Here is a 57671-nt window from a genome sequence, read left to right as displayed (position 1 = left end):
AAATATGATTACAGGCAAGTTGAGTATATAGAGAAAGAAGAAGTTCGAGAGCTTGTAAGTAGCAAACGATATCTCGGCGCACAGCTGGATTTTGGTTCGCTACATCTTCATCCTCTCAATTTTGCATTAGGTCTTGCCCGCGCAGCAGTTTCTGCCGGTGCCAGGTTTTTTGAGTGCAGTGGTGTGCAAGGGTATTCGAGCTCTTCTCCCTTTACGGTGAAAACTGCACGAGGAAAGGTAAAGGCCGAAAAGTTGATTTTAGCTTGCAATGGTTACTTGAAAGATCTTGAGCCCCGCTTAGCGGGGCGCATAATGCCAATAAATAATTTTGTGCTGGCAACAGAGCCCTTACCGGAGGGGCTCGCTAGGGAAATCATAGCCAATGACTTCGCACTGCAAGATACTCTATTTGTTATAAATTATTGGAAATTATCTGGCGATAACCGCTTAATTTTTGGGGGAGGGGAAAATTACACCAGGCGTTTCCCTAAAGATATTCGCAGTTTCGTCCGCAAGTATATGTTGAGGGTTTACCCGCAGCTGGAAAATACTGCTGTTGATTTCGGCTGGGGGGGTACGCTGGCCATTACTATGAATCGGATGCCCTGTATAGGGCAGTTGCAGTCGGGCCTATATTACAGTCAGGGGTATTCTGGACATGGAGTGCCTACGGCAACTTTTGCCGGCAAGCTTCTGGCTGATGCAATTTATGGGGAGAGTGAGGGTTACAACGTGTTTTCTTCTCTTCCTAAAGTAGAGTTTCCAGGTGGCACTTTATTGAGGTGGCCGGGGTTGGTGTTGGGGATGCTTTACCACAGTTTGTTAGATAGGTTTGGAAGCTAGTCTTTGAATGATGTGATAGAGAATGCCGACACACTAATGTGTCGGCACCGGCCTAAAATATTACTGGCTCTGGGCGGAAAGAGTTACGCCTCTGTACGAAATATAGCCTTGTACACTGATGTGCCAGGTACCTGCAGCTGGATTGCTAAAGCTACAGAATTCATTATTGCCGTTTACGTAAGGACGACAATCCCAGTTGTCGGTGGTTGGGGTGGAACCATAACGGACGTACAAATCGGCATCGCCATTGCCGCCGAGCATTTCGACAGTCAAAGATGATGAGCCTGATGGTACATCCAGAGTGAAGTGCTGCCAGCTATTTCGGCGGCCTGATAAGTTGGTTTCTTCCCAGCCTTCTGAGTTTGAACCGCCATCATCGCCACAGTTACTGGTAGATACCCCTACGGTGTCGAACGCTGCGATTACTGTTGCAGTATCGTATCCGAGATCTTCAGTAGCTGACAGGGCTCCGCAAGCACCTTCAATGTAATCGGTGCTTTGATTCCAATAAGTTTGGTTAGCAAGCACAAAGATATCGAAAGCAGTTTGGGTGTTCCAGCCGCTTGAGTTGGCAATCAGGTAGAAAGCCCGGTTGAATACGCCGGAGCTGTAGTGCACGTCCATGCCGCTATAGTAGTCGGAGGCATGGCCAATGGATCTGCCATCTTTGGTGGGGTCATCCATATAGCGAAGAGCGCCATCAGCTTTGTATATATCGGCTCCCACCATCCAGTCGTTAGTGCCCTTCATGTAGAACTCGGCAGCTTCACCGGCCATGTCAGAGAAGGCTTCGTTGATGCCGCCGGATTGGTTGGCGTAGGTCAGGTTGGAGTTTTGCTCAGTAAAGCCATGGCTCACCTCATGAGAGGATACATCCAAGCTGACAAGTGGGTGGAAGGTTGTGAAGCCATCACCAAATGTCATTTGGCTGCCATCCCAGAAGGCGTTCTCGTAGTTGTTGCTGTAGTGAACTCGCATTCTTAATTTTTGTGTGAGCGGCGATGTTCCATACCAGTCACTGTACATATTGAAAACGACATTGCCAAAGAAGTGGGCATCATTCAATGGAGAATAAGCACCATTGATTTCTTTGTAATCATTTTCCGGACAGGTGAAGGAGAAAACGCTACCTCCGCTTGTACCGTGATTCAAATCCACGGTTTCTACGTTAGCAGTGTTCATGGAGCAGTTATTGTCAACTTCGAGGGCAGGGAAGTCTGTTCCATATTCATAACGTCCGGTTTTTTCATTGCCACCGGGGCCTGTGGCATCCTGGAAGGCAAGGCCGTCCCATTGTTTGATAACTTCACCAGTAAGTGCGTCTACAAAATAGAACGGTCTGCTCGGCTCATCTCCGTATTCGACCCAGTTAACCAAATAAGCTAACCGCGCCTGGTCGTTTTCATCGACATAGACATAGAGCTCTTTTTTCTGGTTTTGCGCGTTGAAGCGCATGGAGGACATTGAGAGGGCTTTTTTACTGTCACCATCCTGAGTGCGCAGATTCAGCTGATGGTTCATGGCTCGATCAATAGCATTATCGGCATCAATCGTTGCGCGGGCGGTAGGTACCTCCAACTCTAGGCCTGAGAGTACGTGGCCTCTCACTTTTTCAGTTAAGCCTTGCCTGGAACTGGTTATGGTTCTCCCCCAAACGGGTATGCCTTTGTGAGTTTGCCGATATCGGGCAACCGTTCTCCCGTTGGCAAGCGTGCGTTCACGAACCTTTTCCAGCTTCATATCTGAGCCAGCGATTGAGGCTAGGGACTGATTGGAAAGTAACTCTGGTGTGACATTAATACGCTCTGCCGCTTGGGCGCTAATAGCGAGTGCGAGTGTGCTAGCGGCTCCTAACAAATATTTCATTAAGTAATTCTCTTTATGATTATAATTTAATGGCCATAGTTAACCGGGAGCATAAAATAAACGCTCAGTGGTTAATGCTGTCTGGTTAAGCGGCCAATTGAATCACACCCCAAGAATACCTCGCGCTATGAGCTGAGAGCTGTATGGAGTTTATGTGCAAAATTTTCTTGGGGGTTGTTTGCCGTTGTCAGGCGAAATAACGATATCCCTTGTTGTTATTCCTGACAATAATTTTTTTGTAGTGGATGTAAACTTGAAAGGTCAAATTGTTTTTTTGATGTGTATGTCACGAATTCAGATATTTGCAACTTTGGTTATTTGAGGGATTTTAATTGGTTAGTTTATAGCTTTTTTCTGAGTGGCAAACTTTTTTTGAGTTGTATTTAAACGGTTAAGCTTTCTGTAGATTTGTTATTTTTGTTTGTTTCTGGTGCGAAATTCTTCAATTTAATTCAATTTGCATGAGTGGGGTGCTATATGTTTGTTAAGTTTGAAGGGGTGTATTAATCTGGGTTCTTTAAGGGGTTGTCAAACTAATGGATTAAAGTATTAATCCTTTCTGAATTTGATGGGGGTGGATATTAACTCTACCAAAACTTTACTGTAGAAAAATGCACGCGGTAGTTTGGGGCGGTTTCAATTTCGAGTTTTGAAATGTTTTGCTCCATCGTCTTAATCCCGCAGTCAAAGCAACTTTGACTCCCTGGACACTTGTGCAGCGCTCTGGAGGTAACATCGGGAAGGGCTGGCATTCTTATCTGTACATATCGCTCAATTTGTGGAATATAAGTTTGAGATTTGTCGTAGACTCTCACTGCCCTCAGTGAAGCTGCGGTGTCGGTGGATTAACGATGTAGAGGCTTTCTAATGGCTGTGCGTCCAGATAAGTTAGTAATTGCTATTTCCTCTCGCGCTCTGTTTAACCTTAGCGATAGCCACAAGGTTTTTGAGGAGCAGGGATTGCACGCCTTTTCTCATTATCAAGTTGAGCGTGAGAACGATGTTCTGGAAAAAGGGGACGCATTCCCTCTGGTTGAGAAGTTTCTAAAGATCAATGAGCTTCTTGGCGGTGAGCCACGGGTGGAGGTGATCCTGCTATCAAGGAATAGTGCCGATACCGGATTAAGGGTATTTAACTCGATAGAGCACTATGGACTCAATATTACTCGTGCGGCCTTTTGCAATGGTGGAAGCCCTTACCGTTATATTGGCCCATTTGGATGCAACCTGTTTTTGTCTGCTGATGGTGTAGATGTCCGCCAAGCGTTGGAGCAGGGGGTTGCTGCGGCAACCTTGGTTGCCGGAGGAAATCGCGAGTATCGTGATGATGTGTTGCGATTTGCCTTTGACGGCGATGCGGTAATCTTTTCTGATGAGGCTGAGCGAGTCTACAAAACGGAAGGCCTGGCTGCTTTTACTGAGGCAGAGCGTGCCTCAGCACAGAAGCCACTGGGGGGAGGGCCCTTTAAGGGGTTCCTTGAAGCTTTGCAGAGATTGCAGGCTGAATTTGAGATGGATACCTGCCCGATACGAACGGCTTTGGTAACGGCACGTTCCGCTCCGGCCCATGAGCGGGTCATCAGGACATTGCGCGCCTGGGATATTAGAGTGGATGAGTCAGTTTTTCTCGGCGGGCTTCCTAAAGGTGAGTTCCTGCGGGCTTTTGGCGCCGATGTCTTCTTTGATGATCAGCCTAGTCACTGTGTTTCTGCAGGTGAGCATGTGGCTACGGGCCATGTTCCTCATGGAATCGCAAATGCAGAGGTATAAAAAGTTCAAAAGTGATAAAGGTGTACGTTATCACTCAGTGCTCTCTATGCCGATAATGTTTGAACTTTTCCCGGTCCTCATCCGAGAGGCTTAGCTCTAATTATTAGAAAATAAAGCCGACAGAAAGTCCGGGATCCCCCAAAGTTGATTGACACTTTCGTCTCTACCACGGATATTCAACCGTCCATTGGCCCTGGCTTTGATTCACTGCTATTCTTTTCTCGTATAACTCAAGATAGTTTTTATAACTATCGAACAAAAAATGGTATTACTCGCTCTCGGCCATGAGCGAACTTAATGAAAGGGAGGATCTATGAAGCTGCAGCAGTTGAGATATATCTGGGAAGTGGCACATCACGACCTCAATGTTTCTGCTACAGCGCAGAGCCTCTATACCTCCCAGCCGGGAATCAGTAAGCAAATCCGACTTTTGGAGGATGAGCTTGGCGTAGAAATCTTCGCGCGCAGCGGCAAGCATCTCACAAGGGTAACCCCGGCAGGGGAGGCAATCTTAAAGACTGCCGGCGAAATTATGCGCAAAGTGGAGAATATCAAACAGGTTGCGCAAGAGTTCAGCAATGATAAAAAAGGTAGTCTCGCTGTAGCTACCACTCACACGCAGGCGCGCTATGCCTTGCCCCCGATTATTAAGTTGTTTATAGGCCGTTATCCGGAGGTTTCCCTGCATATGCACCAGGGAACCCCTATGCAAATTTCTGAGATGGCGGCAGATGGTACTGCAGACTTTGCTATCGCTACCGAAGCTCTGGAGCTTTTCAGCGACTTGGTGATGATGCCTGTCTACCGCTGGAACCGCTGCATCCTGGTACCGAAAGATCACCCGCTTTGCCAAGTGAGCAAGCTATCCCTTGAGGACGTGGCGAAGTACCCGATAGTTACTTATGTATTTGGGTTTACCGGCCGCTCCAAGTTAGATGAAGCTTTCTTGGAGAAAGGGTTGTCACCTAAGGTAGTCTTTACCGCCGCCGATGCTGATGTAATCAAAACTTACGTGCGTCTGGGATTGGGAATTGGCATTGTGGCTGATATGGCCGTTGATGGCGAAGATGAGGATCTTGTGGCTCTCGATGCCAGTGATCTATTTGAATCGAGTGTTACAAAAATTGGCTTCCGTAAGGGGATTTTCCTGCGGGGCTTTATGTATGAGTTTATCCAGCAATTTGCCCCCCATCTCAGCCGTGAGCTGATTGACCAGGCGGCACAGGCGACATCCCGTTCTGAGGTCGATGCGCTGTTCGCCGATATGGAGTTGCCGGTTTACTAGAGGTGCTGCTGAATGGAAGTGCCGAATAAAGCTAAGGGATGGAGGCTATGAAGCCTCCATCTCGATCAGGGGGCGCAGCACTTCTTTGGCGAACTTGAAGTAAACAGTGAAAATCTCTGCTTCCTTACCTTCGCGCTCTACGACAAAGAAGGGCGCTCGCTCTACCTTGTACTGCTGAGCCAGCTGTAAGCCCGGGCTTTGCGGGTCACGCACGTCGGCGATAAGTGTCTGGTCGATAAATTGCATTTGGCCATTTTCTTCCAGCTTTTCTTCAACGTCGCGACACTTGGCGCAGGGCGAGCCGTCGGCGAGAATTTTCTTGACCAGTGTGATCTTCACGATAATTTCCTTGATCCAGTGCAATGCCATTAAAGGCAAGATGGACTGAATCTATCAGAACCCCTAATAACTTTGAAATATCAATCGCCGATACCTTTATAACTGAAATTTGTAGTGATGCTACAAAAGGCGCCAAAATAGGCTAATTTTTAGTCGTTTTTCGGCGATTTGATGCCTACTGCAAAAATTGTTCAGTAGTTTCCAGTAGTAAGCGCACCTTGGCCAAGCACTCCTGGTGTTCTGAAGTGGGATCGGAATCTGCAACGATCCCACCACCTGCCGCGCAGGTTAGATGTCCATCGTTGGCACTGAAGGTCCGGATGGCGATATTGGTGTCAGCGCGGCCACAGCTGCTGATGTAGCCAATACTGCCGCAATAAATCCCCCGGGGGCTGGATTCCAGCTCCCGGATCACTTCCATTGAGCGTCGCTTTGGAGCACCTGTGATAGAACCGCCGGGGAAACAAGCTTCGAGTAATTCGCTGTAGACCGACTCCTCGGGTAGCTCGCCAGTTACTACGCTGACCAAGTGGTGGACATTGGCAAAGCTTGCCAATTGGAATAGCTCGGGAACACGTACGGTGCCGCTGCGACACAGCTTGCTCAAATCATTGCGCAGTAAATCGACGATCATCAGATTTTCCGCCCGGTCCTTGGGGCTTCTCTGCAACGAGAAGGCGGCGCGCTGATCTGCCATCTTGTCAGCGTGTCTTGCTGCAGTGCCTTTAATCGGTTCCGTGCGTAAACTGGCGCCATCTGCTCGGATAAATCGCTCCGGCGACATACTGAGCAGGCTGCCATGGGGCAGGGCCATATAAGCAGAAAAGGGACCGGCAGCTTGAGAGCGCAATGCCAGGTAAGCTGTTAGCAGATCGCCGCTGTAGGGGGCCCTGAAACGCTGGGTAAAGTTTGCCTGATAGATATCGCCGGCGGCGATATATTCCAATATCTGCTCAATTTGTGTCCGATAATCATCTGCACTCAGTTCGTGCTCAAATGGTGAAAGCAGCCGGAAGTCTCCGGGTGTAAGCGGGGTCTCCCAATTGATAGCTTTAAATCGCTGTATCAATTCGCGAGCTTGCTGTGGGGGGCAGGCGGGGTGGAAAACCAGGTGGTTGCTGCCCAGTTGGTGGTCGGCAATAAAGGCCCATGTGTAGAGCCCAAAAAAGCCTGCGGGCAAGTCCGTAGGGCGCATATCTGCCGGTAGATAATTGCCCTCTACACCGAGTTCATAACCAGCGTAACCAATAACCCCGCCGCAAAAAGGCAGTTGTGAGTCCCTGTCCTGAGGGCAGAGTTCGCACACCAGGTCATCCAGCCGGGCAAATGGCTCGGGCGTGTCGGCACTTAACTCGAGGGTATTTATCGGGTCGGCACTAATGATGTCATAGCGTCCACCCTCCGCGAGAGGTCGACCGCTGTCGAGCCAAACGGGGATAGGTAAATCCGCTATCGCCGCAAATGCGGCGGGCGTGTTTAATGAGTAGGGCAGAGAGACAATTTGCATATCAAGCTACAGCAGTCCGGAAGACGGCGCACACTACACATTTTGCGGCGGCAATTAAAGGGTGTGTGGCTCTTTAGTCAATCCTGCGCTCAATACCGGCCTGAGACATCAGGCGGGTGGCGAGTTCCTCCACCGAAAGTTGGGTTGCATTGAGGAAAGGCACCTGGGCCCGCCTCAGCATTTGCTCAACTTGGCGCACCTCGAATTCACATTGTTCCTTAGAAGCGTAGCGGCTGTTGGCGCGCCTTTCCTGTCTAATTTGCATCAGGCGCTCGGGCTCGATTGTCAGGCCAAACAGCTTGTTGCGAAACGGGCGCAGGATCTTGGGCAGGGTGGTGGAGTCCATATCCTCTTCGGTGATGGGGTAGTTTGCCGCGCGCAGGCCAAACTGGAGTGCCAGGTACAAGCAGGTAGGCGTTTTGCCAGAGCGTGAAACGCCCAACAGGATCACATCGGCTTGCTGGAATTCGCTGACTCTGCGGCCATCGTCATTGTCCATAGCGAAGTGCACTGCTTCAATCCGGTCGGTGTAGCGGCGGTTGTCGTCAATGCCGTGAGAGACGTTGACCATCTGCGCTGGATCCCGGTTAAACAGATTGGCCAGTGGCGTGAGATAGTTCTCGAAGATATCGAGCATCAGCGCAGAGCTTTGGTGCAGCTGTTCCCGGATCTCGTCAGAAACAATGCTGGTAATAATGATCGGCTGTAAACCGGATTCATCGGCTGCTTTTTCTATGCGTTGCAGGGCCTGTTTAACTTTTTCGGTGGAGTCGATATAGGGAAGCGTGACCTGCTCAACTTGTTGATCGCGGAACTGTGCGAGTAGGCTGTGGCCAATCGCTTCGACGGTGAGACCGGTTCCGTCGGAGATAAAAAAAGCCGTGCGCTTGTCTTTTGCCATGTTTGTTCTCAGTTTGTCGGCGTGAGGGGGCTATTGTAGGGGAGGAATGGGGCAAAGGTCTTTTATTCTGGCGTTTTGCAAATTTTGTAGAAAATTTACAACATTTTGGCCAATTTTTACGGGCTATTTTTTACAAAACTCATCCTTATAATCTGCCGCCACTCAACCTGAATTTTAGAGGGCCTTCACTTGACGAACTTCACGATCGACTTCGCAAAACTGGGCATGGCCGATGTCGACAAAGTCGGCGGCAAGAACGCATCACTGGGCGAGATGATCTCCTCTCTCGCCGGTGCCGGCGTGAGCGTACCCGGTGGCTTCGCTACCACCGCAGAAGCCTTTAGGGCTTTCCTGGCTCACGAACAGCTGGAGCAGCGTATAGCCGAGCGTTTGCAAGGATTGGATGTTGGTAATGTCACCGAGCTGGCCCAGGCGGGAGATGAAATCCGCAACTGGATTTTACAGACTCCGTTCCCCGAGCAGCTGGAAAAAGAGATTCGCGAGGGCTATGAGGCCCTGGGTGGTGCGGAAACTGCTGTTGCAGTTCGCTCCTCTGCAACCGCCGAAGACTTGCCGGATGCGTCCTTCGCCGGTCAGCAGGAGACCTTCCTGAATATCCGCGGCATCGACGCTGTATTGAAGGCAGTAAAAGAAGTTTTTGCTTCCCTCTACAACGACCGTGCTATCGCCTACCGCGTGCATACCGGTTATGCGGATGTGGGCGTTGCCCTGTCTGCTGGTATCCAGCACATGGTGCGCAGTGAGACTGGCGCAGCGGGTGTGATGTTTACCCTGGACACAGAGAGTGGCTTCCGCGATGTGATCTTTATCACCGCCGCCTTTGGTTTGGGCGAAACCGTTGTTCAAGGTGCGGTTAACCCGGACGAATTTTACCTCTACAAGCCAGCCCTGGATGCGGGCCGTCCTGCGATTCTGCGTCGCAATCGCGGCAGTAAAGCGATCAAAATGGTTTACGACGAGAGCGGTGAATGTGGTCGTTCCGTAAAAACTATCCCGGTGGCAGACGAAGACCGTCAGCGCTTTGCCCTCAACGATGCGGAGCTGACAGACCTGGCAATCCAGGCCCGCAAGATTGAAGAGCACTACGGTCGCCCGATGGATATCGAGTGGGCCAAAGACGGCGACAGCGGTAAGTTATTTATCGTACAGGCGCGTCCGGAAACTGTACGCTCCCGCGATCAGGGAACCAGCATCGAGCGCTACAGCTTGCAGGAGCGCAGTGACGTATTGTGTGAAGGTCGCGCAATCGGCCAGCGCATTGGCGCGGGCCCCGTTCGCAAGCTTGAATCCGTAGAAGATATGGCGCTGATGCAGGATGGTGAAGTCCTGGTTACCGACATGACCGACCCGGATTGGGAGCCGGTCCTGAAGAAAGCGAGTGCTATTGTTACCAATCGCGGCGGCCGTACTTGTCACGCGGCAATTATCGCTCGTGAGCTGGGCATCCCCGCAGTTGTAGGTTGTGGTAATGCAACCGAGCTGCTGGAAACCGGCACACCGGTGACAGTTTCCTGTGCGGAAGGCGATACCGGTTTTGTAATGGCTGGTGAATTGGAATTCCAGCGCGAGGAAACTGAAGTTGCGGAAATGCCGGAGCTGCCGTTCAAAATTATGTTGAACGTGGGCAACCCGGATCGAGCATTCGCTTTCAGCCATCTGCCGAACCAGGGCGTTGGCCTTGCACGCCTCGAGTTTATCCTCAACCGCATGATCGGTATTCACCCGAAAGCACTGCTCGAACTGGATAACCTGCCGGAAGATCTGCAGCAGAATATTCGCGAGCGTATCGGTGGGTACGATTCTCCAGAAGACTTTATTGTCGAAAAGTTGGTGGAAGGCATCGCTACCTTGGCTGCAGCCTTCGCACCGAATCGCGTCATCGTACGCTTGTCCGACTTTAAATCTAATGAGTATGCGCACCTTGTGGGTGGCCAGTTGTACGAGCCAAGCGAAGAAAACCCAATGCTTGGCTTCCGTGGTGCAGCTCGCTATCGCTCTGAAGATTTCCGCCAGTGCTTTGCCCTGGAGTGCCGTGCACTGAAGAAAGTCCGCGATGAAATGGGACTGACCAATGTGGAAATCATGGTGCCCTTCGTCCGCACCCCGGAAGAAGCTGAGGAAGTAGTCGGTCTGCTGGCTGAAAACGGCCTGCGCCGTGGAGAAGGTGGCCTTAAGGTCATTATGATGTGCGAACTGCCGTCCAACGCTTTGCTGGCGGAAGACTTCCTGCAGCACTTTGATGGTTTCTCCATCGGTTCCAATGACTTGACCCAGCTAACGCTTGGTCTGGACCGCGACTCCGGCCTGGTTGCCGATTTGTTTGATGAGCGCAACCCAGCGGTCAAGGCACTGCTTTCCAGGGCAATCCAAGCCTGTAAGAAAGCGGGTAAATATGTAGGTATTTGTGGTCAGGGTCCTTCTGACCATAAAGACTTCGCCCGCTGGTTGATGGATGAGGGGATCGACAGTGTGTCCCTGAATCCGGATACCGCAGTAGATACCTGGCTATTCCTGGCCAACGAGGAAGGTTAATTTTCCTCTTTAAGCGGCCCAATTGTGGGCCGCTTTCCCAATTTTTCCCCCGCTATATTTAATTGTAATTTTTCTGCTGAAGCGATGTTTGCCTTGGTGGAAAATGAGTCCGTTGTTGCGGTTAAACCCGGAAACACCTGATTTTGTTCTGCTAATTGTGTTTGAAAAATTTAAACGACACATTAACCAAAAAATACAAACCTCTATCAGCTGATCCGCACAGAAGAATTCATTCTAAATCTTTCCGCTCGCCTCAATAGAATCGGAAGAGTCTTAAGGTTGCGTGTAAATCGAAAAACAGATTGCGCAATGTGCTCCGTAAAAATGTTCGCCGTGGGCCCTGGCCCCACTGGCGTGCACCTGAAAATTACCGACAGACTGTTTATCTGTTGGATTCAGGGCAGGGTACCCAGACTCGGTGAGGTGAGCTATGCAAATGAGTAGACAGTTTCAAATCCCCATACTTCATGTCTTTTTGATGGTGTGCCTTATGGCTTTAATGGCAGCGCCACCGGCAGATGCAAAGCCACGCGCATCTAATTGGTTTGATGATCGCGCTGCAGCCAGGGGTGGTAGTCCATCAATTAGAATTGATTTAAGTGAGCAGCGCGCATATCTGTATAAAGGTGGGAAATTAGTTGGTGTCTCCCGTATTTCTTCGGGGAAGCGCGGTTACAGCACACGCCCCGGACATTTTCGTGTGTTGTCCAAACACCCTTATCACCGCTCGTCTATTTATGGCAGTTTTGTTGATAGACGCACTGGCAGAGTCGTGAGATCTAATGTAAATACTCGAAAGCATCGTCGCCCTGCGGGTACTGTGTATCGCGGTGCAAAAATGAATAATTACATTCGTTTTAATGGCGGTATCGGTCTGCATGCCTCTGGCCACGTGCCCGGCTATCCCGCTTCTCATGGCTGTGTGCGTATGCCCCCACATATGGCGAGAAAGTTCTATCAGCATGTGCGTGTAGGCACGCCGGTTCGTGTAACACACTAGTTTCAATTTCGTGGCAGCGAAGGCTTGGCCGGGTATTATCCATCGTGGTGATACCCGGTATTTATTTGCCTCTTAGCTCTTCTACTTTTTTCCCGCTATTATTCTTCTCTTCCATAGATTGCTGCGAGAATATTGATGCTCAAGTCAACCCCCGATTTATGTGATGCCTATCCTGATGAGGTGCGAGTAGTTGATCCTATGTTTATCAATTACGGTGGCCGAGATCGTTTTGGTGGGCAGATTGTCACTATCAAATGTTTTGAAGATAACTCCCTGGTGCGAGAACTGGTGGCTGAACCGGGGCAGGGCAAGGTTTTGGTAGTCGATGCCGGTGGATCTATGCGGCGGGCTTGTCTTGGCGATATGCTGGCAGAAAAGGCGGTTGCTAACGGTTGGGAAGGTATCCTGATGTATGGCTGCATTCGCGATGTAGATGAAATCGCGGAACTGGATCTGGGGGTGCAGGCACTTGGTAGCCATCCAATGAAAACAGAAAAAAAGGGAATTGGTGAAAGAGGCCTGGCGGTGAGCTTTGCCGGTGTGGATTTCCGCCCGGGGGAATACCTCTACGCGGATAACAACGGTGTAATTGTGGCGGGTAAGGCACTGACCTAAAAACACCAGTAAGTCCATTGGGTCTGGAAACTGGCAGCCCAAAAGCGCTGCCAGTTGTTGAGAATCAACTCAGCGGGGATCAATTAGATCTTCAGCGGGGTTCTCCGGCATTCTCAGGGACATCAAAAATGCCAAGATCTTATTCTGATCATTTTCACTTAAATACTTGAAATTCTGTGCTGCGTTACTGGCCTCGCTTCCGGGGCTGTCGTGGAGAAAAATGGCTTCTGCCAACGTAGTGGCTCTGCCGTCGTGTAAATAGGGCGCGGTATCGGCCACTCCCCAAAGGCGTGCGGTAATAAACTCACGGTTTTGCTGGTCCGTTTGGAAGAAGGCGTTCTCAGCCAGCCCCTCGCCCATATCGTGGCGCTTGAGATCAGAGAACATTGCGACCTCTATTCCGCCATTGCGGGTTTGGCGAAAATTTGTCGGTTGCTTGGTGAGGTCCACTTCGTAAAAAATGTCTTCAAAGGGAGTTTCTGGAGAGCCGGTAAGTTTATAAGGGAGGGTCCTTCTCTGGGTGACCATCGTTGGGCGGTGGCAGTCGGCGCAGCCAATATCGGAGAAAAGCCTCCGGCCGTCACGGTGTTCTCTGTCATCGACATCGAATGGTGGTTCCAGGGTGGTAATAAAGATACTCAGTGCGGATAAGTCCCCAACGGTGATTTCATTGACGACTCCGTCATTATCAGCATCTGCTGTTGCTCCGCCAAAGGCTTCCGAGGCCTGCATCCCCATATGAAATGCCAGGGCGGAGACATCGAACTCCCTGACTGAGGCGTTGTCACCTTTTCGACCAAATGGCCTGACAACCAAATCGTGCTCGACGCCTTCGACATTGGTTGTATCCAAATTGCCGTACTCGTCGGCAATGATGCTCCCAAAACTGACTGATTTTGTTTCCAGTTCAACGATGGTGCCGGGGTTGTTGAGGGCGTGTTGTTTAAGATTTTGTAATTCATGGGTCATCTCACGACCAACCAATTCAATCCCCCCAGCGCCAAATAAAAATACCGGATTAATCAGCCGCCCATCAAACTCTCCGATACCGTCAAAGTTTTCATCGATAACATCGATATTGGCGGGACGGAATAATACGCTGGTTCCGAATCCTCCACCTCCGCCAATGCCCAATCTGGGTGGCGTTGTTCGATTGCTGATAACGGTGTGGCACTCCAGGCAATTTTGCGCATCGAGGCCATTGACCCGTAAAAATGTGCCATTACCTTGCAGGGTGGGCCTGTTACCTCCGGTGGGGGAGTGGTTGTCCGGTTCAGAAAAATCGTGGGGGCCATCACCAAAGCCGTCGTAACGATTGAAAGGCGTGCTGAAAATAATCAGCCCCGCTTCACGTATTTCGTCGAGGTGAAGTTGTCCTTGGGAAATTTCATCCTGGCTAATCCTATCTGCTGGGTCTAAGCGCGGTGCTTCGCCGATAAGATCGGCGTAAATTAATGAAGGGAGCATCAGGCTGATGCTGGTGAGAGATATTGCCGTTAATCGCTTCATGTCAAAATCCTTGTTTATTTTTCTTTCCCTTTCAAAAAGTTATAAGGCCAAGTCCCTGGAAAAAATGGTTATTTAATTGAAAGGGGGTGAGGGGGTCTCACAATACGAATTGCTGTGGACGGAGTGAGAAAAAGCTAATCTCAATAACTTTTCAATGGCCCTAAAAAAAACAACGCCGGTTTTGTTGAAAAATAAAATGTCTATCAGGGTAGGGGCATGGATTTCTTCTGTGAATTCTTACCTGCAATCAAACGTCTCCTATTATTGTGCATTGATGACTCTCTCGACCCTGCGGGAATTGGCAGTGTTTGTTGCAACGGCTGCCGCTATGGAAGGTGAAAATGAGCGAATTGCGCAAAAAATTCTTTACCGCGCCTCTTTTAAAAATTATTAAACGGGTACTTCCGCCAATTTCTGAAACAGAAAGGGAGGCGATGGAAGCGGGTGAGGTTTGGTGGGACGCTGAGTTATTGTCAGGTAAACCACATTGGGATCAATTGTTGGGGATGGGTCCACCTGCGCTCAATGAAGAGGAGCAGGCTTTCCTGGAGGGGCCAGTCGAAGAGCTGTGCCGAATGATCAACGATTGGCAAATCAGCTATGTGGATCGCAATATTCCGGAGCATGTTTGGGATTTCCTTCGGAAAAATCGCTTTTTTGGCATTATTATTCCCAAGAAATATGGCGGCCTTGGCTTTTCCCCGACAGCTCATGCGGAGATAGTGACCAAAATTACCACCCGCAGTACCTGTGTGGGTGTCACAGTAATGGTGCCTAACTCATTGGGCCCGGGAGAGCTGCTACTGGCTCACGGTACGCAAGAGCAAAAGGACTACTATTTGCCACGTCTGGCAGATGGCACTGATATTCCCTGCTTTGCGCTGACCAGTCCGGAGGCCGGATCTGATGCGGCATCCATGATTGACCGTGGCGTAGTCTGTTACGGCGAATATCAAGGCGAAAAGGTCCTCGGTATGCGTGTTAATTGGCACAAGCGCTATATCACCTTGGGCCCGATAGCTACGGTGTTAGGTTTGGCCTTCAAACTCTATGACCCGGACCATATTCTCGGCGATGAAGAAGAGCTGGGTATTACGGTTGCCCTGGTGCCCACAGATACACCGGGAGTTTCCATTGGTCAGAGGCATCTCCCAGCGCTGCAAGCATTTCAGAACGGGCCCAACTGGGGAAAAGATGTTTTTATGCCCATGGATTGGATTATTGGCGGCGAGGAGAATGTCGGCAAAGGTTGGGAGATGCTGATGAGTGCCCTTGCCGCAGGCCGAGGAATTTCTCTGCCATCCCTGTCTACCGGTGGGGCCAAAATGGCGGCGCGTTTGACCGGTGCTTATGCGCGAATTAGAGAGCAATTTAATGTACCTGTTGGCCGTTTTGAAGGTGTGCAGCGTCGCTTGGCTGAAATTGCTTCTATTGCTTTTGTGTTGGATAGCGCCCACAAAACGACTACCCGTGCCCTGGATGAGGGGCGAAAACCAGCGGTGATCACCGCAATTATGAAAGCCAATGCTACTTGTGGTCTACGCCAGGCCATTATTGATGCAATGGATATTCATGCAGGAAAGGCCATTATGGACGGCCCATTAAATTATCTGGGTAATGTCTATCGAGCCATACCGGTAGCAATTACCGTAGAAGGGGCCAATCTTCTCACTCGCAGCCTGATGATCTTTGGTCAGGGCGCAATTCGCTGCCACCCCTATATTTTGAAGGAAATGTTGGCGGCAGAAAACCCGGATCATGAAGCGGGTTTGGACGAACTGGATAAGTTGCTGCCCAAGCATATGTGGTTTCAATTCAAAACCCTCTGTCGGGGTATTTTTCACGGCTGGACGGTGGGCTTGTTTGCCAGCAGCCCCCGCAACGTAGGGCACGCCGCCAAGTACTACCGGCAATTGAACCGGTATTCGGCGGTGCTATCTCTGGTCACCGAATTTTCCTTGATGACCCTGGGAGGAGAACTCAAGCGAAAAGAATTGATTTCTTCCCGATTGGGCGATGTCTTGAGTCAGCTGTATCTGCTCAGCTGCACCCTGAAGCGCTTTTATGATGATGGCAACCCTAAGGATGACCTCCCTCTGCTGGAATTTGCCATGCGAGATGGATTGCATAAGATCGAAGTCAACTTGTTGGAGGTGTTTCAAAATTTCCCCCGGCCATTTATTGGCCAAGTAATGCACTTCCTCACCATGCCTTGGGGTCACAGTGTCCACACTGCATCGGATCGGCAAGCCAAGGCCTGTGCGGAATTACTGTTGACGCCGTCGGCGACTCGCGACCGGCTGACCAGTGGAGTCTTTCTCGGAACTCCCGGGGATGGAGTGGATATTGTTGAGCAGGCGTTTGATCGGGTATGCGCTTCCGAGCGGGCTCGTGAAAAATTAAAAAAAGGCGGTATTCGCAACCTGAGCAGGGATAGCGTGGAAAAAGGGTTAAAGAAAAATCTAATCAGCGATGAAGAGGCTGAGATACTCTACGATGCAGCGGATGCTGTAGAGAAGGCAATTCAGGTGGATCACTTCGAGCACTTGGGTGGGTGTGCGGGCACAGTCCAATAGGGTTTGAGGAAAGCTACCTCCGATGGAATCTGCGCACAAGAATGCTCCAGAGAGCTTTACCAGTGCCGAGGAGTGTGTCGATAAGCTCTTAGAAGTTGTCGGCAAAAAAATAGTTCTGGCATTACCGCTGGGGCTTGGTAAAGCAAACCATTTCGCTAATACGCTATACGCTCGAGCGGCAGAAGATCATACGATTTCACTGACGATATTTACGGCCCTGACGCTGGAGCGCCCCCGTGGGGATAGTGATATTTCCCGGCGCTTTATCCAGCCACTTCTGGATACCCATTACAGTCAATACCAAGACCTTGCTTATGTTCCCGCGAGGAGGAAAGGGCACCTGCCAGGTAATATCCAGGTTATTGAATTCTTTATGGAGCCCGGTTCGCTGCTCGGCAACAACTATGCACAGCAACACTACGTGAGTGCAAATTATACCCAGGTACCCGGTGAGCTGATCAGTCGGGGGGTTAACGTTATTGCGCAAATGGTGGCGCCCTCAGAGTGTGGAGACAAGTACAGTTTAAGTTGTAACCCAGACCTGACACTGCCTGTTCTAAAGCTGGTAGCTCAGCGCAAGGACTACCCCCTGTTTTTATTGGGTGAAGTAAATACACAGCTGCCCTATATCCATGGAAGCAGTGAGCTACCGGCCAGTGCTTTTGACTTTTTGTTGAAAGGCGAGACTTTTGATACGCCGCTGTTTGCGGCTCCGGCCCTGCCGGTAACCTTTACCGAATACAGTATCGCCTACCATATCGCCAGTCTGGTTGAAGATGGGGGAACCCTTCAAGTAGGTATCGGCGCCCTGGGAGATGCGGTTTGCCATGTACTGCGCTTGAGGCATAAGGAAAACGCCCTCTTTTGCCGGATTCTGAATGACTTGGTGGAAGAGGATACAAAGCGCTACCGAGAGGAATTACCTCTGTGTACCGGTACATTTCAGAGGGGCCTTTATGGGGCCAGTGAAATGGTGCCCCACGGTTTTCTCCATTTGCGCAGAGCGGGGGTTCTGACCCGTAGAGTCTACGCTGATGCGACAATTCAACATCTGCTCGATAGCGATCAGATTACTGATACTGTGCAGGAAGAAACGCTGCTGGCATTAAAGAATGCTGGCCGTATCAGTTGCCCTTTAACCGTGGCAGATACAGATTTTTTACAGCAGCTTGGCATTGTGGACCCCAGCTACAGTTGGCGGGGCCATAAGTTGCTGACTCCTGATGGTGAAGAAGAGGAGTGTGATCTTCACAGCGAACATGGGCGCCGCCGTCTAATTGGTAGTTGCCTGAATAAAAAGATCGCTGGGGGGATCTGGTTACATGGCGGCTTCTATCTGGGGCCGGAACTTATGTATCGAGAGTTGCGGGATCTGGACCCTAAGGAGGGTGCAGGTCTCGATATGATTGACATCAGTTTTACCAATGACCTCCAATCCCAAAGAGACCTAAAGCTGGCGCAGCGACAGCATGCGCGCTTTGTAAATTCGGCCATGATGGTGACTCTTGGGGGAGCGGTTGTCTCGGATGCCTTGGTGGATAACCACGTGGTGAGTGGGGTGGGAGGGCAATATAACTTTGTCGCCCAGGCTTGGGACTTGCCTGGGGCCCGATCCATTATTGCACTCCCAAGTGTGCGAATGCGCGATGGTATCTGCGAGAGTAATATTGTGTGGGAATATCCTCACACGACAATTCCCCGGCATTTGCGCGATGTGGTTGTGACGGAATATGGCGCAGTCGATTTGCGTGGTAAAACAGACCGGGATGTAATGGTGGCTATGCTCAGTATCTGTGATACCCGCTTTCAAGCTGTATTGCTAGAGCAGGCCAAGCACGCGGGGAAGATAGAAAAAAGCTTTTCGATTCCCGAGAGTTTTAATAACAACACACCTGAACATCTCGCCAGTGTATTCAATGACGAAAAATGCCTGGCGGAACTGCCTCACTATCCACTGGGTACTGATTTCTCTGATGAGGAAGCCCTGCTAGCGGTGGCCCTACAGCACTTGCGCTCTGCTGATAAAAGCTGGTGGAAAGTGTTGACCAATATTTTTAAAGGCCGCCGGGTCTGGCACGATAAATCCTCAAGTGCCGACTATATCCAACGCTGCTTACAGCGAATGGGGTACGATCATACAGAGACCTATGAGCACAGGCTGGAAGCCTATACCGTTGCGGCCGCGTTACAAGAGTATATCGACCAGCGAAGGCCCCTGCGCCGTGAGTAAATAAAATCAGTGAAGTTTGCCCTGGGCCTGGATGGCGGTGAGGGCAATGGTATACACAATATCATCCACGAGTGCGCCCCGTGATAGGTCGTTAACCGGCTTGCGCAATCCCTGCAACATTGGCCCAATACTCACTAAGTCAGCGCTGCGTTGAACGGCTTTGTAGGTAGTGTTGCCGGTATTCAGGTCGGGAAAGATAAAAACTGTGGCCCTGCCGGCCACGGGACTGTGCGGGGCTTTTTGGGCAGCGACATTGCGGATTAAGGCGGCATCGTATTGAAGGGGGCCATCAATAATCAGCTGCGGTCTCTTCTGTTTGGCCAGCTGGGTGGCCTCGCGGACTTTATCGACATCGCTGCCGCTGCCGGATGTGCCGGTGGAGTAACTGATCATTGCGACTCGGGGTTCTATACCAAATGCCGCTGCGGAATCTGCTGATTGAATGGCTATAGCGGCGAGTTGCTGTGCATCGGGATCGGGATTGATCGCGCAATCTCCGTAGACCAGTACCTGTTCAGGGAGCAGCATAAAAAATATCGAGGAAACCAGCTCTTCATCCGGGGCGGTTTTGATTAGTTGCAGGGCGGGCCGAATGGTATTGGCTGTTGTGTGAATAGCGCCGGACACCAGTCCATCCACTTCACCCAATGCCAACATCATGGTTCCGAGAACCACATTATCCTGTAGCTGCTCAAGTGCCACTACTTGAGTAAGTCCCTTGTTTTTACGCAGGGTAACCATGGGTTCCACATAGTGTGCCCTCACCGCCTTGGGATCGACAATTTCCAACTTTTTATTGAGCTTTAACCCCTGCTGCTCGGCAATTTTGAAAATATCCTTTTCTTCGCCCAGTAAAACCGGGTGTGCAATCTCTCTCTCCAGGCAGAGCTGGGCGGCGCGAATGGTTCGCGGTTCGGTTCCTTCGGGTAGGACAATCCGCATAGTGCGGCGCCGGGCCAGTTCCGTGAGGTGGTAGCGGAATGCCGGGGGTGAAAGGCGTTTGGGGATTTCACTTTGCTGGCTCAGTGATTCCACCCACTCTTCATCTAAGCGACTGGCGAAAAATTCCTGCACCCGGTCCACGCGATTTCTGTCATCTGATGGGGTGCGCAAATTAAAAGTCTGCAGTGACATCACCGTGTGCCAGGTATTGGAAGGCACCAGTAAAATAGGTAGGCCTGTTTCCATGGCCGGGGTGCACAGTTTCAAAATGGCTTTGTCCAAATGGTAGCCGCCGGTTAATAGCAGGCATCCAATTTTGACTCCATTCATCACGGCCAAACATGCGCCCACAACCACATCGGGCCTATCGGCAGAAGTTACCAGCATGGCCCCGGGCTTAAATCTTCTCAACATATTGGGCAGTGAGCGAGAACAGAAAGTAACGGTATGCAGCCTGCGTGTTTCCAGCTCCCCTTTATTGAGTACCTTTGCATTAAAGTGCCGCGCCAGGTCGAGTGCACGGGGAGAGAGTAGTTCTGCATTCCAGGGAATAAAACCGACAATACGCAGTGGAATCTGCTTGGAAAGTATCTCAGGGGTCAGGCTAGGGGGGCTTTCTTTACTAGATTCCAGTTGTGAATGCAGCCCAATTAAATGAGCTCCGGGAGTATCCATAATTTCCGCAGGCAGACCCACTTTATTGATGATGCAGCCCACTACGCGCTTCGCATCCTCGCCGCCATAGAGACGTACGGCAAACTCCAGTCTCTCGCGAAGTTGCTTGATTGAATCGCTGGCACCGGGAGATGGGCAGGCGACGAGTACCACTTCCGCATCAAGGGTTTTGGCAATTTGATAATTCAGTTGGTTAGTCACGGGATTGTCGCGGCTGGGTAGCACGCCTTCGATCACATTAACTTCAGCCTTCGCCGAGATTCGTCTGAAGCGGGCGAGAATCTCTTCCAGTAAATCCGCCATTTTTCCGGTGGATACCATCGAGTCCGCATATTCGGCACTCAGTGAGCTGGGGATGGCCAGGTTGGATGTTTGCCGCAAGATCTCAGTGGTGCGCTCTATAGTGCCGTCTGGTGGCGGGGGCTCGGCGACGGGCTTAAAAAATTGAAGCTCAATACTTTTTCGGTCTAGCGCCCGAATTAAACCCAGGCTTACAGAGGTGATACCGGCTCCCGCTTCCAGGGGAACCAGCATCAGGGTTCTGGCATTGCTGTGTCGCAGCATGTTTAAGACTGCACCAAGTGCGATGTATCCCGGGCAATAATCCAGTCTTCCTTAGTGGGGATTACCAGGATGTTGGGAGTTTCCTGCGCAGAGATTAACCCCTCTACTTGCGACTTGGTTTTCTGATTGGCTTCGGGGTTGAGTTGGTAGCCTAAGGGCTTGAGCCATTCGATGGTCCGGCTTCGCACCCCGGAGGAGTTCTCCCCGATACCGCCGGTGAATACCAAAGCATCGACGCTACCCAAGGGGATGGTGTAAGCAGCAATATATTTGGCCAGGCGGTAACAGAATATTTCCAGGGCGAGTTTGGCTCCCTTATGATCTTTCTCGGCAGCTTGCTCCAGTGCACGGCAATCACTGCTCAGGGTGGATATGCCCAACATACCGCTTTCTCTATTTAGAAGCTGCTCAAGTGAGGCTTGGGTATATCCCAGCGCTTGCTGTAAGTAGAGGAGTATTCCCGGGTCCAGATCGCCGCAGCGACTCCCCATTACCAGTCCTTCAAGAGGTGTAAGCCCCATGCTTGTATCTACACTGCGCCCCTGTTTGATGGCGCAAATAGAGGCGCCGCCACCGAGGTGGGCAGCAATAATATTGAGTTCAGCAGTCTGCTTTCCCAGTAGTTCAGCGCACCGCTCGCAAATGTACTGATAGCTACTGCCATGCATGCCATAGCGGCGGATCTTGTGCTCTTCGTACAGTGGGTAGGGGAGCCCGTATAGATACGCGTACTTAGGCATTTGCTGATGAAAGGCGGTATCAAAGACGGCGACTTGGGGGAGTTGGGGGAAGGCATCGAGGGAGGCGTAGATCCCCTTGAGAGCAGCGGGGTTATGCAAGGGGGCCAAGTCACAGCACTCTTCGATACAGGCCATCACTTTCTGATTGATCAAAACGGAGCTGGAGAAATGCTCGCCGCCATGGACGACTCGGTGACCTATCGCTTTTAACCCATCCTGTAACTCTGACCAGGTTCGGTCAAACTGTGTTACCAGCTCATTAATTACCGCCGCGTGGTCGCTATCCAGCGCGAGCCTATGGGAGTCTTCTGTTCCTTGATAGTGCCACTTCAGTTTGGCTTTGGGGGTGCCAAGGGCTTCCGCGATACCGGCAAGGTGTTCTGCACCCGAATCTGGGTCCAGCACGGAAAACTTCACTGACGAGCTGCCGCAATTGAATATCAGAATTAAATTTTGATCGCTCATGATGCGCGAATTTCAACGAGGGTGCTTTAAGGCTAGCCGAGGAGTTGTCTTTGCGAGGGAAAGAACCGGAGTAGTTCAGTTTCGGAATAAAAAAGGGCCGCAGTAGCGGCCCAAGTAATAAAAATTGCAGAGATCAAAGCATAGGCAAACTTGCGGTGCTTTGAGATGAACCCAATAGGTTCAAAAAAAGAGGCGGCAAGTGCCGCCTCAAATTTACTGAAACCGTACCGGTCGATTAACCGAACTGGTTCATGGTGTTGTCTTTACCGCCAGCCTTCAGGGCAGCGTCACCAGCAAAGTATTCTTTGTGGTCGTCGCCAATGTCGGAGCCAGCCATGTTCTGGTGCTTAACGCAGGCGATGCTCTGGCGGATTTCTTTGCGCTGTACGCCTTTCACATAGCCCAGCATACCTTGCTCACCGAAGTACTCTTTGGCCAGGTTGTCGGTAGACAGGGCCGCAGTGTGGTAAGTCGGCAGAGTGATCAGGTGGTGGAAGATACCAGCTTCGCGAGCCGCGTCGGCCTGGAAGGTACGGATCTTCTCGTCGGCCGCTGCAGACAGCTCAGAGTCGTCGTACTCGGCGCTCATCAGGTTGGCGCGGTCGTATGCGGATACGTCTTTACCTTCTTCAGACCAGGCATCGAATACCTGCTGGCGGAAGTTCAGGGTCCAGTTGAAGGACGGGCTGTTGTTGTAAACCAGCTTCGCATCGGGAACGACTTTGCGGATTTCGTCCATCATGCCGCCGATCTGGCGAACGTGAGGCTTCTCGGTTTCGATCCAGATCAGGTCTGCACCGTTCTGCAAAGAGGTGATGCTGTCCAGGATGCAGCGCGCTTCGCCAGTGCCCTTGCGGAACTGGAACAGGTTGGAAGCCAGACGCTTAGGACGCAGCAGCTTGCCTTCGCGGTTGATGATTACGTCGCCGTTGGCCAGCTCGGAAGCATCGATTTCTTCGCAATCCAGGAAGGAGTTGTACTGGTCACCCAGGTCACCCGGCTTATTGGTTACAGCGATTTGCTTGGTCAGGCCAGCGCCCAGGGAGTCGGTACGGGCAACGATAACACCGTTGTCTACGCCCAGTTCCAGGAATGCGTAGCGAACTGCACGGATCTTGGCCAGGAAGTCTTCGTGAGGAACGGTTACTTTACCGTCCTGGTGACCACACTGCTTCTCGTCAGAAACCTGGTTTTCGATTTGGATACAGCAAGCACCCGCTTCGATCATTTTCTTGGCCAGCAGGTAAGTTGCTTCGGCGTTACCAAAACCTGCATCGATGTCGGCGATGATCGGTACAATGTGAGTCTTGTGGTTGTCGATCTTGTCCTGGGCAGCTTTCTCAGCTTCTTTATCGCCAGCTTCGCGAGCGGCGTCCACTTCGCGGAACAGGTCGTTCAATTCGCGGGCATCAGCCTGGCGCAGGAAGGTGTAGAGCTCTTCGATCAGAGCAGCTACGGAAGTTTTTTCGTGCATGGACTGGTCGGGCAGAGGACCGAATTCGCTGCGCAGAGCGGCGACCATCCAGCCGGACAGGTACAGGTAGCGGCGGTCAGTGTTGCCTTCGAAGTGCTTCTTAATAGAAATCATCTTCTGCTGACCGATGAAACCGTGCCAGCAACCCAGGGACTGGGTGTACTTGGACGTGTCCTTGTCGTAGTTTTCCATGTCGGCGCGCATGATATCAGCGGTGTACTTGGCGATATCCAGGCCGTGCTTGAATTTGTTCTGGGCACGCATACGGGCAACAGATTCGGGATCGATGGCGTCCCAGGAGCTGCCATGACTTTCACGGAGCTTTGCTACCGCGTCGATGTCTTGAGTGTAAGTGGACATGACTGTAAATCCTTAAACGGTGACTGCGATTAGGTGTTGAGTATCTTAGGAGGAGTGGCATAATTTGCCTAATTTATTGATTTTATTTTCACTATCGATTTGACGAATAGATGTATGCAACTGGAAAGAGCTGACCTGAACCTGCTGGTTTACCTCGATGTGCTACTGCGCGAACGCAATGTGACCCGTGCAGCCAATTACCTGGGACTGTCCCAGCCGGCCATGAGTAATGGCCTGAAGCGTCTGCGGGAACTGTTTGACGATCCGTTGCTGGTGCGCACCCGTGAGGGCATGATGCCCACGGAAAGGGCTTTGGAATTGCAGCCGATGGTGCGCGAAGCACTCTCTTCCATTGATCGGGTTATCCAGCCAAATCGGGATTTTGACCCCGCCAATACCCGCCGCACCTTCCGCATCATGGCCAGTGACTACGCCGAGTCCACCCTGATACCGCCGCTGTTAAAGCAGCTGCGGGATGACGCCCCGGGTATCAGTCTGGATATCATGACGCCCAGTGATGTGAGCTTTGTGGATGTAGAGCAGGGCAAAGTGGATATGGTGATCAACCGCTTTGACAGTATGCCGCAGAGCTTTCACCAGGCCACCGTATGGCGCGATAGCTTCTCCTGTGTGATGCGCGCTGATAACCCGATACTCCGGGATTACAATCTGCAGAGTTATCTGGAAGCCCAGCATATCTGGGTGAGCAAGACCGGTATGGGGGTGGGTGTCGGGGTTAACCCGGAAGATGTACAGCGCTTGGGCTGGGTAGATGAGGCCATAGGTCGTTTGGGAGAGAAGCGGGATATCTCCGTTTTCACCCGTCACTACCAGGTAGCTATGCTGCTGGCTGAACAGAGCGATCTGATCGTAACGGTGCCCACTCGCCTGGCTCAATTGGCCAGTGATAATCCCCGCGTGGTGAGGCGTGACCCGCCCCTGGATATTCCCAATTTGGAGTTGAAAATGGCTTGGAGCCCACTGTTGCAACAGAGCGCCCCGCACCGCTGGCTGCGCCGTTTAATTCTCGATATTGGCCGCGCTTTGTAACGATGTTGCAGGTGGGCGCTGTGTCTGCGCGGTTCTGTCCGGGCAAACACACATCAACTGCTTTGTCATAAAAATTCGATCTATGAATAGTGGGAATTGTGTCTATAAATTAGCGGTATGTGGAAATGGCTGTTTAGAATGCCGCTATTCCAACAATCTGATGAGAGGCCCTGGGTATGACGGAACGAGTCCAAATCGGCGATCTGCAAATCGCACCAGAACTTTACAACCTGGTTTGCGAGGAGGTGATTCCAGGAACTGGAGTTAGCGCCGAAGCTTTCTGGGCCAAATTGGAATCTATTGTCCACGATCTGGCCCCGGTAAATCGCGCCTTGCTGGAAAAACGCGATGAACTGCAGGAGACCCTGGATCGCTGGCACACGGACAACCCCGAGGGTTTCCGCGATCTGGAAGGCTACCAGACTTTCCTGCGAGAGATCGGCTACCTCGCCGACGAGCCTGCTGAATTTAGCGCAACTACCGAAAATGTCGATGAAGAGATCGCCATCCTGGCGGGACCTCAGCTGGTTGTGCCGGTAATGAACGCACGCTACGCCCTCAATGCGGCAAACGCGCGCTGGGGCAGCCTTTACGACGCACTCTACGGTACAGATGTGATCAGTGAAGAGGGTGGCGCGGAAAAAGGTACGGAATACAACCCGGTTCGCGGCGCTAAAGTGATCGAATATGCACGCAACTTCCTCGATCAGTCGGCCCCGCTTACCTGCGGTAGTCACGCTGAGGCGGTGCAATACCGCATCAATGGTTCACTGCTGGAAGTGGTACAGGCCAGTGGCGACATCGCCACCTTAAAAGATGCCAAGCAGTTTGTTGGTTATTTGGGTGACAGTGAAGAGCCCTCCAGCATCCTGCTGAAGCAGCACGGTTTGCACTTTGAGATCCAGGTGGATCGCGAGAGCCCCATCGGCAAAACCGATGATGCCGGTGTGAAAGATGTGCTAATGGAATCCGCGCTGACCACCATTATGGATTGCGAGGATTCGGTAGCCGCTGTCGATGCTGAAGATAAGGTAGTGGTTTACCGCAACTGGCTCGGTCTGATGAAGGGCGACCTGAAGGAAACCATTAGCAAAGGCGGCAAGTCCTTTGAACGAAAGCTCAATGCAGATCGTGAGTACACCTCCCCGAACGGCAACCAGGTTACCTTACCGGGGCGCAGCCTGATGTTTGTGCGCAACGTCGGCCACCTGATGACCAACGATGCAGTGCTGTTCGGCGATGGCCAGGAAATCCCCGAAGGGATTCTCGACGGCATGATCACCAGCTTGATCGCTTTGCATGACCTCCGTGGTGAGAGCCCGATCACGAATTCCCGTGAAGGCAGCATCTATATCGTAAAACCGAAGATGCACGGCCCAGAGGAAGTGGCTTTCGCCAATACTCTGTTTAACCGAATCGAAGATGCGCTCGATCTGCCCCGTTACACAGTAAAAATGGGCATTATGGACGAAGAGCGTCGTACCACTGTGAACCTCAAAGCCTGTATTGCCGAAGCGAAAGAGCGTGTAGTCTTTATTAATACTGGCTTCCTCGATCGCACCGGTGACGAGATCCATACTTCCATGCTTGCGGGCCCCATGATTCGCAAGGGTGATATGAAGCAATCCACATGGATTAACGCCTACGAAGAATGGAATGTGGATGTTGGCCTGAACAGCGGCCTGAAGGGCAGAGCGCAAATTGGTAAAGGCATGTGGCCAATTCCAGACCAGATGTCAGCCATGATGCACGCTAAGTTAGCCCACCCAATGGCCGGTGCCAATACGGCGTGGGTACCGTCGCCCACGGCTGCTACCTTGCATGCCTTGCACTACCACAAAGTGGATGTGAATCGCCGCCAGGAAGAGATTCAACATCGCCATCACGCTAAGCTGGAAGATATTTTAACGGTTCCGGTAGCAGCTGAAACCAACTGGAGTGCTAAAGATATCCAGCTTGAGTTGGACAACAATGCTCAAGGTATTCTCGGCTATGTAGTACGCTGGGTAGAGCAGGGCGTGGGTTGCTCCAAGGTGCCGGATATCAATGATGTCGGCCTGATGGAAGATCGTGCAACCCTGAGAATTTCCTCTCAGCATATCGCCAACTGGCTCAAGCAGGGTATCGTTAGCGAAAAGCAAGTGCGTGAAACCATGGAGCGTATGGCTGCTGTGGTAGACCGCCAGAATGCCGGCGACTCCAATTATAACGATATGGCACCGAACTTTGATAAGAGCGTTGCCTTCCAGGCTGCTTGTGAGCTGGTATTCGAAGGTTGTGCCCAGCCTAATGGTTATACCGAGCCGGTTCTGCACCGTCGTAGACGCGAGTTTAAAGCTCTAAATGCATAATTGCTGAGCTGGTTGAGTTCGAGAAGGCCCCATTTGGGGCCTTTTTTTATTTTGGGGGTCATTGGATTATTAATTAATTGGCACGAGCTTGATTGTTCCGCGTTAACCCACTTTGCTGCGGGTAATCCTGTAGCTTCTCTATTGGCTCTTAAGTTAAATTATGGAACTCTAACTTGCAGAGTTTTTCATCTTTGTTATTCGTTATTGGGTTGGGTGACCAAGGCAAAATAAGCAGTGCACCTTAGAGGGGTTGATGAAGAAGGAAGAATTCTTCTTATGTGTGGTTGGGGATTGGTCTGTGCAGGCATGTTATTTTCTATGGATTGAGATGATGTTCCTATGGCAGGGTAATACGGACAGGCGATACTGAGGTGATATTTTTTTACATTCTTACTAGGGCTCAATCCATGTTTAATTACCCAAAGGATATCTACGCGACTGGATTAGTGATGCTGTTTTCATGTGTTTATTCTACCGATAGTTTGGCTGTCCAGTGCGGAGATATTATTGCCAATTCTCAAGTCCTCACTGACGCATTATCTTGCAGTGATGATCCAGCGCTAATTATTGAGGGGCCGGAGGGTTTCCTTGTGATAGAAGGTGAGGGTTCTATTGAGTGCACTACTAATGGCATAGGAATCCATATGCTGGGGAGATCTGGAGTTGTCATGGGTGGGGTTGTCACTAATTGTGATTTAGGGTTGTTGTTGGATGGAGATGGTTCCCATAAAGTGATTGGTGTAACAGTTGAAGAATCCTCTAGCGCAGCAATTTTTGCACAAAGTGACGGTAATCTAATTCGTCAAAGCACGATGTCGAACACTACTAACGTAATAGCATCTGGTTTGGAGCTAGATGGTGAGAGAAATGTTGCCGTTGGTAATAATGTGTCCGGATTTTTAGAATATGGAATAGCTGGCTTTGGTTTCTATTCATATATTGGAAATAATTATGTAGAGAATAGTGAGTTGGGGATTATATTGGGTGCATTAGTAGTTGATGGAGAGAGTATAGGTGCTTCGTATTGCGTAATTGAAAGTAATACAGTGGTAGGCAGTCTACGTACGGGAATTGGAATAGGCGCACCCTATACATATCCTAACATGGATAATTTAGTGACAGGGAATACTGTAACTGGAAGTGGTAATGATGATATTTTGGATGATAATGAAGAGTCAGATTGTAGTGATGGCTTAAATGTGTGGTCTAACAATACTGCTGACACATCATTTCCATCCTGCCTTAAAAATCTTTAGAAGTTAAGAAAAGATTCCTATAGTGGGTTGATCGTAAAGAGGCGACACTTTGGTGAAGCTATATTCTACTTGCTGAGGTTCCATCAATGTCCTTCTCTCCAAAAACACTCCTTGCTCCTGGGGTGATGATGTCAACTCTATGTTTTTCTTCAGTCTGCATTGCGGATGTTGAATGTGGCGATACTATTACTGACGCGCAGACTCTTACTGGTGAGCTTTCTTGCAGCGAAGATCCAGCAATAACGGTTGAAGGTCCTGACGGTAGTCTTGTAATGTCTGGTGAAGGCGCAATTGAATGCACTACCGATGGGGTTGGGATACTTATGTTAGGAACTTCAGGAGTTGTGACGGGTGGAGTTGTTAGTAATTGTGAAACTGGATTGGAGTTGGCGGGGAGTGGCCTACATAAAGTATTCAGTGTAACCGTCGAGGAATCCAGTGGCGCAGGCGTTTTTGCAGAAAGTGATAGTAACCTTATCCGACAGAATACCTTGTCAAACACCACTAATGTTCAGGCATCGGGTATTGTGCTGGAAGGGGTTGCTAATGTTGCTATTGGAAATAGTGTCTCTGGTTTTTTTGAAAATGGAATAGGTGGCTTTGGTTTCTTTTCTTATATTGGGAATAATTATTTAGAAGGTAATGCTGTTGCTATAAGCCTGGGAGCAAGAATAATTGATGGTGTGACTGTAGGTGCTTCTTTTTGTGTTATTGCCAGTAATAATGTCCAGAATAATGAAATTTGGGGCATAGCGATTGGAGGTCCCTATGTCATTCAGAATATGGACAATGTAGTTAGTGGAAATACAGTAGCAAGCAGTGGTTTTGATGACCTTTTAGATGACAACGAGGCTTCAGATTGTAGTTCTGGGACCAATATTTGGTCTGGCAATACAGCAAATACTTCGTTCCCTTCATGCCTTAAAGATTTATAAGTAGTGTATTTGGGGTGTGGCTCAGTTAGTCATAATCTTGATCTTTAGGCTTGCAGAAAGGAAAAGTCTATAAAGATGTACCTGCATGTTTGGGGGGTAGGCGTTTATTTTTATTGTTTGTCAGCTTTTATATTTATTATTATTTGGATTGATTCTTAGATCTGGGGTTGGTTTAGATAAGCTCGCCGATAGCGAATTTCTTTAGCTCTTGGTATGCCATACTTCCTTTTGGTTATCCGGTATATATTCGGGGTGAATATATATTGCTGTGTCATAGATCAAAATGACGAATTAATAGTATGTAGAAATGGTCGGAGAAAGCTTTGCAGTTGTCTCGTAATGTTAAAGAGTCGATTAAGCTAGCAACAGCTTTAGTGATCGTTTATGCCATTGCCTTGGGCCTGAATTGGGAGAAGCCTTTTTGGGGTGGATTTGCTGTTATTGTCTGCAGTCAGGCGAATCTGGGGCAGTCTCTTAATCGAGCCATTTTGTGGATTTTAGGGACGCTATTTGCCTTGCTGGCTGGCTGGTTAATCGTCGCATTATTTCCACAGGATCGCTGGTTGTTTATGATCGCCCTATCTATCTGGGTATCTATCTGCGTTTATTTTTTGCAGAGATCAAACTATCAGTATTTTTGGCTTACAAGTGGGTATGTCATCTTTTTGTTGTGGGATGTGACTGGTGGCGACTTCTCTATCTCCTACAAGGCTGGGGTTTTACGTATTCAGGAGTCCTTGCTAGGAATAATTGTCTACGGATTGGTAGCCGTTTTGATCTGGCCTAACTGTAGTCGTGGTGAGTTAAGAAGAGCATCTCTGGATTTATTGAGAGAACATCGGCGATTTGTGGATAATTGTTTTTCTCGGGTTAGAAGTGGCGAGAAAATAAAGATTAGGCGTAAAAAGCGTGTTGCTCTTTTAGAGCTTGATACACGCTTACAAACAGCCATTGGCGATGCGAGCTCAGATAGTTATGAGGTGTGGGAATGTCGAAAGCAGTGGGGTCACTTTGGTCAATCTGCGACAGCCGTCACGCAATCCCTCTTGAAGTTGGAAGAAAGCTTAGCCCTCTCTGGTGATCTGGGTATATCAAAATTCCTTATTGGTGTCGACGAATACATGCCCGACATTGAGGGGCGTCTCGCGCAAGTGGAAACTGCCCTTTCAGAGGAAATGCCTGTAGATAGTGCCAATGGGAGAGTGGTTCGAGGAAATATTGAAGAAGTAAAGAGGTTGTCAACCTTTGAAACCGCTGCTTTAGCCGTTACTAGAAAATCCTTAAATGACTTGGAGGTAGAAACCCGATCTCTGATTGATTCAGTAAATGATATACAAACCCGGGGTGACTCCTATTCGAGACAGGTAAGTAGTGATGGTATAGGGTGGCTTGGAGCTTTGATGCCCGACCCAGACAGGTTGACTAATATTGTCCGTGTTCAGATGGGAATGTGGATTGCTTATCTGGCATATCTTTTTATCCCTGACATGATTGGTGGATTGCTGGTTATATTACTGATAACAGTAATAGGTATTCTCGCCTCAATGACCCCCAAAATTCAATTGTTTGAAACCTGTGTTTTTACGATTTTAGTGTGCATATTGTCGGCACCTATATATTTCTTTTTAATGCCGAAATTGCACGGATTTTATTCATTGGCTGTCGTGATCTTTGTATGGACGTTTGTAGTAAGCTTTTCTTCAAATAAGGTCTTTGGACCCCAGTCGATGATTCGAACCTTGGTCCTTATCTTTCCCCAGATCATTTTCAATTTCAACAACTCTCAAGAGTATAGTTTTGTGGTTTACACAAATTATCTATTTGTGTTGGCAATAATTTTTTGTATTTTGGCTGTTTCAAGAAATATTCCCTTCACTGCCCACCCAGAAATAAACCTGAAGAGAAGTATTGATAGGGTTCTCAATAGTGCCGCATGGCTGGTGGTGGAGGGTGATATTCCGAAAAAGAAGAGAAAGTCATTGTTTTTCCGGTTATATATATTGTACCACCTGAATATTATTATGATTTCAAGAAAGAGAGTTTTCTATTGGGTGGAGGGTATTTCTGATAAAAAAATGCGGGGTATGACCAGAAGTCAGATGCAAAGTCTTATAGGTTTGGCTATGTTGATATCCAACCAGGTTAAGCTGTTATATAAGATAGATAAGAAGAAAATCAATTTTGTGGCTCCTAAAAGATTACTTCGCGAGGCATTCATATGGAGGCGGCTTGCAAGCAAAATACTTATCTATTTTTCTGGTGGCAACCAAAAGGTTGATATTGAATCCCTGCGAAGAGGTTATGGGAGGATATTTGAAAGGGCAAATATTGATGTCGGTGAGTTGATGGAGCTAAGGGAATGTAGTGAAAAATCCAGAGAGGGTGTAACAAACTTTCTTTATTTCTTGGGTGTTACCCACTGCATCAATAACTATCTGGTAGAGTTTCGTCGCGTTTCAGAAACTGTGGATTGGAAGGCTTTCTGTGAGGAAAGGTGTCTTTAATGTCTGTAGGGTTTTAAATGGAAAGAGTACCGCACGATATATCAATAGGCAGTTTCTATCTATCACCAATATTGGTGATAGCTTTGTTTGGTGTTGTTGCGGCCTTGTTAACCGCTAGGCTCTTGGATCGGTATCGTTTATCCCGATATTTTGCCAATCCACCGGTTGTTATTATCTCCCTCAGTGTAATTTATTCAATTTTCATAGGAAGGATATTCTTGGGAATATAGTAGTGGCTAGGTATAGAAAATATATTTTTACTGGAACAATAGTGCTTGTAGCACTGCTGTTACTTATTATCCAGTTCTGGAGATATCTCAATAATCCCTGGACCAGGGATGGAAAAGTGCAGGCGGACATTATTCAAGTGACTCCCAGGGTAACTGGACAGGTAGTTGAGTTGCCTATTAAGAATAATCAGTTTATTAAAGCAGGGGAACTACTGTTTCAGATTGATCCGAGAATATATGAAGCAGCCTTGGAAGAGGCCAAGGCAGAGTACGAGGAAGCTCTCGATACATACCGAGCGCAAAACAAGAATGTTCTCGCTTATGAGGCTAGGATTAGGGAGTCAATAGCAAATATTGATCTGGCAAAAAGTAATATCGGCGCGCTTGATGCGGAAATTGCAAGAACCAAAGCTGAATATGATCGGCAGAGAGAACTGCTACCCCAGAGAGCGACATCAGTAAGGGCATTGCAAGCGGCTCAGGCTGAGTATGAATCCACAATTGAGTATCGAGCGGGTGCAGAAGCCAGCTTGGTGGAATCTATGGCTGCTTTGGAGCAATCCCAAGCGGAGCTGGAGCAGGTTAGAGCACAATTGGGAGCGCTTGGAGCCGATAACCCGGGCGTTCGTGCGGCTTTTGCGCTGCTGGAGCAGGCGCGGCTTAATCTCGAATACACAACAGTTGTTGCTCCGGTTACTGGTTATGTTACCAATATAGATTTTCGTTACGGTGATCAGGCTGTCGCCAACCAACCTGCACTTTCTGTAGTTGATATAAGCACTTTTCGCATTGATGGTTTTTTTCGCGAAACTTTTGTTCGTCGGATCGCTCCGGGGGATAAAGCGTTTATGAAGTTGATGGCTTATCCTCATCTAGAATTGGAAGGATATGTTGAAAGTATTGGCTGGGGTATTGCTCGCAAAGATGGAACTGCAGGTAATGACTTATTGCCAATGGTAGATCCCACATTTGACTGGATTCGCCTTGCACAGCGTATTCCTGTCAGGATTCATCTGACAGAAGTTCCCGAATCTGTAAAGCTTCGTGTTGGATTTACCAGCTCAGTGCTAGTAATGAGCAATTCTGCGGGCACCGAGCAAGATGAACCGGTGCAATCCCAATAGTTTCAGGAAAGGGTTAATACGGAGCCTACAGGGGTGTCTGTTGGCATTGCTGCTCATCTTCGGCAGTAGTTGTATGCTGGGGCCAGATTACCATCCCCCGCCGGTAGAGGTCGAAAGTGAGTGGATCTATCAAACCAGCCCAAAACTGGATACCTTGGAAGCCGTTAACCCCCTGTGGTGGCAGTGGGCATTTTCAGATGTGACGCTGGACGAGTTAGTCTCACTTGCGATTGAAAATAACCTGGAGCTGCGTTCTGCGGCTCTCAGGGCTCTCCAGGCCCAGCAACAACTAGCTATTGCAATAGGTAACCAGTATCCCCAAACACAGCAGCTTGAGGGGCTTATTGATCGCTCAAAGTATGTTCGATCGGGGATCACTGGCAATCTGCAGACTGAATATTACCCGAACTTTAATTTAACCTGGGAATTAGATACCTGGGGGCAGTTAAGAAGGCTGGTTAATTCGGCCGCAGCAGATTTTGAAGCCAGCATAGCGGACTATGACGGTGTGCTGGTTTCTATTATTGCCCAGGTGGCGCAAACCTATATCAATATTCGCACAACGAAACGCAGACTGGAAGTTGCCAGGGAAAACATTCGCGTACAACGTGAGGGTTTAAGGATCGCGAGAGTCAAATTTCGTGCAGGAGAGGTCAGTGCACTGGATGCGGAGCAAGCGCAGGCTTTGCTCAGTAACACAGAAGCCAGCGTGCCGGGACTGGAGATAAGCTTACAGCAGTTTGAAAATGCCCTGGCAGTCCTTCTGGGAATACCTCCTAATAGTTTGAGGTACATAGTCTCTTTTCCCTCATCCATACCTATGATTCCCAAAGTCGTTACTGTTGGTATGCCCCAGGATCTATTAAGGCAGCGACCCGATATTCGTGCAGCAGAGCGACGGCTGGCAGCTCAAGGTGAGTTAATAGGCGTTGCGAGGGCGGAACTCTATCCAAATTTTAGTATCGGTGGGGAGATAGGGGCTATCGATATCAATGGCGGCCAACTTAATGGCAGCAGTAGTGCCTGGGATCTTTTTATTGAATTTGATTGGAATCTCTTTAACTACGGAAGACTTCGGAGCAATGTCAGGCTACAGGATGCGATTTTCCAGCAGTTAGTGTCTGACTATCAGCAAATAGTTCTGTTAGCGCAAGCTGATGTGGAGAACGCTATTGTCGCTTATATAAAATCTCAAAGGCAATTAGTTCACTATGAGGTGGCTGCCCAGGCCTCCCAGCGATCTGTCGATATTTCCCTGTCTCAATATACTAATGGTCAAGTGGAATTTGATACTGTGATAACTACGCTGATATCAGATGTTCAGCAGCAGGATATTTTGGCGATAGCGCGAGGTGCCGTGGCAGCGAACCTGGTGCAGGTGTATCTATCGCTCGGAGGTGGATGGCAGATACAGCAGGGAATTCCACCATTTCAACTTCTTCCAGAAGACATTCAGCAGGAAATGCTAGAAAGAACACCGTATTGGAACAAGGTTCAATAAAATTGGTTGAAGATTCTTAGTTTGATGGTGGTACTAGATGTATGAATTTAAGTAACCGTATTGTAAGTGCTTTATCTGCACGCAGATTATTCAAGCGATAATTGTCCCGTCAAATTCTATTTAGGTTTTGGTTATGATGACTAGCGCTCCGTTCGACAAAGATACAAATTTGATGGCAAAAGCTCTGGTAGAGGCTATCCCGGAGCAGGGTAGATACTTAGAGTCCCTAACTGGTAAAAGTCTTATATCGAGCAGTCAGCTTAATAGAGGTAGAATATTGCAGTTACTCAGACTTGCTGCTCGCTGTGAGCTGGATAACAGAAAATTCTCATGTCATTTAAACAATAAAATCTTAATCAGCGCATTCTTTGAGTCGAGCACCAGGACGAGGCTATCTTTTGAAAGCGCCTGGCTGCGACTTGGAGGGAGTACTGTTTCAATTACAGATAAAGGGACAACACGTATTGGTGTCGGAGAGAGCTTAAGAGATGTTGCAGAGATGGTAAGTAATTATGGTGATTGTGTAGTTTTGAGGGATTCTTCTGAAGATTCAGTGAAAATTATGTCTAATAATTTAAGTATACCAATCATCAATGCTGGTAACGGGATAGATGAGCACCCCACGCAATCCCTTATCGATCTATATGTACTTCTTAAGTGGAACCCTTCCATTCTGTCAGGAAAAAGTCGAAAACTCTCCATTGGCTTAATTGGAGCGCCAGCTCGAATGCGAGCGGCGAGAAGCCTCTTGATACTCATGAGCTGTTTTCCTGAGTTTTTCTCAGAGGTTTTTGTGCTTTGTGATGAGGAGGAACAAGAGCCGTTTCGGCAAGCGCAATTATCAATGCTTCAGGAAAAAGGTTTAAAAATAAGTTTAACGGATAAGATTGGAGATATTCTTCCCCGACTCGATGTGGTCTATATGAATGCTATATCCCTAAAAACAGCGGGGCATAGAGATTTTGGGTCTGGATATTTTATAGATAATAATTCTCCTTTGAAAAAACAAGCTATTGTGCTGCATCCTTTACCCCGAATGGGGGAGCTTGATAGTAACCTGGATGATACGCCCCATAATTGGTATTTTATACAGGCAAAAGGTGGTGTGTACGTCAGAATGGCCTTGGCAGTGGCTATTTGTGGCCGCCCTAGTGAGATCGTAGATATTGCCTAGCCTCTCCAGTTTCGAAATGACCCCAATAAAAGGTATCGTCTATGTGCGGAATAGCTGGGATTCTTCATAGTGCGCGTACAATGCCTGTCGATGGTCAACTCCTTCTAAATATGGCTGCTATTCAGTTCCACCGTGGCCCGGATGGTGTAGGTTTTACAAACCCTCCAAGTCTAGGATTTGGGATGAGTCATGTGCGCTTATCGATCAATGACCTGAGTGATGCGCGCGCTTCTCAGCCTTATGTATCAGAAGATGGTCGTTACTATTTGGTTCATAATGGTGAAATCTATGATTATCAGCGAATAAGAGCCAGACTGAGGGCCTCTGGAGTTTATTTTTTAAGTAAAAGTGATTCCGAAATTATCTTGCATCTTATTGCGGAGTTAGGTCTTGTTCGGGCTATTAAACATCTTCGAGGAGAATTTGCATTTGCCGTTTACGATCAAATGGAGGACTGCCTCTATTTGGTTAGAGATCGGTTTGGAGTGAAGCCACTTTATTGGGCAAGAATCAAAAAAGGTTTAGTATTTGGTTCTGAAATTAAAAGTTTGTTTGCCCACCCTGATGTCCAAAGAAGACTAACAGCGCATGGAGTGTATCACCAGCTTATTCAGGTATCGATTCCTGGAACAACCGCTTTTGAAGGGGTTTTCCAGGTTGAACCTGGGTGCATTACAAAAGTTAAGCGAGACAACACTGAACTGGCTGTTACTCAACATAAATATTGGGACATCGATTTTTTGATTTCAGATGAGTATGCTCGTGACAAGTCTGATGAGTATTATATTGAGGGTTTGCGGGAACAAATTATAGACTCCGTGTCTTTGAGGCTTCAAGCTGATGTCCCAGTAACCTATTATCTTTCAGGTGGTGTTGATTCGGGTAGCTTGCTTGGAGTAGGGCAGTCGCTTTCGCAGCAGGATCTCACCGCCTTTACGATAGCGTTTGAAAATCCGGATTACGATGAGTCTCATATCGCAAAGGAAGCCGCGAGTGAGATTGGTGTCAGCCAATTCATAGTAAAAGTAACTGATGAAGAAATATATGAAAATTATTCAGAAACCATCTGGCATACCGAAAGGACATTTTACAATACATTATCAGTAGCTAAATTTTTGCTCAGTAAAGCTGTTAAGTCTAATGGCTACAAGGTTGCAATTACTGGGGAGGGGGCAGATGAGCTATTTTCTGGGTATCCTGCATTTAAAAAAGATTTTTACTTGTATGGCACATCTGAAGCTGAGTTGAATAAACGAAGAACCTGGCAGCAACATCTAGAAAGGAGCAATAGCTTATTTAAGGGAGCTATGCTGCCAATTGATAGTTATCGATCAGAGGGGATGGAACGGACTTTAGGATTCACCCCTACATGCTTGCAATCTTGGTTAAGCTGTCATCATCAAACAGAAAAATTGCTTAACAAAGAGTGGCGTAAAGAAATATCTGGTTATGATGCCGGGAAGGCAATTGTTGATACGCTAGATTTATCACAACTCGAAGATAGACATCCGCTGGATGTTGCTCAGTATGTTTGGATTAAAACTATGTTTGAGACCCAGATATTGGGCTGGGTAAGTGATCGAGTAGATATGGCGCACTCCATTGAAACCCGTCCGGCCTTTCTCGATCATCACCTGGCAGCGTTTGCTATACAAATCCCACCATCGGTCAGGATTAGAGGAACTACAGAAAAGTATGTTCTTCGCGAAGCGATGAAGGGAGTTCTTCCGGATGTTCTATATAAAAAGCAAAAATTTGCATTCATGGCTCCTCCGGTAGAGACCGTTACCGGAGCTTGGGATTGGGTGCAACGAGTTATTGATAAATTTCTCAGCCCAAAGGAGGTTAATTTAGCTGGATTGCTGCGATACTCAGAAATAGATACTTTAATTGAAGAGTATAAGTTACCGACTCTGCATCGATCAAAAAAGGTTCAATTGGATGCGATGCTCAATCATATCCTGGGAGTGCAAATATTATATAAGCGTTTTATTGAGGCTGATCTGCCATTGTTGGCGAAAGAAAAATCTTCTCTTCTTGGTTGGAGTTTGGATCGTATGGTTAAGTATCGTAAAAATTAGAAAGTAATAGAGGGCGAGATGTTTTTTGAAGATCTTGTACTGTTTAATTGCCTTTTTACGTAAGAAGTAGATAAGTAATCTTATGGCTATTCAGGTTGGTTTACGGTCAGCCTACTTAATATGAAAAGTTACTAGAAATTCTGTTTCGGCTCGCTGTAACTTTTATTATTCTGCATACAGGTGAACTTGCGATAGCTCAACTCTAATTTGTTAGCCTGAAATTAGCGTTAGGATAAATAGTGTTATGCACCATCATATAGGTCTTGGAGTTATGGAGAGTTCTACCTTTCCACAAAGATCTTTAAGCGTATTAGCCCCAACTTGTTGCATCACCTGCATCATTTGAGCTTTAAGTAGGTAAATTGCATGATTAGCTCCTTCATTGCCAAGGGCACAGACGCTATACATAAAAAATCTTCCCAGAAAGCAAAAGTTTGCCCCTAGGCCACAAGCACTTGCGATATCCACACCGGATCTGATTCCACTATCGATAGCCAAGGAAATCCTATCCTGATAGCTGGAAAACCGTCTCAGTAAGGGGAGAGTCGCTTCGCCTAAATCAAGTTGCCGTGCACCGTGATTGGATAAAATGACTCCATCTGCCCCGAGTTTAATCGCTTGTTGAAGATCGGGTTCACTCATTATCCCTTTAATAATAAGTTTATGGGGCCATAGATCTCTTATACGTTTTATACTGCCAAAATCCAGTGGGCCCATAGTTGTGGTGTTCATAAACTCGGTTAGTTCAAGTTTTTTGTTATCGGTATCAATGTAAGGCTCTAGATTTTTAAATTTAGGGAGACCGTATCGCAATGTGGATAGGCTCCAATTTGGCCTAAGTATCGCTTGCCAGATATTTTTTACATTCAATTTCGGTGGCATTGCCAATCCGTTGTGGAAGTCTCTGGGGCGTAAGCCAAAGGTAGGAACATCAATGGTAATGACTAAATGTTGGTATTGGGCAGAGGTTAGTCGGGATAGTAGGTCAGAAAGAATAGCTGGGTCTGTTGGGTTGTAGAGTTGGTACCAGGCTGTTCCCTGTGAGACTTCAGAAATTCGCTCCAGTGATTCAGAAGATACAGTGCTGAGGATGAATGGGATCTTGTGCTCATATGAGGCTTTGGCAAGTATTACAGGCGCATTTGGCCACATAAGCCCCTGTAGTCCAATGGGCGCTATGCCAAATGGAGCACTGTATAGTTTCCCAAAAAGTTCACACTTTAAGCTCGGTGTGGAGTTTGGTCGGATATATTGAGGGGTGAACTTTATAGAATCGAATGCCTGGCGATTTCGGCATAAACCAATATCATCCATACAGCCTTCTATTAAGTATTCATAGGAAAATTTTGGGACTCTCTGCTTTGCTCGATTTTTAAGCCGCTCTGAACTTGCGAAGTGACGGTTAAATAGGCTGTTGTAATTGGTCATACACCCCCCTTTCTGAGTACCTTAGAGATTAGACTAGTCTAGTTATATAGAAGGTGCCGCCTGGAGCAGAAGTGACAAAACACATGGGTTGTCGTGGTTCTTTTAAATATTGAATTCATTACTACGTACTAATTGGTTGTGGGGTGAGTGTTTCCTTTAGTTGTATTCCAGTTTAAAGAGTTGCCTCTGTATTGCGTGCCTGTTATCTGGGATTTTGCAGGGAAACGGTAGGGTGTTATTCTCGAAATATTAAAGGGGGAAGAGGGTTGATAGTGCGTAATACCTTTTGGGTTTTTATTTTTTTGATGTTGGCCGGTTGTGCAAAACCACTTCCTGAAGACAAGTTAGATTACGCTGGCACTTGGATTGATAGTCAAATAAGTTTGATCATAACAACTGATGGCCGGGTCTTGTATGAACGGGTTGAAGGGAGCGTTACAACTTCTATAGAGGGGCCGATAAAAGAGTTCAACGGAGATGATTTCAGTGTTGGATTTTTATTTTTGACTGCAAATTTTCATGTTTCCAATCCCCCTTATGAAGAGGATGGGATTTGGCAGATGACAGTGGATGATGCTCGGCTAACTCGGGTTGATTGATCAGTTCGCGTTATAAATTAGTATCTGGTGTATATGGAGTAAAGAGAAGAATAGAAATACTTTCTATTGTTTTCGATATCCCTTAAGGAGTTCCGTTGAATATAAAAATCAGACACCTAGAAGAATCCGATAATAAGGATTTGTTCGAGATTCATAGTTTTGCCTCAGTAAATGAAAATACCTCTCAACTACTTTTCCTAAGCTCTGATAAAGTCGCTAATCTTTTTTCTGATCCGAATAATTATACTTTGGTCGCTGAGTTGGATACGAAGGTCGTTGGGTATGTCACTCTGTTCTTAATCAATAAAATCCGGGATAGACATAGTGCTGTGCTGGCAATTGCGGTACATCCTGAATTTCACGGTCGGGGAGTTGGCCGGATGTTAATGGAAGAGGCGCTTAATCAGGCGGATAATTGGCTCAATCTAATACGATTGGAGCTGGAAGTTCATGTTGATAATGGTACTGCAATAGCACTTTATGAGGGCTCGGGTTTTCAGGTGGAGGGAACCAAGCGGCTTGGCAGGTTTAAGGCGGGTCGTTATATAGACGTTTTGTTGATGGCGAGAATACACCCTGAGTACCAAGCTAAAGCATAGGGTGCACCTTGCAATCGCAAAATGGACCTGGATATTAGGGAGGCTCAGAATTGAAATTTGGAGTTCCCTAGGACGAGGCGAATTATTCCGAAGTCTCTATGTGTGTAAATTCTCCACCGAGCTGATCCAGAGTGATCTCTCCAAATCGCGCGAGTAAAATACTCTCCGCCTCATCCATTGCATCCTTTAGGGCGGCATTTACTGCGTGCTCAATGATACAGTTAGTGTGTTCGTCTGTGAGACCAATGGTAAAAACTGAGCTGTCTCCCAGCGCTTTATGGATATCCAGAAGTGTAATTTCATCCAAGGGCTTCGCGAGTGACCAGCCCCCATTGTGCCCTTTACTGGAGCGCACGTACCCCTGATCCCGCAATAGCGCCATAGTTCTGCGAGCCACCACAGGATTGGTGAGGAGCATAGCCGCCATCTTGTCTGAGGTAACCGGCTTGTCGGTCATGTTCAAATGGATAAGGACATGAAGTGCCCGGGATAATCGGCTGTCTTTGCGCATAATTCACCTAAGTTTCCGACCCTGCAGTTTATCACGAAACTTTTGCTGTTACGTGTGTTGTGCAGCTTTGAATTTTTGTGTAACAATAAAAGTTACATGATATCGGAGGGGTGGCTATGGACACGGATGTATTGATTATCGGTGGAAGTTTTGCAGGTCTGTCTGCGGCGATGCAGCTCGTTCGCGGCAGGCGCAAGGTCGTTGTACTGGATGCTAAAAGACCTAGAAACCGCTTTGCAAAAGCGTCCCATGGAGTATTTTGCCTGGATGGTAAGACGCCCGAGGAAATTCGTAGCATGGCGCTTTCCCAGCTACAGGCTTACTCGAGTTTTCAGGTGGTTGAAGACACTGCGGATACTGTGGATGTTCATGAAGAGGGGTTTGCTGTTGCTGCACAGGGAGGTACCACCTTTAAAGCGAAGAGGCTAATTCTGGCAACCGGCATTACGGACCAGCTACCGGATATCCCTGGTGTGAAAGAGCGCTGGGGTAGGAGCGTGATTCACTGTCCCTATTGCCACGGTTATGAGCTGAGTGATCGCCCTTTAGGTGTGCTGGCTACCAGCGAGCTGTCTTTCCACCAGGCGGCGATGATTCCAGATTGGGGCGCTACCACTTTGTTTACCCAGGGGCGGTTTAATCCTGAGGGTGAGGTACTAGATCACTTGTTGGCTCGAGGAGTGATGCTGGAAGAAGCCCCAATTACGCAGTTGGAGGGAGAGGGGGATAGTTTAAGTGAAGTTGTTTTGGCGGATGGCCGCAAGTTGCCACTGGAGGGGCTCTACGTGAGCCCCAAAGCGGAGTTGACCTCTCCGTTTATCGATAAATTGGGGTTGGAGCTGGAGGAGTCTTTTACCGGGCGGATTGTGAAGGTGGATGGCTTTAAAGAGACTTCTGTAAAGGGAGTCTTTGCTGCTGGGGATTTATCCAACCCGATGCAAAGCGGAACCTTTGCGATTGCATCCGGAACCATGGCGGGTGTTGGGGCTCATCGCTCGTTGATATTTAACCAGTGATTTTTAAAGACCGGTGGGGGTTCGTTGGAGATATGCCACAAAAAGAATTTGGTATCTTTAGGGCTAAGGAGCCTCTGAATAACTCCATGATACCTCTGGCGTGCAGAGCGGTTCACAATCAAGGCGCGGCTTCGCAGGAATGTCTAGACCTTTCAAGAAGTCGCAACGCGGAGTGTGAATCGCTCTGCAAGCCCCGAAGGGCGGGCCTTGAAGGCCACAGCTGCTGCGTTGCAGCTCTTGCCAAGGGCTACGGCCATTCGCGGCGAGCTGCGCCTAACATCTGCAGCCTTCAAGACCCGCAGAGGCATTATGGAGTTATTCAGAGGCTCCCTAAGTAAGCGGCAGGAGCGGATTTGTGCTCCTGCCAAAAAATATCAGCAGTTCACAGCGTTTACTGCGAGCCCGCCGAGAGAGGTCTCTTTGTATTTGCTCTGCATATCGATACCGGTTTGACGCATCGTCTCGATAACGCTGTCCAGCGGTACGATATGAGCGCCATCACCGCGCAGGGCCAGGCGTGCGCCGTTAATGGCTTTTACTGCACCCATGGTGTTGCGCTCGATACAGGGGACCTGCACCAACCCGCCGATTGGATCGCAGGTAAGGCCGAGGTTGTGTTCCATACCAATTTCAGCAGCGTTTTCAATCTGCTGGTTGGTGCCGCCCTCTACGGCGGCCAAGCCGGCGGAAGCCATGGAGCAGGCTACGCCGATTTCTCCCTGGCAGCCCACCTCAGCGGCAGAAATAGAGGCATTCTTTTTAAACAGCATACCGATAGCGCCGGCGGTGAGCAGGAATTTCACTACCTGGTCTTTCAATTCACCGTGAATTTTACTGTCGTGTACAAATTCCACGTAGTAGGCGATAACGGCGGGAATTACACCGGCGGCACCGTTGGTGGGCGCGGTGACGATGCGCCCGCGCGCGGCATTTTCCTCATTGACGGCGAGAGCAAAAAGACTAACCCAGTCGAGGATGGCGAGGCCGTGGTTGCGCTCTTCCGGGCTCTGTTTACTCAACTCCCGGTAGAGTTCGGCAGCGCGGCGGCGAACATTGAGGCCGCCGGGCAAGATGCCATTCTGGTGGCAGCCTCGCTCAATAGAGGCATCCATTACCTTCCAGATATTCCACAAACGGTCTTTGACTTCCTGCTCGCTGCGGAAGGCTTTTTCGTTTTCCATGGCCAGCTCGGCAATAGTCCAACCGTGATGATCACAGATCTTCATCAGCTGTTCTGCATTGCTGAAGTCATAGGGCAGAAGGGTGGCGATTTCCTCTTTGTGAGCGAAATCTTCTTCGGAGAGCACAAAGCCGCCGCCGATGGAGAAATAGCTGCGCTCGAACAGTAGCTCTTCGCCAGCGTAAGCCTGGCAGGTCATTCCGTTGGAGTGCTGGGGAAGAAATTCCTCCATATGGAAAACCAGGTCGCGCTCGCGAATAAACTCGATATCCTGGTCACCGTTTAATGACAGGTGGCGCTCGCTCTGGATTTGCGCCATTTTCTCATCGATTGAATCGACATCAATGGTGTCTGGAGATTGACCCAGAAGCCCCATCAGTACCGCCATATCGGTACCGTGACCAACCCCGGTCAGGGCCAGCGAGCCGTATAAATGGACTTGTACGCGGTCTGTGCGGGGCAGCTGGTCACGATCTTGCAAATCCTGCACGAATTGGCGGGCAGCGACCATGGGGCCCACCGTGTGGGAGCTGGAAGGGCCAACCCCAATTTTGAAAAGCTCAAAAACGCTAATACTCATAAATATTCTCTGCGCCGGGCTGCATCCTGCGGCAGCCCTCCCTAAAGGATATAGTTGCACTATTTAGGGGCGCACTTTGCCTTATGAGTCGCAACAATCAAGATGGTGCTCCCCATTCCGTACAAAATTCTATTAGCAGCAAATTTTGCGGAATTTATGAGTTCCCAGACCTTAAGCGTATAGACAAGCTACGGCGCTTCCGCGACCAAAACCGCTCTCTTGGGCGCGGGGTGACCTTCCACGGTTTTGTCTGGCGATTCCGGGTCGAGAAAATCTGCCAGGGATTCGAAGTGCATCCAGTCGGTGCGCCGCTGTTCCTCCAGGCTGGTGGTGTTCAGGTCTACCGTCCTGGGGTTGCGGAAACCGCACTTGCGCAGCCAGCTCTCCAGGGTGGCGCAGCTGGGGAAAAACCACACATTGCGCATCTTTGCATAGCGGTCTTCGGGTACCAGGCAATCGCCGAGTCCGCCGTCGATAACCAATGTCTCTAATACAAGCTGGCCGCCGGGGCGGAGGGTCTCGCGCAATTCGCGCAGGTGATCCATGGGTGAACGGCGGTGATAGAGTACCCCCATGGAAAAAGTGGTATCGAAAGCGCGCAAGTTTGCCGGGAGAGCTTCAATACCCAGGGGTAACAAATCCACCGGTGCTTCCTGGCCCAGGTATTTTTTCAGCGCGTAAAACTGCGCGACAAATTTGGCGGAAGGATCAATACCGATTACGCGGCGCGCGCCGGCGCCGTAGGATCGCCAGCAGTGGTACCCATTGCCACAGCCCACATCGAGCACCAGTCGATTTTTCAGTGGTGCCAAGTGCGGAAGTACCCGATCCCATTTCCAATCGGAGCGCCACTCAGTATCAATATTTAGTCCAAATAACTCCCAGGGGCCTTTGCGCCAGGGGTGTAATTTGCGCAGTTCCCGCTCCAGGGCTTCGAGTTGTTCCGGGCTGGCATCGGCGGCAGTGCCTGCGCTGACCTTGCGGTTGAGTTCGACAGCGGAGGGCGTGATTTCCGGTAGGGCTTCCACCGCTGCGCGCCAATCGGGCAGATCGCCCCAGCGATGAGGACTCAGGTTTTCAGCCACCTGTGTTGGCAGCTGGGCCAGCCAGGTGCGCAGGGCGGGAACGTGTTGCAGGCCTTGATAGAGTTGGGTGTAGTCGATCACGGGGTACTTACTTTTCCGGCGCGCCTTTGATGGCGATTAAAGAGGCAAAATTAAAACACTGGAACCAGACATCGACACTGGTAAAGCCGACATTTTTCAGTCGTGTGCGGTGGGTATCCAGGGTTTCCGGAATTAATACATTCTCCAGGGCAGAGCGCTTCTGTGCGATTTCCAGCGCGCTGTAACCGTTAGCGGCTTTAAAGGAGTGATGCAGTTCGATCATTAACTCGTTGTGGGCTTTATCGGCGAAGTCCACTTTCTCGGAAATAATCAGAATGCCGCCGGGGCGCAAACCGTCGTGGATTTTCTGCAGGATTTCTTCGCGCTCTTCCACCGGAATAAATTGCAGGGTGAAGTTGAGCACTACCACCGAGGCATTTTCGATAGCTACGTTTTGCAGGTTGTCGCAGATAAGTTGAACGGGAACCTCGCCGCTATCGGCTTCGAGTACTGTGCGCGCCTGATCAACCATGGCTTGCGAATTGTCCACGGCGACGATCTCACAGTCGGCAGCCGGAATGCGATGGCGCATGGCCAGGGTTGCCGCGCACAGGGAACTGCCCAGGTCATAGCAGCGGCTTCCGGCTTGGGCGTAGCGCTCTGCCAGGGTGCCGATCATGGCTACGATCGTGGTGTAGCCGGGCACGGAGCGCTTGATCATATCGGGAAAAACTTGCACCACCTGGCGATCGAACTCGAAGCCGGCTACCTGGCCCAGTGGGTTTGCATAAATATTGTCGTGTTTACTCATTGGAACTTCGCTAGAGGATAACGGCGATAGATCGGCGCCGGTTTTTGGCCGGCGCCGCAGAGCTTCCCCGGACAAATTGCCGGGGAATCGTCGAGCTCCAGTTAGAGCTTCTCTTCCTTCAGGTTGAGTTTGGCTGCCGCTTCGCTACCTTGGGGACCGGTAACAATGGCGGTACTGGCCTTGCTCGGGTCCAGATAGGTGGCACCGACGCGTTGCAGGTCTTCCAGGGTAACTTCCGTAACCTGCTTGCGGAATTGTTGGCGCGTCTCGTGGGTGCGACCGTAAAGGCCCGAGTGGAAGTTCTTCTTGGCTTCACCAGCGGGGGAGCCGGGTTTATCCAGACCGCCGACGACGCCGAGGATCGCTTCCTCAACCTGTTCTTCCTTGTGCTTCTCTTCGGCCAACCACTTAAGGGATGCGTCGAAGTCCTCCAGGGTTTCACCCATACGCGGATCGCGGTAGGAGTAGAAGCGGAATACGCCAATATTGCTGTCGTGGCCGGCTCCGCCGCCGTAGGCGCCGCCCTGTTCGCGGATGGTGCGATGCAGGAAGCCGTTGCGCAGGAAGCCGCTCAAAACCGACAGCGGTGCCGCATCCGGGTGGGACATAGGCACAGTGGCGTAGGCCTTGGCACAGAAGTTCACCTGGCTGTTGGCAACCCAGAGTTCCTCGATTTGTTTGCGTTCGAAAGGTGCAGCGGGGTTGGCTGCGGCGATGCTGGAAGTAGAAGTCAGTGGCATCAGTGTCTGGCTGAAATCGCCAATTTTCTCTTCTTCACCCACCAGCAGGAACTGGCGCGGTGCTGCGAGGATTTTCTGGTGGATAGCCTGGAATTGGGTGGAAAGGTCTTGCAGGCCTTCCTCTTTTTCCAGTCCGACAACCAGGGCTCGCAGGTTGCGCAATCCCAGCAGACCACCGCAGGCATGGCTCTCCCAGGCGGCGCGGTTGTAGCCGGCACTGGCGGCAGCCATGGCGAGGGCGTGGCCGTTGCCGACAACACCCTGTTCGCGGCGGGCGAGGGTTTGCAGTAGCAATTCCTTGATGCGGGCGTGCTCGTCAAAACGCACCTGCTCCATGGTGGCTTGCATCAGCTCGGTCAGGCCGCCCTGATTGCGAGCCAGCGCTTTACCGGACAGGATAAAGTGGCCCGACAAGTGATCCAGGTTGTCGATGGCAGTACGGCTGCTGGTGAAACCGTGCAGGGCGCCCACCACGCTGGTCTGCCACTGCTGGACTTCCAGGTAGTCTTTTTCACCCAGACCGACTTCGCTCAGTACTTGGCAGTAGTAGGGCAGCAGCTGTTTTTCGGTTTCGGTGAATTCCGGCAGCGCGCAGACCATTTGCTGGTAAACCAGACCGTTGGTGCCCGCGCTGTAGCGGGTCAACTTCTGTGGGCCCAAGTCTATTGCTTCGCCTTCGACATCCGGAAGCTCTGCGGGAATATCTTCTACGCCGACCTTGGGCAGGATAGAAGCGTCGTCCTCGCGGTTTTGTCGATCGGCCAGGGCTTTGGCGGTTTCGACAATCTGTGCTTTTTCTTTTTCGCTGAGAGCGGCTTTGATTTCCGCCAGCTGGTCTTTCTCCGCCTGCTCGCGGCGCGCAGCCAGCTGCTCATCGGGACTCAGTACCATACGTACGCGGTGCTGGTTCTCCAGCAGAAGTTCACGGGCTTTATTGGCGATAAACTTCGGATCTTTGATCTGCTCGCGCAGTCGCTCCAGGGTGGCATCGATATTCAGCAGGCCAATGGCATCGCCACGGTGAGTGGCGCCGGTCAATGCGGTGAGAATCAATTGCAAGCCGAAGGGGTAGCCGTCGCCACCAATCTCCCGCTGTTGCAATTCCAGCTGGTGCAAGCTGGCTTCTACCTGTTCGTAGGGGATGCCGTTTTCCGCCACGTCCCTCAGCACGTCGAGAACTTGTTGCTCAAGCTCGTCGGCACTTTCGCGTTCGCTGCCTTCAATACCGCAGACAAACACTAGTTCGCGTTGGGAATCGTCCAGGCCAACCAGCGGCGAAGGGGAAGTGCCCAGGTCGGTGGTTTCCAGCAGCTTCATTAGCGGTGAAGCGCTGTTATCCAGCAGTACGCCGGCGAGCAGGTGTGCGGTCAGGGCCTCTTCAAGATCGGTGACATCACCCAGTAGCCAGCTCAATACGATATGGGTCTTGGCCTTCAGAGGCTCGCCATTTAACGGGTAGTGCTCTTCGACTTTCAGCGGCGCCTGGTAGCGGTCTTCGCGCCCAACCGAGATGGTCTTGTCGAGCTTCTCGAATTTGTGCAGCGCTTTTTCTTCAAACGCGGCCTGGTGTTCCGCTGCGGGAATATCACCGAAAGTCATAAAGGTGGCGTTGCTGGGGTGGTAGTGGCTGCGGTAGAAGGCAACCAGCTGCTCGTAACTCAGCTTTGGAATATCAGTAGGTTCGCCACCGGAGTTGTAGTGATAGGTGGTGGTGGGGAACAGATATTTGCTCAGGGTGTGCCACAGCTGCGAGGTGACGGAGCTCATGGCACCTTTCATCTCATTGAACACGACACCTTTGTAGACGAGCTCGCTGCTCGCATTATCCGCTTCGGCAAATTCCAGGCGATGGCCTTCCTGGGCAAAGTCCAGCGGGTCCAGGCGCGCAAAAAATACCGCATCCAGGTAGACGTCGAGAAGGTTGTCAAAATCCTTTCGGTTCTGGCTGGCAAACGGGTAGGCGGTCCAATCTGAACTGGTGAAGGCGTTCATAAAGGTATTGAGTGAGCGCCGGATCATCATAAAGAAGGGATCGCGCACCGGGTACTTGTCACTGCCGCACAGGGCGGTGTGTTCAAGAATATGGGCGACACCGGTGGAGTCTTCGGGCACGGTGCGCAGGGCGACAAGGAAAACATTTTCCGAGTTGTCTGCGGCGATGTGCAGGTGCTGGGCACCGGTCGTAATGTGTCGGTATTCCTCGACGCGCACGCCGAGAGAATCAATTTCTGCGCTGGTAACCAGTTCAAATGCAGGATGTGAGTTGCTCAAAAGACAGCTCCCTGGAGTTATATGAATTTTCTGGCCGGCCACTGCTGCCGGCGAAAGGGCGCTATTCTACCGCTTGCACACATCGGAAAGACAGTGTTGACAAGGATGCCAGTAGGGCGAAGACTTCGCTTGCCGAAGCTACGGCATAAATGTAGACGAACACGGAGATATTAGAGGTTGTCCTGGTTGGATATTGCCAGTGTCATTGGCTTTTTTATCACATGGGTGGGTTACACCGTTTTTGCGCGAAAAAAAGCCAAAGAAACCTGGTGCCTTACTTCATCGCTTCAGTGGTACCGCGTTGAATGGATGATGCGTATGCTCGATAGGGATATGCGCATGGCGGATACCGCTATTCTCAGTAACCTGGAGCGGGTCATTGGTTTTTTTGCCTCCACCAGTATTCTTATCCTGGCGGGTTTAGTGACGGCTTTGACGGCGAACAAGGCCGCCATCGAAGTGCTTACCAGTTTGCCTTTTGCGGAGCCCACTACCGTTGAGCAGTTTGAGCTTAAGGTGATGTTGTTGATCCTGATTTTTATCTTCGCCTTTTTCAATTTTACCTGGTCACTGCGCCAGTACTCCTTCGCCAATGTACTCATTGGTGCAGCACCGCCGCCGGAAGCCGGTGATCTATCTGAGGAAGAGCGACGCCGATTTGCCATCAGTACTGCCAAGGTGATCGACCATGCGGGCCACAGTTACAACTACGGTCTGCGCTCTTATTATTTCTCAATGTCAGTGCTGGGCTGGTTTATCCATCCGGTCCTGTTTGTTGCCGGCTATCTGTTTGTTGTCTGTGTTTTATACCGGCGGGAGTTTTTGTCCCGAGCACTGAATTCAATTTTGGCTGCCCGGGAGGGCGGGCTGGAGCGCCAGCAGAGGAAAAAATCCGATGGATAAGCATAAAATCCTGGCGGCTTTTGATGAAGTCGCTAAAGCTCGCGGCTGGCAGGCACTGCACACACCCAAAAATCTGACCATGGCGCTATCTGTGGAAGTTGCAGAGTTAGGGCGGCACTTTCAATGGTGCAGTGATAAAGATATCCAGGGTCTAATGGCAGGCGACAAGGCCGAGCAAGTTGCCGCTGAACTGGCGGATATTCAGATGTACTTGAGCAAACTGGCCGCTGTACTGGGGGTTGATATGGAAGAGGCGCTACAGCGCAAATTCGCCGAGAACCGCCGCCGTTGCAATGAGGCTTTGCAAGGTGAGGGCTCCGATGGGTGATAGCCTGCGTAAAGATCGAAACTTTGACGATCTCGCTCACCGTTTTCGCAACCGAATCTACGGTGGCCTCAAAGGGGATGTCCGCCTGGCAGTGCTCAACCGGGATCTGGCGCCGCTGTTGGGGAGCGAGCAGCGCACTCTAAAAATCGTTGACGCTGGGGGTGGCCAGGGCCATTTTGCGATGGATCTGGCTGAAGCGGGGCACGAGGTTTTCCTAGCCGATATCTCCGCGCAGATGCTTGAACTCGCGGATGCGGAAATTCGCCAGCGCCATCTGCAAAAGCAAATGACCTTGCTGCATAAACCCCTGCAAGAATTGCCGCAGGTAGAAGCTCTAAAGGACGCCGACCTGGTAATTTGCCACGCTGTGCTGGAATGGTTGGAACAGCCGCAACAGGCGTTGCAGCAGCTGCGCAGCTTGTTAAAGCCTGGCGGGCATCTTTCGCTCACTTTCTACAATCGGCGTGCCCTTGAGTTCCGTCTATTACAGCGGGGCAGCTTTCGCCAGCTGGACCGCAATATTGAAGGGGATAACTGGGGTGGCCACCCTGGCAGCCTCACACCACAGAATCCCCTTCTGCCGGAATGGGTGGAAGACTGGTTGACCGAAGCGGGCTTTTCCGTGGTTTGTCACAGCGGCATCCGCTGCTTCCACGACTTTATGACACCATCAATCCGGGAAAAGTTGCCCGCGTCGGCCATTGTGGAAAAGGAGCTTGAATACTCCCAGGTGGACCCCTATCGGCAATTGGCCAGGTATATCCACCTGCTTTGTAAGGTTTAACCAAGAATGCTCAGTAGTAACTCCTTAGCGGCGTTGATACGCGATGCCAGGTAATCGTTGCCGCCGCGATCTGGGTGGAGTTTTTGGATCAATTTGCGGTGTGCACTAATGATTTCATCTCTGCCAGCATCGGCGTCAACGCCAAGGATTCGGCGCGCTTCGTGTTCCGAGAGTGGCGGGCCCTCGGCGTTGTGTGGCGGCGGATGTTGAGTGGCCCCTGGATTTGGGCGCCTGCTTGAATACTTTTCAAACAGTGGCATCAACCAGGGTAAATAACGGGAGAGCTGACTGAGTAAACGGCCCAACACAGGAAGAATGAGCACCAGCGCTGCTCCTACCCAATGCAGGCGCCCGGTGATAGCCAGCACAACCACTATTGCGGCGACGCCGGCGATACAGGCCATAAAAATCTGCTTGCGCCGCTCCTGCGGTGAGCTAGATTTGATTTTTTGCCAGAGATACCAGGCACCGATGGCGATTAAAATCAGTAAGATTAAGCGCGCCAATGACGACTCCTTATAGTGTTGATCTGCCAATGTTTGTTCTGCGTATCATAGAGTCCTCTTAACTACTTGATTCGCGGATTAATATTACTTGATCTGGGAGGATAAGCGCCTTAGAGCTATCCTGACAAAAGAAAATACCTGCACTTGAGAAAACAGTATGCAATACGACAAATTTCAGATACCCGATGCGGACCAGGTGCTGCCCGGCCGGCCCCAGCCGATGGAGATCAGTGGCACCCACTTTGTAAATGGCAACACCATTAAAGAGCCATTCCCCGAGCACCTGGAAGTCGCCATTTTTGGTATGGGATGCTTCTGGGGCGCAGAGCATGTGTTCTGGGATACGGATGGTGTGTTTGCCACTGCCGTTGGCTATACCGATGGCGCCACTGAAAACCCGAACTACGATGAAGTCTGCACCGGCCGTACCGGGCACGCAGAGGTGGTGAAAGTGATCTTTGACCCCAAAAAGGTGAGCTATGCAGAACTCCTGCGGATCTTTTGGGATCACCATGACCCAACCCAGGGTATGCGCCAGGGTAACGATATCGGTTCCCAGTACCGTTCCTGTGTTTTCTGCCTGAACGAAGGTCAGAAACAGGAGGCGGAAGCGAGCAGGGCGGCTGTGCAGGAAGCGCTGGATGCCAAAGATCGTGGATCAATCACTACCGAAATTAGCATGGCTCAACCGTTCTACTACGCCGAGGAGTACCACCAGCAATATATGGCTAAGAATGAAGACGCGGTTTGCCCAATTCTTCGCAACCCAATGCATGACTAAGAATTGATAGATTGCAGAAGCAGGCGGCGCGGTGACTGCTGCCTGTTTTTGTGATGCTTGGCACAGTTACTTTCCCGTCACTTTCTTTTTCCCACCTACCTTCACCAAGTTAGTTTTCCTGCATTTGGATGTAGACAAGTTTTGGCCAAAGTCTAAAAAATTAAGCCTGCAATCTAAAGTTATCTGCGCTCTCGGCGCGTAAAGTCTTATCTCTAGGTTAGCGTAGAGAGTGCCTTGGAACGCTTCATTACTTGATGTAGCGGTGGCTTAAATATAGGAACAGGTTACAAGTTTCGCTTTAGCCGCGTACTTAGGCACAGAGACATAGTAATGAAATACGATAGCAGGTTTAAGGAGAGATAATGTGGGTAAATAGAATTGCGAGAGCACATAGAGGGGTTAAAACCTGGGGATTTTCGCAAAGTTCACCTCGGAGCTGGGTGCACTATGCCAAGTATGGTCCGCGTGGAATATGTGCCGCGCTCAGTGCGCACTGGATCAAGACTCATGCGGTAGATGATAAAAGCCTACCAGACAAGCTTGGATTAACTCCATGCTCTATAACTCTAGGTCCAATAAGATATCCCACTTATAGATCGCTTAATACAGGTGAATTAGTCAAGGTGGCAAAGGATTTTCATTTTTGGACTAAGGGGGGAGGTAGGCAGAGGGATAATATCGATAATTGGTTAATTCACAATGGTCTTACTAAGGCGAATGAGTATTGCACTAGTTGGGCAGATTTAGCCCTACAAAACCTTGCACCAATAGTACCGGGCAATCCGCAGCCACCTGCGAACCCCATTCCACCGGTTAATAGATGTCTTGTAAATGCATTTGGACGCTTTCAAGAAACCTATGGATATGTTTCTATTAGTTCACGGCGTGCTGGACATGCAATAGCTGTTTGGATCGCGGATGAGCGTATTCCCACTGAGGTTGGTGCTCTGTTCTTTGACCCAAACTATGGTGAATACCGCTTCCCATCAAAAAATGATTTTCTTAATTTTTTTGATGCTTTTTATCGCCATGCTTATTTGTCACGTTGGCAAGCTTACTCGGGTCAATGGAATGTTAATGCTTACAAGATAAGCGCTTGGTAATAATTTTTAGTTTTGAGTAAGTAGTGTTGAGTTTCAGGTAATGAAATGGCAAGAATAAATCTGATTTAATCGCGACTTGTTGAGGGTGAGTTCACTGGTGTGCACAATAGTCGATCCAGCTGTCGGGATAGGAGGCCGGCAACTTGCCCGCCGTTACCGATAGAAATTAATTTAGGTGTAATGGGTCGCCACTGCTGTAAGTCCGCTAAATGTAATCACAATCCGTAGAGATATTGTGAGATTATTTAAAGGTTCCCTCGGTTATCAGGGGCTCTTGGAGGCCGGTCCCCTTAACTTACCTTTAATTACCCTATGTCGAAAAGCGCCTAAAACCTAAAAATATTTATCCAGTACCCAATGAGGCCGACTTTGTAAATGGCAATACCATCAAAGAGCCATTATATGGCTAAGAGTGAAGATGCGGTTTGCCCTATTCTTCGCAACCCAATGTACGACTAAAAATTGTTAGATTGCAGAAGCCGGCGGCGCGTTGAATGCTGCCTGTTTTGTGCTGAGCAGAGCTCCCCCCCATCGATTTTCTTTTTTTCTGCATTCTCTAAGTTTATTTCCCGTTATTGGGCTGTCTTCAACTTATGTCCAAGATTTAGAAACTAGCGCTCATATCATTGAGTCGATTATGGGGGCTAGGGCATAACAGTGCACCTGGTTGTGGCTGCTTGACCTGGGGAGCTTCAAATTTCGATTAGCTTGAGGCAAAGGTGGTAAAGGAGAGGCTCATCTTACCTTAATTGCAAATCCAGGCTTTAGCGCGAAAGCAGCATGACGAAGCTTGTGATGACATCGGTACCCAGCACCCAGGCTATCTAGGCCCATAGGATACTTCATTATGCCGGATTGCTAAGGAAACCTAATTAATAGTTATGCGCAGTTGCCTCATGATCGGATGTATTCAATCAAAATACCACATTACTGTGGAGGAACTTCTGAAGGACCCTGTATTACTATTGCATCCAATAACTAATATTCTATTGATGCACATCCTAACTGTCTAGGAAGCGAGGTATCGAAGTAAATTAGGGGGATATGAATATGAGCAATATTGAACATGAATGAGATGGGGGGCACTTAAAAGCGGACATCTGAAACAAAATAATAACTATATGCGTTATGGTATAACTAGTTTATAGGAATTCTGCCTGTTTTCATTATTTGGTGATTATCTATGGATTTGTTGGGGGTCTTCAGATGTATCTGGACGAATGCCCCGTATTTTACAATAACGATCATGCTTATTGGGGGGTAAGGATATGGTGGATTATTATCTGAAACCAAGGAGTTAAAAACTAAAGCCCATAAAATAAAGCATTTAGAGGTTCCTCAAGATAAAATATAGAAATTATTAGCATCATAAGAAGAAGTGAAAACAATGGGTGTAAATTCAGTCGGTAGCACAAGAGCAACAAGTGGAGCGCCTCAGCATAAAAATAACACACAAGGCAAGCGATCCGCTGAGCGTAATACATGTCGAAAAAGATTAATCGAAGTGCGCAGGAACGATCTCTGTGACCGAATTTTTACTAGATTCTGTGGCAGAAAACAAACTGATCACGCCCCAAAGCCGTCCGTCCGAATCAAATAAAGACTAAGTCACTAAGCCTAGGGGGCATAAAACCTACGGTTATGTCCACATTAATTTACAAAAGTCCTCACCGTGCAGCCTTATTACTTACACATGTGAGTTCCGATCAACAGAATGGCATGATTGAACAGCTAGATCCAGGCCAGCAAATGAAGTTACTTGGAGGCTGTCGGGACCCAGGAATGGATAAGCTCGCGGACAAGCTTTGTCAAAATTTGAACAACAGTCAAATTTTTGATGGATATCTAAACGCAACCGATGGAAAGTACCTGAGACGGAACTATACATGCTTTATTCATAGGATTAAATCCGATAACAATCTATTCTTTGGGCTCGTATCATATCTTTTTGATGGCTCAGTAGCACTGATGTCTGTGATGATCCATAAGCAAAACCTTGCGCTCGCTGCAATTTTATCTACCCAGCTGAAACCTGAACAGCAACATAATATTTTCAAACAATTATTTACTGATCGGCAGTTGAAGCTGTTGGTAAACCTTCGAAGTAATAACTTGGGTGCATTGGCAGATAAGTTGTGCGGAGAAATGAGCTATAAAGAAAAGGAATCTCTGATACACTTCAATGCAGTTTTACTGGACAAAGGGAAGCTTGGTGAAAACTGCGCACATGAGGTGAAAGATTTCTATAGTAGGCTCGGTGGTGAAGCACAAGAAAAAAATATTGGATGATATTAGGGTGCTGCATACAGGAAAGGGTGCGAACGAAGATCATTATCGGACAAGAGGGGATATGCTGCTAAATTTTTTAGGTGCATAAATTTAGAAGGTAATAGCTGATACCTAAGCTTTGAAATTTTCATTTTAGCTAATATTGACTCTAATAATTAAGGGGGTAGGCATCTGTAGATGAAATATCGCAGATGCTCCTTTCCCCTAGAAACTGTTTCATAACTTCTTTAGCGTAATTAACATGCAGGCAATATGGAAAAAACTCTGTAAGAAGATAACTATCGATCCCACTGACGACTAAACTGTAGTAGTTCAGATTTGGTCTGAACTAATCCAACTGATGCTTACTACCATATTTCCAACAGTCAGTCAGCCGTTTGACAAAATGCCGCATCAGCAGCACTGTCTGTTTACTGTGATTATGCTGATTCAGCGGTGTGCTGTCTTGTGGCCCAGGTGGGATCTGACGAACAATAAACCCGTTGGTCCCGCATCTTTGTGATTGCGACAGTCATTTTTTATGCGCTAATTTTATATCGCCGTCGCAGCGTTGAAGAAAAACACTTTCTACCCGGTGGGGCAGAATCAGCCTGGGTTCACTACTCCACTCTCATTGCCACAATTGCTGCCCTGTACCTGTTCTGCTGGTTTTCCGTAAGCAATACCCGGACTGGGAATTGCGCCTGTGTGCACCCAACTCCTCGGATCATCATCTTGACAGGTACATTGAACCTAAGACCCCACTGCTCAGTGCCGTCTTATTAGTTTTGTGACTCTGTGACCTATAAAAAATGCCCAAATCCTAAAGAAACAGCACGGGCGATATGAATAATTGAGCTGTTGTATTAAAAAGCGTAGAGATCCTATCACCATGCCCCCGCAGTCCATTAAAGCCATCTTTATAATAACTATCCTCTCCCTCCTTACTGCTTGCAGCAGTGGAGGGTCCGGTAGCAACGAGAGTAACAACGAAGAGACACCTGCCGTAGAAGAGACACCTGCCGTAGAAGAGACACCCGATATTCCTAATCCACCACAGGATTTCACCCTAAGCTTTGAGCCCGTTAAGTTGTTCCGCTTTAGTTGGACCGATACCGGCAACGCCAGTCATTACCATTTACTGGAAAACTCAGATGGGCTATCTGGGTTTACTCCTGTCGCAGAGCATATTCCCCAGGGGAGTGAAACCATAACGCTAGAAGTGCCGCTCTACGCGCGGGCAAATGCTCAGTACCTACTACAAGCTTGTAACGGGGAGGGTGAATTGGAGCAGTGCAGTGACTCAGACCTTATCTCAGTGAGCGACGCATTGGTCGCTGCCATTGGCTACCTCAAGATCGATGATACCGAAGAGCTCTTCTCTGTCAGCCTCAGTGGTGATGGCCACACCCTGGCCGTAGCTAATCACAGTGAAAATGCAGTCTTCCTGTTTATCAGAGAGGGGGGAGTGTGGGTGCAGGATGCCAATCTCAAAGGCAATAATACTGAAGAGGGTGACGAATTCGGGAGCTCTATCAGTCTCAGTGCCGATGGTCAAACTCTGGCTGTTGGTGCTCATTTTGAGGGTAGCAGCGCCCAAGGTATCAATGGCGATCAACACAACAATGATGCCCCAATTGCTGGGGCGGCTTACGTGTTTGTACGAGAAGCCAATACCTGGCAACAGCAAGCCTATCTCAAGGGTAGTAATACTGAAGAGGGGGACGCTTTCGGGAG

44 protein-coding genes (2 of these 44 only partly in view) are annotated in these 57671 nt (G+C 49.3%); 29 read left to right on the top strand and 15 right to left on the bottom strand.

Annotated features, from left to right (window positions below):
• On the top strand, positions 1 to 843 hold the 3' portion of the coding sequence (locus ACJJIY_RS17870) for an NAD(P)/FAD-dependent oxidoreductase (protein ID WP_444898228.1). 447 nt of this gene lie to the left of the window's left edge; 843 of the gene's 1290 nt are visible here — the last part of the coding sequence; its start codon lies off the left edge, out of view; it ends in the stop codon at positions 841 to 843.
• A 60-nt stretch (positions 844 to 903) separates the two neighbouring features.
• On the opposite strand, the gene ACJJIY_RS17865 is transcribed toward ACJJIY_RS17870, so the two are convergent.
• Positions 904 to 2709 carry a M4 family metallopeptidase gene (locus ACJJIY_RS17865; protein WP_444896983.1) on the bottom strand — a complete coding sequence of 602 codons (1806 nt, stop codon included), beginning with the start codon at positions 2707 to 2709 and terminating at the stop codon, positions 904 to 906.
• Between the two features lie 867 nt (positions 2710 to 3576).
• Here ACJJIY_RS17865 and ACJJIY_RS17860 point away from each other — a divergent pair.
• On the top strand, positions 3577 to 4479 hold the full coding sequence (locus tag ACJJIY_RS17860; RefSeq protein ID WP_413662270.1) for a 5'-nucleotidase: 903 nt from the start codon (positions 3577 to 3579) through the stop codon (positions 4477 to 4479).
• Between the two features lie 313 nt (positions 4480 to 4792).
• Positions 4793 to 5764 (top strand): HTH-type transcriptional regulator CysB, encoded by a 972-nt coding sequence (gene cysB / locus ACJJIY_RS17855; RefSeq protein ID WP_282932493.1) that lies wholly within the window; start codon positions 4793 to 4795, stop codon positions 5762 to 5764.
• Positions 5765 to 5809: 45 nt separating this feature from the next.
• On the opposite strand, the gene ACJJIY_RS17850 is transcribed toward cysB, so the two are convergent.
• From ACJJIY_RS17850 to ppsR, 3 genes are all read right to left on the bottom strand, one after another.
• Complete coding sequence (locus tag ACJJIY_RS17850; protein ID WP_444896984.1) at positions 5810 to 6103, bottom strand: hypothetical protein; 294 nt, start codon at positions 6101 to 6103, stop codon at positions 5810 to 5812.
• 175 nt (positions 6104 to 6278) lie between these two features.
• Complete coding sequence (gene pabB, locus ACJJIY_RS17845; protein WP_444896985.1) at positions 6279 to 7610, bottom strand: aminodeoxychorismate synthase component I; 1332 nt, start codon at positions 7608 to 7610, stop codon at positions 6279 to 6281.
• A gap of 73 nt (positions 7611 to 7683) precedes the next feature.
• A complete protein-coding gene (gene ppsR, locus ACJJIY_RS17840; protein ID WP_445356242.1) occupies positions 7684 to 8511 on the bottom strand; it encodes a phosphoenolpyruvate synthetase regulatory kinase/phosphorylase PpsR in 828 nt (275 codons plus the stop codon).
• A gap of 189 nt (positions 8512 to 8700) precedes the next feature.
• On the opposite strand from ppsR, the gene ppsA reads away from it, so the two are divergent.
• From ppsA to rraA, 3 genes are all read left to right on the top strand, one after another.
• The gene (gene ppsA, locus ACJJIY_RS17835; protein ID WP_282932498.1) at positions 8701 to 11064 is read left to right on the top strand and encodes a phosphoenolpyruvate synthase; all 2364 of its coding nucleotides are present in this window, start codon (positions 8701 to 8703) and stop codon (positions 11062 to 11064) included.
• 436 nt (positions 11065 to 11500) lie between these two features.
• Positions 11501 to 12064: a L,D-transpeptidase family protein gene (locus tag ACJJIY_RS17830; RefSeq protein WP_444896988.1), complete on the top strand. Its 564-nt coding sequence runs from the start codon at positions 11501 to 11503 to the stop codon at positions 12062 to 12064.
• Positions 12065 to 12199: 135 nt separating this feature from the next.
• Positions 12200 to 12679 (top strand): ribonuclease E activity regulator RraA, encoded by a 480-nt coding sequence (gene rraA, locus ACJJIY_RS17825; protein ID WP_413662263.1) that lies wholly within the window; start codon positions 12200 to 12202, stop codon positions 12677 to 12679.
• 69 nt (positions 12680 to 12748) lie between these two features.
• Here rraA and ACJJIY_RS17820 read toward each other — a convergent pair whose 3' ends face one another.
• On the bottom strand, positions 12749 to 14188 hold the full coding sequence (locus ACJJIY_RS17820) for a di-heme oxidoredictase family protein (RefSeq protein WP_445358524.1): 1440 nt from the start codon (positions 14186 to 14188) through the stop codon (positions 12749 to 12751).
• Between the two features lie 154 nt (positions 14189 to 14342).
• Here ACJJIY_RS17820 and ACJJIY_RS17815 point away from each other — a divergent pair, with 154 nt between their 5' ends.
• From ACJJIY_RS17815 to ACJJIY_RS17805, 3 genes are read left to right on the top strand one after another with little or no spacing between them, the layout of a single operon-like run.
• Positions 14343 to 14582 (top strand): hypothetical protein, encoded by a 240-nt coding sequence (locus tag ACJJIY_RS17815; RefSeq protein WP_413662261.1) that lies wholly within the window; start codon positions 14343 to 14345, stop codon positions 14580 to 14582.
• Positions 14530 to 16764 (top strand): acyl-CoA dehydrogenase, encoded by a 2235-nt coding sequence (locus ACJJIY_RS17810; RefSeq protein ID WP_445358523.1) that lies wholly within the window; start codon positions 14530 to 14532, stop codon positions 16762 to 16764. The genes ACJJIY_RS17815 and ACJJIY_RS17810 overlap by 53 nt, the downstream gene beginning before the upstream one ends.
• A 22-nt stretch (positions 16765 to 16786) precedes the next feature.
• Positions 16787 to 18994 (top strand): acetyl-CoA hydrolase/transferase C-terminal domain-containing protein, encoded by a 2208-nt coding sequence (locus ACJJIY_RS17805; RefSeq protein WP_445358522.1) that lies wholly within the window; start codon positions 16787 to 16789, stop codon positions 18992 to 18994.
• Positions 18995 to 19000: 6 nt separating this feature from the next.
• Here the strand turns inward: ACJJIY_RS17805 and pta are convergent, their stop codons facing one another.
• The 3 genes from pta to ACJJIY_RS17790 form a co-directional block, all read right to left on the bottom strand.
• Positions 19001 to 21175: a phosphate acetyltransferase gene (gene pta, locus ACJJIY_RS17800; protein WP_445358521.1), complete on the bottom strand. Its 2175-nt coding sequence runs from the start codon at positions 21173 to 21175 to the stop codon at positions 19001 to 19003.
• Between the two features lie 2 nt (positions 21176 to 21177).
• Positions 21178 to 22332 (bottom strand): acetate kinase, encoded by a 1155-nt coding sequence (locus tag ACJJIY_RS17795; protein ID WP_445358520.1) that lies wholly within the window; start codon positions 22330 to 22332, stop codon positions 21178 to 21180.
• Between the two features lie 283 nt (positions 22333 to 22615).
• Positions 22616 to 24214 (bottom strand): isocitrate lyase, encoded by a 1599-nt coding sequence (locus ACJJIY_RS17790; protein ID WP_282932507.1) that lies wholly within the window; start codon positions 24212 to 24214, stop codon positions 22616 to 22618.
• A gap of 114 nt (positions 24215 to 24328) precedes the next feature.
• Between ACJJIY_RS17790 and ACJJIY_RS17785 the strand changes: the two genes are divergently transcribed.
• The 10 genes from ACJJIY_RS17785 (at position 24329) to asnB (ending at position 38420) form a co-directional block, all read left to right on the top strand.
• The gene (locus ACJJIY_RS17785; protein WP_108733532.1) at positions 24329 to 25264 is read left to right on the top strand and encodes a LysR family transcriptional regulator; all 936 of its coding nucleotides are present in this window, start codon (positions 24329 to 24331) and stop codon (positions 25262 to 25264) included.
• A gap of 176 nt (positions 25265 to 25440) precedes the next feature.
• A complete protein-coding gene (locus ACJJIY_RS17780; RefSeq protein ID WP_445358519.1) occupies positions 25441 to 27615 on the top strand; it encodes a malate synthase G in 2175 nt (724 codons plus the stop codon).
• 407 nt (positions 27616 to 28022) lie between these two features.
• Entirely contained in the window at positions 28023 to 28871 is an 849-nt protein-coding gene (locus tag ACJJIY_RS17775) for a right-handed parallel beta-helix repeat-containing protein (RefSeq protein ID WP_444896996.1), read from the top strand.
• An 86-nt stretch (positions 28872 to 28957) separates the two neighbouring features.
• Positions 28958 to 29806 carry a NosD domain-containing protein gene (locus tag ACJJIY_RS17770; RefSeq protein WP_444896997.1) on the top strand — a complete coding sequence of 283 codons (849 nt, stop codon included), beginning with the start codon at positions 28958 to 28960 and terminating at the stop codon, positions 29804 to 29806.
• Between the two features lie 323 nt (positions 29807 to 30129).
• Positions 30130 to 32310, top strand: coding sequence for an FUSC family protein (locus ACJJIY_RS17765; RefSeq protein WP_444896998.1), 2181 nt, complete (start codon positions 30130 to 30132; stop codon positions 32308 to 32310).
• Between the two features lie 17 nt (positions 32311 to 32327).
• Complete coding sequence (locus tag ACJJIY_RS17760) at positions 32328 to 32540, top strand: DUF1656 domain-containing protein (RefSeq protein ID WP_353057030.1); 213 nt, start codon at positions 32328 to 32330, stop codon at positions 32538 to 32540.
• Positions 32541 to 32581: 41 nt separating this feature from the next.
• A complete protein-coding gene (locus tag ACJJIY_RS17755) occupies positions 32582 to 33664 on the top strand; it encodes an HlyD family secretion protein (RefSeq protein ID WP_444893662.1) in 1083 nt (360 codons plus the stop codon).
• A gap of 40 nt (positions 33665 to 33704) precedes the next feature.
• On the top strand, positions 33705 to 35165 hold the full coding sequence (locus tag ACJJIY_RS17750; RefSeq protein WP_444896999.1) for an efflux transporter outer membrane subunit: 1461 nt from the start codon (positions 33705 to 33707) through the stop codon (positions 35163 to 35165).
• A gap of 133 nt (positions 35166 to 35298) precedes the next feature.
• Entirely contained in the window at positions 35299 to 36339 is a 1041-nt protein-coding gene (locus ACJJIY_RS17745; RefSeq protein WP_444897000.1) for an aspartate/ornithine carbamoyltransferase family protein, read from the top strand.
• 41 nt (positions 36340 to 36380) lie between these two features.
• Positions 36381 to 38420, top strand: coding sequence for an asparagine synthase (glutamine-hydrolyzing) (gene asnB, locus ACJJIY_RS17740; protein WP_445358518.1), 2040 nt, complete (start codon positions 36381 to 36383; stop codon positions 38418 to 38420).
• 252 nt (positions 38421 to 38672) lie between these two features.
• Here asnB and ACJJIY_RS17735 read toward each other — a convergent pair whose 3' ends face one another.
• Positions 38673 to 39734: an alpha-hydroxy acid oxidase gene (locus ACJJIY_RS17735; RefSeq protein WP_445359679.1), complete on the bottom strand. Its 1062-nt coding sequence runs from the start codon at positions 39732 to 39734 to the stop codon at positions 38673 to 38675.
• A gap of 386 nt (positions 39735 to 40120) precedes the next feature.
• Between ACJJIY_RS17735 and ACJJIY_RS17730 the strand changes: the two genes are divergently transcribed.
• Positions 40121 to 40447 (top strand): hypothetical protein, encoded by a 327-nt coding sequence (locus ACJJIY_RS17730; RefSeq protein ID WP_444897003.1) that lies wholly within the window; start codon positions 40121 to 40123, stop codon positions 40445 to 40447.
• Positions 40448 to 40542: 95 nt separating this feature from the next.
• A complete protein-coding gene (locus tag ACJJIY_RS17725) occupies positions 40543 to 41046 on the top strand; it encodes a GNAT family N-acetyltransferase (protein ID WP_444897004.1) in 504 nt (167 codons plus the stop codon).
• Positions 41047 to 41128: 82 nt separating this feature from the next.
• On the opposite strand, the gene ACJJIY_RS17720 is transcribed toward ACJJIY_RS17725, so the two are convergent.
• Complete coding sequence (locus ACJJIY_RS17720) at positions 41129 to 41557, bottom strand: Rrf2 family transcriptional regulator (protein WP_445358517.1); 429 nt, start codon at positions 41555 to 41557, stop codon at positions 41129 to 41131.
• Positions 41558 to 41673: 116 nt separating this feature from the next.
• Here ACJJIY_RS17720 and ACJJIY_RS17715 point away from each other — a divergent pair, with 116 nt between their 5' ends.
• On the top strand, positions 41674 to 42573 hold the full coding sequence (locus tag ACJJIY_RS17715; RefSeq protein WP_444897006.1) for an NAD(P)/FAD-dependent oxidoreductase: 900 nt from the start codon (positions 41674 to 41676) through the stop codon (positions 42571 to 42573).
• Between the two features lie 374 nt (positions 42574 to 42947).
• Here ACJJIY_RS17715 and ACJJIY_RS17710 read toward each other — a convergent pair whose 3' ends face one another.
• The 4 genes from ACJJIY_RS17710 to ACJJIY_RS17695 all read right to left on the bottom strand — a co-directional run bounded on the left by ACJJIY_RS17710 (position 42948) and on the right by ACJJIY_RS17695 (position 49261).
• A complete protein-coding gene (locus ACJJIY_RS17710) occupies positions 42948 to 44333 on the bottom strand; it encodes an L-serine ammonia-lyase (RefSeq protein ID WP_445358516.1) in 1386 nt (461 codons plus the stop codon).
• A gap of 188 nt (positions 44334 to 44521) precedes the next feature.
• A complete protein-coding gene (cmoB, locus tag ACJJIY_RS17705; protein ID WP_445358515.1) occupies positions 44522 to 45499 on the bottom strand; it encodes a tRNA 5-methoxyuridine(34)/uridine 5-oxyacetic acid(34) synthase CmoB in 978 nt (325 codons plus the stop codon).
• A 7-nt stretch (positions 45500 to 45506) separates the two neighbouring features.
• Complete coding sequence (cmoA, locus tag ACJJIY_RS17700; RefSeq protein ID WP_108733518.1) at positions 45507 to 46250, bottom strand: carboxy-S-adenosyl-L-methionine synthase CmoA; 744 nt, start codon at positions 46248 to 46250, stop codon at positions 45507 to 45509.
• A gap of 101 nt (positions 46251 to 46351) precedes the next feature.
• Positions 46352 to 49261: an insulinase family protein gene (locus ACJJIY_RS17695; RefSeq protein ID WP_445358514.1), complete on the bottom strand. Its 2910-nt coding sequence runs from the start codon at positions 49259 to 49261 to the stop codon at positions 46352 to 46354.
• A 177-nt stretch (positions 49262 to 49438) separates the two neighbouring features.
• Between ACJJIY_RS17695 and ACJJIY_RS17690 the strand changes: the two genes are divergently transcribed.
• From ACJJIY_RS17690 to ACJJIY_RS17680, 3 genes are read left to right on the top strand one after another with little or no spacing between them, the layout of a single operon-like run.
• Positions 49439 to 50164 carry a DUF599 domain-containing protein gene (locus ACJJIY_RS17690; protein ID WP_445358513.1) on the top strand — a complete coding sequence of 242 codons (726 nt, stop codon included), beginning with the start codon at positions 49439 to 49441 and terminating at the stop codon, positions 50162 to 50164.
• Positions 50157 to 50492, top strand: a complete 336-nt coding sequence (locus tag ACJJIY_RS17685; RefSeq protein ID WP_445358512.1) for a nucleotide pyrophosphohydrolase — start codon at positions 50157 to 50159, stop codon at positions 50490 to 50492. Before ACJJIY_RS17690 ends, ACJJIY_RS17685 begins: the two co-directional genes overlap by 8 nt.
• Positions 50485 to 51276: a methyltransferase gene (locus ACJJIY_RS17680; protein ID WP_445358511.1), complete on the top strand. Its 792-nt coding sequence runs from the start codon at positions 50485 to 50487 to the stop codon at positions 51274 to 51276. The genes ACJJIY_RS17685 and ACJJIY_RS17680 overlap by 8 nt, the downstream gene beginning before the upstream one ends.
• Here ACJJIY_RS17680 and ACJJIY_RS17675 read toward each other — a convergent pair.
• Positions 51273 to 51782: a DnaJ domain-containing protein gene (locus ACJJIY_RS17675; RefSeq protein ID WP_445358510.1), complete on the bottom strand. Its 510-nt coding sequence runs from the start codon at positions 51780 to 51782 to the stop codon at positions 51273 to 51275. The genes ACJJIY_RS17680 and ACJJIY_RS17675 overlap by 4 nt on opposite strands.
• Before the next feature lie 157 nt (positions 51783 to 51939).
• On the opposite strand from ACJJIY_RS17675, the gene msrA reads away from it, so the two are divergent.
• The 4 genes from msrA to ACJJIY_RS17655 form a co-directional block, all read left to right on the top strand.
• Positions 51940 to 52563: a peptide-methionine (S)-S-oxide reductase MsrA gene (gene msrA / locus ACJJIY_RS17670; RefSeq protein WP_282932528.1), complete on the top strand. Its 624-nt coding sequence runs from the start codon at positions 51940 to 51942 to the stop codon at positions 52561 to 52563.
• A gap of 623 nt (positions 52564 to 53186) precedes the next feature.
• Entirely contained in the window at positions 53187 to 53666 is a 480-nt protein-coding gene (locus tag ACJJIY_RS17665; protein WP_444897013.1) for a YopT-type cysteine protease domain-containing protein, read from the top strand.
• A 1719-nt stretch (positions 53667 to 55385) separates the two neighbouring features.
• Positions 55386 to 55955, top strand: coding sequence for a hypothetical protein (locus ACJJIY_RS17660; protein ID WP_445358509.1), 570 nt, complete (start codon positions 55386 to 55388; stop codon positions 55953 to 55955).
• Between the two features lie 871 nt (positions 55956 to 56826).
• A protein-coding gene (locus ACJJIY_RS17655; protein ID WP_444897015.1) for an FG-GAP repeat protein crosses the window boundary here: on the top strand, positions 56827 to 57671 show its start. The gene runs 931 nt beyond the window's last position; 845 of the gene's 1776 nt are visible here — the first part of the coding sequence; it begins with the start codon at positions 56827 to 56829; its stop codon lies beyond the right edge, outside the window.

The organism is Microbulbifer maximicatervae (SeqCode) (assembly GCF_052468155.1).
Note: the sequence above shows the minus strand (reverse complement) of the source record. Positions and strands in the feature narration are given on the sequence as shown.

Bases quoted from the DNA above. Each gene is read 5' to 3' on its own strand.
- ACJJIY_RS17865 (WP_444896983.1), bottom strand. From the start codon at position 2,709: ATGAAATATTTGTTAGGAGCCGCTAGCACACTCGCACTCGCTATTAGC.
- ACJJIY_RS17860 (WP_413662270.1), top strand. From the start codon at position 3,577: ATGGCTGTGCGTCCAGATAAGTTAGTAATTGCTATTTCCTCTCGCGCT.
- cysB (WP_282932493.1), top strand. From the start codon at position 4,793: ATGAAGCTGCAGCAGTTGAGATATATCTGGGAAGTGGCACATCACGAC.
- pabB (WP_444896985.1), bottom strand. From the start codon at position 7,610: ATGCAAATTGTCTCTCTGCCCTACTCATTAAACACGCCCGCCGCATTT.
- ppsR (WP_445356242.1), bottom strand. From the start codon at position 8,511: ATGGCAAAAGACAAGCGCACGGCTTTTTTTATCTCCGACGGAACCGGT.
- ACJJIY_RS17830 (WP_444896988.1), top strand. From the start codon at position 11,501: ATGAGTAGACAGTTTCAAATCCCCATACTTCATGTCTTTTTGATGGTG.
- rraA (WP_413662263.1), top strand. From the start codon at position 12,200: ATGCTCAAGTCAACCCCCGATTTATGTGATGCCTATCCTGATGAGGTG.
- ACJJIY_RS17820 (WP_445358524.1), bottom strand. From the start codon at position 14,188: ATGAAGCGATTAACGGCAATATCTCTCACCAGCATCAGCCTGATGCTC.
- ACJJIY_RS17815 (WP_413662261.1), top strand. From the start codon at position 14,343: ATGGCCCTAAAAAAAACAACGCCGGTTTTGTTGAAAAATAAAATGTCT.
- ACJJIY_RS17810 (WP_445358523.1), top strand. From the start codon at position 14,530: ATGAGCGAATTGCGCAAAAAATTCTTTACCGCGCCTCTTTTAAAAATT.
- ACJJIY_RS17805 (WP_445358522.1), top strand. From the start codon at position 16,787: ATGGAATCTGCGCACAAGAATGCTCCAGAGAGCTTTACCAGTGCCGAG.
- pta (WP_445358521.1), bottom strand. From the start codon at position 21,175: ATGCTGCGACACAGCAATGCCAGAACCCTGATGCTGGTTCCCCTGGAA.
- ACJJIY_RS17790 (WP_282932507.1), bottom strand. From the start codon at position 24,214: ATGTCCACTTACACTCAAGACATCGACGCGGTAGCAAAGCTCCGTGAA.
- ACJJIY_RS17785 (WP_108733532.1), top strand. From the start codon at position 24,329: ATGCAACTGGAAAGAGCTGACCTGAACCTGCTGGTTTACCTCGATGTG.
- ACJJIY_RS17780 (WP_445358519.1), top strand. From the start codon at position 25,441: ATGACGGAACGAGTCCAAATCGGCGATCTGCAAATCGCACCAGAACTT.
- ACJJIY_RS17775 (WP_444896996.1), top strand. From the start codon at position 28,023: ATGTTTAATTACCCAAAGGATATCTACGCGACTGGATTAGTGATGCTG.
- ACJJIY_RS17770 (WP_444896997.1), top strand. From the start codon at position 28,958: ATGTCCTTCTCTCCAAAAACACTCCTTGCTCCTGGGGTGATGATGTCA.
- ACJJIY_RS17760 (WP_353057030.1), top strand. From the start codon at position 32,328: ATGGAAAGAGTACCGCACGATATATCAATAGGCAGTTTCTATCTATCA.
- ACJJIY_RS17745 (WP_444897000.1), top strand. From the start codon at position 35,299: ATGATGACTAGCGCTCCGTTCGACAAAGATACAAATTTGATGGCAAAA.
- asnB (WP_445358518.1), top strand. From the start codon at position 36,381: ATGTGCGGAATAGCTGGGATTCTTCATAGTGCGCGTACAATGCCTGTC.
- ACJJIY_RS17735 (WP_445359679.1), bottom strand. From the start codon at position 39,734: ATGGATGATATTGGTTTATGCCGAAATCGCCAGGCATTCGATTCTATA.
- ACJJIY_RS17720 (WP_445358517.1), bottom strand. From the start codon at position 41,557: ATGCGCAAAGACAGCCGATTATCCCGGGCACTTCATGTCCTTATCCAT.
- ACJJIY_RS17715 (WP_444897006.1), top strand. From the start codon at position 41,674: ATGGACACGGATGTATTGATTATCGGTGGAAGTTTTGCAGGTCTGTCT.
- ACJJIY_RS17710 (WP_445358516.1), bottom strand. From the start codon at position 44,333: ATGAGTATTAGCGTTTTTGAGCTTTTCAAAATTGGGGTTGGCCCTTCC.
- cmoA (WP_108733518.1), bottom strand. From the start codon at position 46,250: ATGAGTAAACACGACAATATTTATGCAAACCCACTGGGCCAGGTAGCC.
- ACJJIY_RS17685 (WP_445358512.1), top strand. From the start codon at position 50,157: ATGGATAAGCATAAAATCCTGGCGGCTTTTGATGAAGTCGCTAAAGCT.
- ACJJIY_RS17680 (WP_445358511.1), top strand. From the start codon at position 50,485: ATGGGTGATAGCCTGCGTAAAGATCGAAACTTTGACGATCTCGCTCAC.
- msrA (WP_282932528.1), top strand. From the start codon at position 51,940: ATGCAATACGACAAATTTCAGATACCCGATGCGGACCAGGTGCTGCCC.
- ACJJIY_RS17660 (WP_445358509.1), top strand. From the start codon at position 55,386: ATGATTGAACAGCTAGATCCAGGCCAGCAAATGAAGTTACTTGGAGGC.